This is a genomic window from Agromyces sp. NPDC057865 (assembly GCF_042796995.1).
Classification (GTDB): domain Bacteria; phylum Actinomycetota; class Actinomycetes; order Actinomycetales; family Microbacteriaceae; genus Agromyces.
This window is the reverse complement of the sequence record NZ_JBHVMJ010000002.1, coordinates 448,723-505,065: the sequence shown is the minus strand read 5'-3', so window position 1 is coordinate 505,065 and position 56,343 is coordinate 448,723. Positions and strand designations below refer to the sequence as shown.

The following is a 56,343-nucleotide window of genomic DNA, read 5'->3' as shown; positions in this document are numbered from 1 at the left end:
AGCCCGTGGGAGGTCCTGCACCACACCTGCACCACGCATCAGATCACTGGGCGAATAGATTAACCAAAAAACCCCCGTTGACCGGGGGTTTTCCGTGGGCGATGCCGGGCTCGAACCGACGACCTCTTCCGTGTGAAGGAAGCGCGCTACCAGCTGCGCCAATCGCCCATGTGGGATGCGGTTCCGATCTCGTCGTGACCGCGGACTCGATACTAGCCGACCCGACCGGGCGAATGCACATCGGCGGGCCGGGCGCTGCGGAATCGACCCCGGACACACCTCGACACGCCCGGGAAACGCGCATGGATTCGCGCGATGACCGGGCCGAACAGGCCAAGCGGCCCCCTCGGTTTGTGATTCGTTCACCGAATCCGTTAGAGTCTCTCTGTCGCCGAAACAGCGACAACGCGGATGTGGCGCAGTTGGTAGCGCATCACCTTGCCAAGGTGAGGGTCGCGAGTTCGAGTCTCGTCATCCGCTCTGATCAGTAGGGGCGAAAGCCCCTTCTGTTCTTTGGTGGTGAACCCAGACACGGTGGATTGGCCGAGAGGCGAGGCAGCGGCCTGCAAAGCCGTATACACGGGTTCGAATCCCGTATCCACCTCCAAGCCTGAGAACCCCGTTCTCGACTTGGGCGATTGGCGCAGCGGTAGCGCGCTTCCCTGACACGGAAGAGGTCACTGGTTCGATCCCAGTATCGCCCACGACGAAGGCCCCGGCATGAGCCGGGGCTTTTCGCGTATCCCGGGCACGTCTTCGCCGCGCCATGGAGCGGGCCGGACGCCTCGTCGAGGCATCCGACCCGCCCGGCTCAGCGCGTCACCAGGGCGACGGCGCCGGGGGTGCCACCACGGGCGGCCGGTCGTCGCACGTGATCGTGTTCGGCAGCTCCCACGGCGCGAGCCACGGGCCGGTGGTGTTCACGCCGCTCGAGTCGTTCCCGCCGAGGTCGACGAGCGAGAACTCCGAGCCCGCGGGGGTGAAGTTGAACGAGCCGCAGTTGTTCACGCCGACGGCGCCCACGTTGCGGGCGTCGACGTTCTCGAACGACGCCGAGCCCGCGACGCGCGCGCTCACGACCGAGGTGCCCGTGCCGTCGACGCGGACGTCCTCGAAGTGGACGTTCGAGATCGACACCTGGTCCTTCACGGGCCAGTCGGAAACGAGCATGATCGCGTTGTACGTGTTGTCGAGGAAATCGCCGGAGACCCGGATGTCGGCCTGGTCGATCGAGCGGTCCAGAGCGTAGAACCAGATCGCGCCGAGGCCGATGTTCCAGTTGAGCTCGTAGCCGCCCGCGCGCACCGTCGTGTTGTCGGTGAACGCGAGCGTCCCCGTGAACGGCACGGCGCCGAAGCGGGATCCGGCGTGCAGGCCGCTGCCCTCGCGGATCGGGTCGGCGACGAGGTTGTTCGACACGGTGTTGTCGGCGCCGCCGTAGATCGCGATGCCGTTCGCCAGCGTCGGTGTCTGCACCGTGTTGCGGTCGAACGTGTTGCGCGCGTTCGCCGTGCCCTCCGACCACATCGCGAGCCCGTCGTCACCGGTGTTCCGGATGAAGTTGCCCGCGACGAGCGAGTCGGTCACGCCGGTGTGGAAGTTCAGCGCGTCGGCGATCTGGTCGACCACGATGTTGTCGCGCACGACGAGGTCGTGCATCGGCCCGTCGAACCACAGGCCGACCTTCGTGTGCTCGATGTGCAGCCGCTCGATGGTCGAATCGCTCATGGCGCCGCCGATGCCGTTGACCTGGTCGGTGTCGATGCGCTCGCGCACGTCGCCGCGGATGGCGAAGTCCGAGAGGTGCACGTTGCGGCTGCCGCCGTCGGCGGCGTCCCTGCCGTAGAACCCGACCCCGGTGTGCACCGAGCCGTCGGGCGTGGGCTTCTTCAGCGAGACCTCGTCGCCGAACACGATCGAGTGCCAGTTGCCGGCGCCGCGGATCGTGACGTCGTCGACGATGAGGTGCTCCTCGACGCGGAACGTGCCCGGCGGGATGTACACGTCGACGTCGTGGCGCTGCGCCCACTTGATCGCCGTGCGGAACGCGTTCCCCGCGTCGCGGCGTCCGGTCGGGTCGGCGCCGAACTTCGTCACGGTGACGGATGCCGCGGGCTGCGGGGTCGGGGGCGCCACGAGCTCGGAGTCCAGCAGGTCGATGACCGTCCACGCGGCATCCGTGCCCTGCGGTGCCGTGAGGCGGACGACGGAGCCGGCCGGGTACGTCGCGCCCAGGAGCATCCGCTGCTCGTCGTAGAAGTGCATGGGCCGGAACGGCTTCTGCACGTCGTAGCCCTCGCCGGGCACGCAGCCGCACTCGGTGATCCACCAGTCGGGGTGGAGGAGCCCCGCGTTCGGGTCGTTCGTGAACGGGTACTGGTTGTAGAGCCACGAGTACTCGGAGGTGAGCGTCATGAGCTTCGGCGCGCCGCCGTCGACGCGCACCTCGAGCGGCGCCGTGATGCCGCCGCCCGTGGGCGCGTCGGGGATGCTGTACCGCACGGTGATCGCGTTCGCGGCCGCGGGCAGCGTGAACTCCACGCGCTCACCGGGGTCGAGGCGCACGGCGGTGCGGCCGGATGCCTCGGCGGGCAGCGTGTAGGCCGTGCGGTCGGGGCCGATGATCTCGCCGTTCGTCGTGGCGTGCTCGGCCTCCTGCTCGAGGAAGGGCACGTCCGCACCGCGGCCGGCGACGAGGGCCGGGTCGAGCGCCGCACGCGTGACGACCGGGGCCGCTGGCGCAGCGGATGCCGCGGGGCCGGCCAGCGCCGCGCCGGCGACGATCGCCGCAGCGGCGGCCGCAGCGACGGCCGCTCGACCGCGCCAGTGACGCCGTCGACGAACAGGTGGGACGGGGATCGTGGGACGCGTCATCGTCGACTCGTTTCCTCTCGGTGGTGCACGCCATCGGACACCGCGGACTGGCCGCGAGTGAGGCGAGGGTATGCCGCCGCCGAGCGGCGTCACAAGGGGTTGCGAGGGATTGTCAACGGAAAGTCGTGTTCTTGCAGAGCCGGGCGTAAACGGGCGCAAGCGAGCGCGTCCGAAGCGCGCCGCTTGCGCGCTCCGGCCGCAAGCGGGCGCTCAGGGGCCGGGGTTGATCGGCAGCGGGTCGAACACGAGCGGCGGATGCGCGATGCGCGTGCTGAACCACGACCACGACTCGCCCGAGGTCTGCTCGATGGCGGCGAAGGTGTCCTGGCCGGCCGGCACGTTCCGCAGGATGATCGTGATCACCCGCCGTCCCTCGAACCGGATCGAACCGGGCGCGTCGACGGTGCCGCTGCCGGCGAACCCGCTCGGCGAGAAGGCCGCCCTGGTCGGCGCGTCGACCGCGAACGTGAACACGTACGTGCCCGGTCCGGTGGCGCCGTACGCGCTCGGGTTGAAGTGCACCGACACCGCCGGGTTCCGATTCGGCGACTCGCGCCGATCGAAACCGGCGAACGGCACGGGCGTGTCGGTCTGCACGATGGTCGGACGGATGAGCGTGAGGTTCGTGCGCCCGAGCCCGATGGTCTTCGTGGGCGAGAGCACCTCGATCGGCGCCCAGAAGATCGGGCCGAGATGGAGGTCGCCGGACCGCAGCTTCGCGGCCCAGTCCTCCGACGTGAGGTCGCTCTCGAACTCGCCGAGCTGGGCGACGTCGGCCAGTGGCGCGCGGTCTGCGGCACCTGGATCGGTAGTAGACATGAGCAAAACTCTAGAACCTGGGTGGGTCGGCGTCATCAGGGCGCGCCCGGATGCCCGGCGCCGGTGGTGCGTCCGCGCCGCACTACAGTTGAAGGGTTCGTTTCGACCTCACAGGGAGTGGATCACAGTGGCCGACGGCTTCGAGCTCTTCACTGATCGATCCGTTGTCGCGATGCGCGTCAACGGCGAGCTCAAGGACCTGGCCACGACGGTGACGGAGTCCGACGTCGTCGAGCCCGTCACGATCGACTCGCCCGACGGCCTGAGCATCCTCCGCCACTCCACCGCGCACGTCCTCGCGCAGGCGGTGCAGAACGTCAATCCCGAGGCGAAGCTCGGCATCGGCCCGCCCGTGACCGACGGCTTCTACTACGACTTCGACGTCGCCGAGCCGTTCACCCCCGAGGACCTCAAGGCCCTCGACAAGGAGATGGCCCGCATCGTCCGCTCCGGACAGCGGTTCGTGCGACGGGTCGTGACCGACGACGACGCCCGCGCCGAACTCGCCGGGGAGCCGTACAAGCTCGAGCTCATCGGGCTGAAGGGCCACGCCACCGGCACCGAGCAGTTCGAGGAGAGCGAGTCGGTCGAGGTCGGCGGTTCCGAGCTCACGATCTACGACAACGTCGACCCCAGGACCGGCGAGGTCGCCTGGAAGGACCTCTGCCGCGGGCCGCACCTGCCGAACACCCGGATGATCGGCAACGGCTGGGCGCTCATGCGCGTGGCGGCGGCGTACTGGCGCGGCTCGGAGAAGAACCCGCAGCTGCAGCGCATCTACGGCACCGCCTGGCCCACGAAGGACGAACTGCGCGAGTACCAGCATCGCCTCGAGGAGGCCGCCCGCCGCGACCACCGCAAGCTCGGCGCTGAGCTCGACCTCTTCTCGTTCCCCGAGGAGATCGGCAGCGGCCTGCCCGTCTTCCACCCCAAGGGCGGCATCATCAAGCGCGAGATGGAGGACTACGTCCGTCGCCGGCACATCGAGGAGGGGTTCCAGTACGTGTCCACCCCGCACATCACGAAGGCGCACGTCTTCGAGCTGTCGGGGCACCTGCCGTACTACAAGGACACGATGTTCCCGCCGATGGACCTGGAGAACAGCGAGTACTACCTGAAGGCGATGAACTGCCCCATGCAGAACCTCATCTTCCGGTCGCGCGGTCGCTCGTACCGCGAGCTCCCGCTGCGGTTCTTCGAGTTCGGCACGGTCTACCGCTACGAGAAGTCGGGCGTCGTGCAGGGTCTCACCCGCGTGCGCGGCCTCACCCAGGACGACTCGCACAGCTACGTGACGCCCGAGCAGGCGCCGGGGGAGATCAAGCACCTGCTCGACTTCGTGCTGGGCCTGCTGCGCGACTTCGGCCTGGACGACTTCTACCTCGAGCTCTCGACCCGCGACGCGGCATCCGACAAGTTCAAGGGCACCGACGAGCAGTGGGAGGTGGCCACGAACGTGCTGCGCGAGGTCGCCGAGGCCTCTGGCCTCGAGCTCGTGCCCGATCCGGGCGGCGCGGCGTTCTACGGCCCGAAGATCTCGGTGCAGGCGCGCGACGCGATCGGTCGCACCTGGCAGATGTCGACCATCCAGTACGACTTCAACCAGCCGGCGGGCTTCGGGCTCGAGTACACTGCGGCCGACGGCACGCACCAGCAGCCCGTGATGATCCACTCGGCGAAGTTCGGCTCGATCGAGCGGTTCTTCGGCGTGCTCACCGAGCACTACGCGGGCGCGTTCCCGATCTGGCTCGCACCGGTGCAGGTCATCGGGATCCCCGTGGCCGACGAGTACGCGGAGTACCTCGGCGACATCGTGCGGCAGCTGCAGCGCGCCGGCGTGCGCGCCGAGCTCGACACGAGCGACGACCGCATGCAGAAGAAGATCCGCACGCACACCACCCAGAAGGTGCCGTTCCAGCTCATCGCGGGCGAGAACGACCGCGCCGGCGAGACGGTCAGCTTCCGCTTCCGCGACGGCACGCAGGAGAACGGCGTGCCGATCGCCGACGCGATCGACCGGATCCGCGCGGCGATCGACGACCGCCGCCAGGTGACCACGAGGGACGAACTGTTCGCATGACCCGCGCGTACGAGGCCGACGAGTTCGAGGGCGTGCCCACGGATGACGCGGCCGACCTCGCCGGCGTGCCCGACGCGTTCCAGCGGCTGTGGACGCCGCACCGCCTCGTCTACATCCAGCACGGCCAGCAGCCCGACGAGCACACCTGCCCGTTCTGCCGGGCGCCCGAGCTGAGCGACGAGCAGTCGCTCATCGTCGCGCGCGGGAAGCTCGCCTACGTGCTGCTCAACCTGTACCCGTACAACAGCGGCCACCTGCTCGTCTGCCCGTATCGCCACATCGCGACGTACGACGAGGCGACGGCCGAGGAGGTCGCCGAGATCGGCGAGCTCACGCAGGTGGCGATGCGCGTCGTCAAGCAGGTCTCCCGGTGCGACGGGTTCAACATCGGCATGAACCAGGGCCGGATCGCCGGCGCCGGCATCGCCGAGCACCTGCACCAGCACATCGTGCCGCGGTGGGCGCTCGACGCGAACTTCTTCCCGATCATCGCCGGCACCAAGGCACTGCCGCGACTGCTCGGCGAGGTGCGGCAGGAGATCGCGGAGGCCTGGCCGGGCTGACGCGTCGGGCGCCTAGCGCACCTGTCGCACCGCGAACTGCATCCGCGGGTTCGCGTAGGCCTCCTGCGACTCGACGAGCTGCAGCTCGCGCTCGCCCGACGCGTGGGTGCGCTCGAGCAGGTCGAACACGCTCGAGGTCGCGCGCGCGAGGGCGTCCGCGGCATCCCCGGTACGCCGGTAGTGCGCCGTGAAGAGGGCCGCGGTCACGTCGCCCGAGCCGTTCGCCTTCAGGGGCAGCAGCGGGGTCTGCACGATCCACGCGCCCGCGTCGTCGACGGCGAGCATCTCGATCGTGCCCTCCTCGCGATCGGGCCGCTCGACGCTCGTCACGAGCACGGTGCGCGGACCGGTCGCGCGGATCAGGTCGACCGACTCGAGCGTGGACTCGAGGGTGTCGGGCTCCGTGCCAGTCAGGTAGCCGAGTTCGAACTGGTTCGGCGTGATGAGGTCGGCGGCCGGCACCACGCGATCGCGCAGGAGTACGGGAATCGCCGGCGCCACGAAGCATCCGGACTTCGCATTGCCCATCACCGGGTCGCACGCGTAGATGGCCGACGGGTTCGCGGCCTTGACCCGGGCGACCGCGTCGAGGATGACGCCGGCGATGCCCTCGCCGCCCTGGTAGCCCGACAGCACGACGTCGACCTGGGGGAATGCGCCGCGCTCCTCGATGCCGGTGATCACCGCGCGCACGTCGTCGGGGTCGATGAGCGGACCCCGCCACGCGCCGTAGCCCGTGTGGTTGGAGAAGTTGACCGTGTAGACCGGCATGACCTCGACGCCGATGCGCTGGAGCGGGAACACGGCGGCCGAGTTGCCGACGTGCCCGTAGGCGACGGCGGACTGGATCGAGAGGACCTTCACCGGTCGATCATCGCATCCCGGCCGGGACGAGCCGTCCACCCGCGGCACGCACCGCGCCCGCGATGTCCGCCGCGAGGCGCTCGGCGTCGGCGTCCCCCAGGTCGTGCACGGTGAGCCGGAGCCGCCGGGCGGCGGGCGCGTCGGCGAGCGCGAACGCGTCGCCCGGGCGGGCGAGCCAGCCGCGCCGCATGAGCTGCTCGGTGACGTCGCGGGCCGGCACCGGCAGGGCGACCCAGAGGTTGAGCCCGTCGCTGGCCTCGGCGGGCACTCCGAGCGCGGTGAGCCGCTCGGCGAAGGCCCGGTTGCGCTCGGCGTAGTGCGCGCCCGCCGCCTCGATGCCGGCCGCGACGTCGGGATCCGTCACGAGCGCGAGCGCCAGACGCTGCAGGAGGTGGCTCACCCAGGTGGTCCCGGGGGTGAGCCGCATCGCCAGCCGCTCGGCGGTGTCGGGGTCGGACGCCGTCACCGCGAGGCACATGTCGGGGCCGAGGAACTTCGACACCGAGCGCACGAGCGCCCAGCGCCGGTGATCGGGGCCGATGAGGGAGTGGAACGGCCGGCGCGACAGCATCGAGAAGTGGTCGTCCTCGATGACGAGCACGTACGGGTGCTCGCGTAGCACGGCCCGCAGCTCCGCGGCGCGGGCCTCGGTCAGGCTCGCGCCCGTGGGGTTCTGCGCCCGCGGCGTGCACACGATGGCGCGCACGCCCTGGTCGAGCGCCGTGCGCAGGCCCTCGACGGTCATGCCCTCGTCGTCGACCGGCACCGGCACCGCGCGGTAGCCGCCGACGCGCACGGTGTGGATGCTCGTGAGGAAGCACGGGTCCTCGAGGGCGACCGCATCGTCGCGCACGAGGGCCAGGGCGAGGAGCCGTTCGACGGCGTCGGCCGCGCCGCTCGTGATCGTGAGCCGCACCTGATCGGGCGCGAGGTCCGAGCGCATCCAGGACTGCGCCCACTGCTCGAGCCCCGGGTCGATGACGGGCTCGCCGTAGAGCACGGGACGGCCGGCCACCTGCGCGAGCGCGCGGGACGGGTCCGGGATGAGGTCGGGGTCGGGATTGCCGGTCGCGACGTCGCGGAGCACGCTGTCGGCCGCGAACCCCTCCTGCGGCACGGCCGAGCGGTCGGCGACGTGCGTGCCGCCGCGCCCGCGGGTGACGACCACGCCGGCCTGGGTGAGCTGCCGGTACGCCGCGACGGCGGTGTTGCGGTTCACCCCGAGGGTGTCGGCGAGTGTCCGTACGGGCGGCAGCGCCTGGCCCGGCTGCAGCGCGCCGCGTTCGATCAGGGCGCGCACGCTCGCGGCGATGTCGGCGGCCGCACGGCCGGAGATCTCGAGGGTCAGGTCGCGGTCCATGGCTCCTCTTCGGGTCGGTCGCGGTCCATGCTACCGTTTGGCCTAGGCCAAGCGCTCGCATTGGCCGAGAGCCTGCGTGAACACGCGTCCTCCACCGAAGGGAACCCCCAAGATGAGCACTGCCGAGACCGGCTCGAGCCGCGTGAAGCGCGGCCTCGCCGAGATGCTGAAGGGCGGCGTGATCATGGACGTCGTCACCGCCGAGCAGGCCCGCATCGCCGAGGACGCCGGCGCCGTCGCCGTCATGGCCCTCGAGCGCGTGCCCGCCGACATCCGGGCCCAGGGCGGCGTCGCCCGCATGAGCGACCCCGACCTCATCGAGGCGATCATCGCCGAGGTCTCGATCCCCGTCATGGCGAAGGCGCGCATCGGCCACTTCGTCGAGGCGCAGGTGCTGCAGGCCCTCGACGTCGACTACATCGACGAGTCCGAGGTGCTGTCGCCGGCCGACTACGTGAACCACATCGACAAGTGGGCCTTCAACACCCCCTTCGTCTGCGGTGCCACCAACCTCGGCGAGGCCCTGCGCCGCATCAACGAGGGCGCGGCGATGATCCGGTCGAAGGGCGAGGCCGGCACCGGCGACGTCTCCGAGGCGACCAAGCACATCCGCAAGATCACCTCCGAGATCAACCAGCTGAAGTCGATGACGCGCGACGAGCTCTACGTCGCCGCGAAGGAGCTCCAGGCCCCCTACGAGCTCGTGCTCGAGGTGGCCGAGACCGGCAAGCTTCCGGTCGTGCTCTTCACCGCGGGCGGGGTCGCCACGCCGGCGGATGCCGCGATGATGATGCAGCTCGGCGCCGACGGCGTGTTCGTGGGGTCGGGCATCTTCAAGTCGGGCAACCCCGAGGCGCGCGCCGCGGCCGTCGTCAAGGCGACCACCTTCTACGACGACCCGTCGGTCATCGCCGACGTGTCGCGCGGCCTGGGCGAGGCCATGGTCGGCATCAACGTGGGCGACCTGGCGGCGCCGCACCGTCTGGCCGAGCGCGGCTGGTGACCACCACCCTCCGCGGCGAGTCGCTCGACGCAGGAGAGCCGGCCTCGTCCGGTCCCCGCGTCGGGGTGCTCGCGCTGCAGGGCGACTTCCGGGAGCACGCGCACGTGCTGTCGCGCCTCGGCGCGCACGTGTCGCTGGTCCGCCGGCCCGAGGAGCTCGACGCCGTCGACGGTCTCGTGATCCCCGGGGGCGAGTCGACCGTCATGGACAAGCTGTCGCGCGCCTACGGGCTCGCCGAGCCGCTGAGGGCGCGGATCGCCGAGGGCCTGCCCGTGTACGGCACGTGCGCCGGGCTCATCATGCTCGCCGACACCGTGCTCGACGCGATCGCCGGGCAGCAGTCGCTCGGCGGCCTCGACGTCGTCGTGCGGCGCAACGCGTTCGGCTCGCAGAACCAGTCGTTCGAGACGGACCTCGACGTCCCTGCGCTCGGCGACGACCCCGTGCACGCCGTGTTCATCCGCGGGCCGGTGGTGGAGTCGGTCGGTCCCGCCGCGACCGCGCTCGCGACGATCCCCGACGGCCGGGTCGTGGCGGTCGAGCAGGGCGACCTGCTCGGCACGAGCTTCCACCCCGAGATCACCGGCGAGTTCCGCTTCCACGCGTACTTCCTCGGCAAGGTCCGCGCCCGGATCGCCGCGCGGGAGGCGAGCGCGTAGTCGCCGCGCGTTCCGTGGAATCCCCGATGCGTCCGGCCGCCCGCCGCGCGTAGGCTCCCCTCGTCACGCTCGTCCGGCGCAGCGCCGCCACCGGGCGCAGCGACCGGATGCGGAGCGGCGCGGGAACGAGGTGCCCCGTGGTCACAAAGCTGCCGAGCTCGTCGGAGGACCGTCCGGCCGGCGAGCCGCTGGGATGCGACACCTCCGATCTCATCCAGGTGCACCGCATCTTCCGCTGGCTGTACCGGGAGCTCCCCGGGCTGGTGCGCGCGGTCCCCGACGGCGATGTCGCCCGGGCGGACGTCGTCGCGGACTACGCGTCGATGGACTTCTACGCCCTGCACCTGCACCACGAGACCGAGGACGTGGTGCTGTGGGACCGCCTCGTCGAGCGGTCCCCGGGCTGCGCGCCGCACGTGGAGCTGATGCGCATGCAGCACGCGCAGGTGGCCGCCGAGCTCCACGACGTCGAGCCGCTCGTCGAGCCGTGGCGCACGTCGGCGGATGCCGCGACGCGGGATCGGCTGGCGGCCGGCGTCGAACGCGTGCGCGACACCCTCATCGGCCATCTCGGCCACGAGGAGGCCGACATCGTCCCCGTCGCCGGGTCGGTGCTCACCCAGGCCGAGTGGGACGAGATGGGGGAGCACGCCCGCAAGGGCATCCAGGAGGCGCGGAAGGAGCTTCCGCGCGACGTGATGGCGATCCAGTTCGGCCTGATGCTCGCGACGATCCCCGAGGCCGAGCGGCCCGCCTGGATGAAGGAGAACCTGCCCGCGCCGGTCCGGCTGCTCTACACGCTGCTGCTGAAGCGCCGCTACGAACGCGCGATGGGCGAGCTCTACGAAGGACGCCCGGTCCCGCCCATCCCGTGAGCGTCGGAGGCGCGACCCGCGGCCGCTGCGCATGACGGGGGCGCCCCATACACTCGGGGGCATGACCCGCTACATCGCACTGCTCCGGGGCGTCAACGTGGGCGGCATCACCATCAGGTCGGCCGACCTGCGCGACCTCGTCGAGTCGCTCGGCTTCGAGGGCGTGCGCACGGTGCTCGCGAGCGGCAACGTCGCCTTCGACAGCGGGCGAACGGATTCCGCCGCGCTGAAGCGCGACCTCGAGCGTGCGCTCGGCGAGCGCTTCGGCTACGAGGCGTGGATCGTGCTCGTCACCCGCGAGGACCTCGAGCGCGTCATCGAGGCCTTCCCGTTCGACGCCGACGACGCATCGCGCCAGCCGTGGGTCGTGTTCGCGTCCGAGGCATCCGCGCTCGACGACCTGCTCGAGACGGCGGGGAAGACGGACCCCGACGTCGACCCGATCAGCCGTGGCGACGGCGTCGTGTACTGGAACCCGGTGAAGGGCACGACCGTCGACACCCCCTTCGCCAAGGTGCTGGCGAAGGCCCGATTCAAGCCGACGACGACGAACCGCAACCTGCGCACGCTGGCGAAGCTGCTGGCCTGACGTGGGCGGCCCGCCCGCCGGTCGAACGAGCCGCCGAGGCATCCGCCTGCCGCCCGGGGCCGAGGGCAGGGCTGGCCTAGAATGGGATGTCGGCGGGCGGACCCGCCGAGAAGCCGAACCAGGAGCAGCATGTCCGGGCATTCCAAGTGGGCCACGACGAAGCACAAGAAGGCCGTCATCGACGCGCGTCGCGCGAAGTCCTTCGCCAAGCTCATCAAGAACATCGAGGTCGCCGCCAAGATGGGCGGCGCCGACCTCAACGGCAACCCGACCCTGTACGACGCCGTGCAGAAGGCCAAGAAGACCTCGGTGCCGAACGACAACATCGACCGCGCCATCAAGCGCGGCGCCGGCATCGGCGGCGAGGCGGTCGAGTACCTGAGCATCACGTACGAGGCCTACGGCCCGTCGGGCGTGGCCATGATGGTCGAGGTGCTGACCGACAACAAGAACCGCGCCGCCGCCGAGGTGCGCACGGGGCTGAGTCGCAACGGCGGCACGCTCGCCGACCCGGGCTCGGTCGCCTACAACTTCACCCGCAAGGGCGTCATCGTGGTGTCCGGTGAGGGCACGACCGAGGACGACGTCATGATGGCGGCCCTCGAGGCCGGCGCCGAGGAGATCGAGCCGCACGCCCAGGGCTTCGAGGTCATCACCGACCCGTCCGACATGGTCGCGGTGCGCAAGGCGCTGCAGGAGGCCGGCCTCGACTACGAGTCGGCCGACGTCGAGTTCGTGCCGAACCTCAAGGTCGAGATCGACGCCGACACGGCGCGCAAGGTGTTCCGCCTCATCGACGCGCTCGAGGACAGCGACGACGTCCAGAACGTCTACAGCAACTTCGACCTGAGCCCCGAGGTGCAGGCGCAGCTCGAGGACGAGGACTAGGCCGATCGCCGTGCGCGTGCTCGGCATCGACCCGGGACTCACGCGCTGCGGCGTGGGCGTGGTGGATGTCGAGCCGAACCGCACGGCTCGGCTCGTCGACGTCGTCGTGCTTCGGTCGCCCGCCGACCTCGACACGCCGCGCCGGCTCGCGCGCATCGCCGACGGGCTCGAGGCCATCGTCGACGAGCACCGTCCGCAGGCGGTCGCGCTCGAGCGCGTCTTCGCTCGATCGGATGTCTCGACGATCATGGGCACCGCCCAGATCTCGGGCGTCGCGATGCTCATCGCCGCCCGTCGCGCCCTGCCCGTGGCATTGCACACGCCGAGCGAGGTGAAGGCCGCGATCACCGGGTACGGCCGCGCCGACAAGGCGCAAGTGGGCGCGATGGTCGCCCGCATCCTCGGGCTCGAGCAGGTGCCGAAGCCGGCGGATGCCGCGGACGCCCTGGCCCTGGCGATCTGCCACGCCTGGCGCACCGGCGGTGCGGCGGGGGAGGCCGTGGCCGACGCACGTCGCAGTCCCGCCGAGGACGCCGCCCTCACGCCCGCGCAGCGCGCATGGCTCGCCGCTGAACGCTCCGCCGCCGTGTCGGGGGCCGCCCGTAGGGTGAAGGAGTGATCTCCTCTCTCCGCGGCCGCGTGCTCACGGCGGCCGGCAGTTCGGTCGTGATCGAGGTCGGCGGTGTCGGGTTCCACGTGAACGCCACGCCCGCGCTGGCGCTCGCGAGCCGTGAGGGCGACGAGATCACCGTGCACACCAGCCTCATCGTGCGCGAGGACGCGCTGACGCTGTTCGGCTTCGCCACGCGCGACGAGCTCGACGTCTTCGAGCTGCTCATCGGCGTCACGGGGGTCGGCCCCAAGTCCGCCCTCGGCGTGCTGTCCGCGCTCTCGCCCGAGCAGGTCGCCGCGGCCGTGCAGGCGGACGACGACACGGCGTTCCGCAAGGTCAGCGGCATCGGGCCCAAGACCGCCAAGCTCATCACCGTCTCGCTGGCCGGCAAGCTCGTCGCCCCGCGCTCCACGCCGTCCGCACCGGTGCCGATCGCGCGCGGCGGCGCGGCCGAGAACGTGCTCGCGGCGCTCACGGGCCTCGGCTGGTCCGAGCGGGTGGCCGCCGAGGCGGTCGAGGAGACGGTGGCCGAGGCATCCGATGCCGACGCGGCATCCGTGCCCGCGCTGCTGCGGCTCACGCTCGCCCGGCTCGGCCCGGCGCAGCAGGCGGGCCGGGCGCGATGAGCGGCGATCGCAGCGGTGTCGACGATCGCGACGGCGACGTCGACCTCACCGACCCGGTCCTCGCGTCCGAGGCCGAGCTCGCGTTCGAGGGCGCGCTGCGGCCCCGCAGCCTCGCCGAGTTCGTCGGGCAGACCCGCGTCAGGGGCCAGTTGCAGCTGCTGCTCACGGCCGCGACGCTGCAGCAGCGCACGCCCGACCACATCCTGCTCGCGGGCCCGCCGGGGCTCGGCAAGACCACGCTCGCCATGATCGTGGCGCACGAGGGCGGCCGGCCGCTGCGCATGTCGAGCGGCCCGGCGATCCAGCACGCGGGCGACCTCGCGGCGATCCTCAGCTCGCTCGTGCCGGGCGAGGTGCTCTTCATCGACGAGATCCACCGCATGGCCCGCTCGGCTGAAGAGATGCTCTACCTCGCCATGGAGGACTTCCGCATCGACATCATGGTCGGCAAGGGCGCAGGGGCCACCTCGGTGCCGCTCGACCTCGCGCCGTTCACGCTCGTCGGCGCCACGACGCGCGCCGGACTGCTGCCGAACCCCCTCCGCGACCGCTTCGGGTTCACGGCGCACCTCGAGTTCTACGACGAGGCCGAGCTCGAGCAGGTGCTCGAGCGCGCCGCGAGGATGCTCGGCCTCGCCATCGACCACGAGGCCCTCGCCGAGATCGCCGGGCGCTGCCGCGGCACCCCCCGCATCGCCAACCGGCTGCTCCGGCGCGTGCGCGACTATTCGCTCGTGCACCCGTCGACGGGCTCAGGGCACCGCTCCGGCCGGGCGGATGTCGAGGCGGTGCGCGCCGCCCTCGACCTCTACGACGTCGACGCGCTCGGGCTCGACCGGCTCGATCGTGCGGTCATGCAGACGATCCTCACGCGATTCGGCGGGGGTCCGGTCGGGCTCAACACGCTCGCGGTCTCCGTGGGCGAGGAGGCCGAGACGATCGAGGCGGTCGTCGAGCCCTTCCTCGTGCGCATCGGGCTCATCACGCGCACCCCGCGCGGGCGGGTCGCGACGCCGGCGGCGTGGCAGCACTTCGGACTGTCGGGAAGCGCTCCCCAGGGCGCAGCGACCCTTCCGATCGATGACCTATAATCCATTGAGGCTTCGTCCTCACCGCCGTCGACTCCGTGCGGTACGCCGCACACCGGAAGGTTCCCTCCCCTCATGACGTTCGATCCGTTCACTATCATCATGCTCGCCGTCCTGGCGGTGCTGATCTTCTTCATGTTCCGCAACTCGCGCAAGCGCCAGGCGGACGCCCGCGACCTGCAGTCGAAGGTCCAGCCGGGGGCGAAGGTGATGACCAACTTCGGCGTCTTCGGAACGATCCTCTCCATCGACGAGGACGAGAACCAGGTCCTCGTCGAGACCTCGCCCGGCACGGTGCTCACGGTGCACCGCCAGACGATCGCCCGCGTGGTGGAGCCCGCGGCGGTCGCTGCCGCGACCGAGGTCGGCTCGGTCGACGCCGACGGCGCGCCCGAGTACGGCGAGCGCGTCGACGACGCGCCCAGCGACGAGACGCCCGACACCAAGAAGTCGGACGACTAAGGCTCCCAACCGAGGCTCGGCCCGCGCGGCGTCGCGCGGGCTCCAGCAGAGAAAGCAGAACACGTGGCTGCACCATCGAAGCGGTCATCGCGGCCGACCCCTGTTCGCAAGGCCTGGCGATCGCTCACCTGGCTCGGCGTCATCATCGTCGGACTCTTCGCGATCAACGCCGCCGGTGTGATCTGGGGCAACGGCTCGTGGACCCCGAAGCTCGCCCTCGACCTCGAGGGCGGCACGCAGATCATCCTCGAACCCAAGGTCGAGACCGGCGCATCCGTCTCGCAGGAGCAGCTCGACCAGGCGGTGTCGATCATCCGCCAGCGCGTCGACGCCTCCGGCGTGGCCGAGGCCGAGATCAACACCGAGGGCTCGAACGTCGTCGTCCGCATCCCGGGCGAGCTCGACGACCAGACGCGTGCGCGCATCGAGTCGTCGGCCAAGCTCGAGCTGCGGGCCGTGCTGCTCGCGGATGCCGCGACGAACCAGGCGATCGACTCCACCGAGAGCCCGGCTCCCACCGAGCCGGCCGAGGAGCTGTCCGACACGCCGACCGCCGAGCCGACGGACGGCAGCGACCCCGCGTGGATCACGCCCGCCCTGCAGGACGAGTTCGACAACTTCGACTGCTCGACGCTCGACGAGGCGGCCACGAACGTCGCTCCCGCCGACGAGCCGCTCGTCACCTGCGACGTGTCGCGCACCGCGAAGTACCTGCTCGGCCCGGTCGAGGCGAGCGGTGAGAACATCGTCGATGCGACGAACGGCATGATCCAAACCCAGACCGGTGCGAACACCGGGCAGTGGGCCGTGAACATCCAGTTCGACGACCAGGGCACCAAGGACTTCGCGGCGGTCTCGACGCGGCTCTTCGGCCTGCAGGGCCAGACGCCGCGCGACCAGTTCGCGTTCGTCCTCGACGGCGCCGTGCTCACCGCACCGTCGATGAACGGCGTCATCACCGACGGCCGCCCGCAGATCACGGGCAGCTTCACGCAGGAGTCGTCGAAGTCGCTCGCCGACCAGCTGAAGTTCGGCGCCCTGCCGATCAGCTTCACGGTGCAGTCGTCCGACACGATCTCGGCCACACTGGGCACGTCGCAGTTGGAGTCGGGCCTCATCGCGGGCCTCATCGGCCTCATCCTCGTCGTGATCTACACCCTGTTCCAATACCGGGCGCTCGGCAGCGTCACGATCGCGTCGCTCGTCATCGTGGGACTCATCACGTACCTGGCGATCACGATCCTGTCCTGGCGCGAGGGGTACCGCCTCTCGCTCGCAGGCATCGCGGGCCTCATCGTCGCGATCGGCTTCACAGCGGACTCGTTCATCGTGTACTTCGAACGCGTCCGAGACGAGCTCCGCGACGGCAGGCCACTGGTCGGCGCGGTCGAGGCCGGCTGGAAGCGTGCGTTCCGCACGATCCTCGCGTCGAAGGGCGTGAACCTGCTCGCCGCCGTCGTGCTGTTCATCCTCGCGGTCGGCAGCGTGAAGGGCTTCGCCTACACGCTCGGTCTCACCACCATCATCGACGTGGTCGTCGTGATCCTCTTCACGCACCCGATGCTCCAGCTGCTCGCGCAGACGAAGTTCTTCTCGAGCGGCAACCCGTGGTCGGGCCTCGACCCGAACGCGCTGGGCGCGGTCTACCGCGGCCGTGCCGAGTTCCGCAAGCCGGTCGCGGTTCCCGCGAGCAAGGTGGCGTCGAGCTCGAAGGAGGCGCAGAAGCGCCAGACCATCGCAGAACGCAAGGCCACCGCAGGCGTCGGCAGCGGGTCGAGCGAAGGCAAGGAGTCCTGATGGCCAACCGGCTCACCCAGTTCGGCAACGACCTCTACACGGGCAAGCGCTCGTTCAACTTCGTCGGCGGCCGTAAGAAGTGGTACCTGATCGCGGGCGTGATCATCATCCTGACGATCGCGATCCCGCTCCTGCGCGGTGTGAACTTCAGCATCGAGTTCCGCGGCGGGTCGCAGTTCCAGATCGCGAACGTCGAGAACGCCACCACCCAGCCGGCCAGCGACGCCGTGGCGTCGGTGGTGCCCGGTGCCGTCTCGCACGTCACGATCGTGGGTGGCGACGGCGTCCGCGTGCAGACCGACCAGCTCGAGCAGGCCGAGTCCCAGGAGGTCGCCGCGGCGCTGGCGGAGGCGTACGACGTGCCCGTGTCCGAGGTGACATCGTCCTTCATCGGCCCGAGCTGGGGTGCGGATGTCACCAGGCAGGCGCTCGTCGGCCTCATCGCGTTCGTGCTGCTTGCGGCGATCATCATGGCGCTGTACTTCCGAACGTGGAAGATGTCCCTCGCGGCGATCCTCGCGCTCATGGGCGACCTCATCGCCACGGTCGGCATCTACGCCGCCGTGGGCTTCGAGATCAGCCCTGCGGCGACGATCGGCGTCCTGACGATCCTCAGCTACTCGCTGTACGACACCGTCGTGGTCTTCGACAAGATCCGCGAGAACACGACGGAGGACGCCGGGCCCGAGTCGCGACGGACGTTTGCGGAGTCGGTGAACCTCGCGGTGAACCAGACCCTCGTGCGTTCGATCAACACGAGCGTCGTCGCAGCGCTTCCGGTCGCGGCCATCCTCTTCATCGGTGCGGGCGTCCTGGGCGCCGACACGCTGCGCGACATCTCGCTCGCGCTGCTGATCGGCATCCTCGTCGGCACCTGGTCGACCGTGTTCATCGCGGCTCCGCTCTACTCGCAGCTGCGTGAGGGCGAGCCGGCGATCAAGCGCCACGACCAGAAGGTGCTGAAGGAGCGCGAGCGGGCCGGCGGTGCCTCCGCCGAGACCGCGGGGGCCCTGCCGACGCCGGTCTGATGTTCGCCTCGGGCGAGAGCGGCGCGGAGCACTCCTCCGAGCGGCGATAATTGAGTCTTGGAGGTGCGCGCATGACCGAGGCGGGAGTCAACTCGACCGCTTCGCTGCGCCGCCTCGTGCCTCGGATCTTCTCGAAGGCCCAGCCGTCGGGAGCCGTCGACACGCTCATGCGCACGGTACGCATGCACCACCCGAAGGCCGACCTCGGGCTCATCGAGCGCGCGTACACGGTCGCCGAACGAGCGCACGAGGGGCAGAAGCGCAAGAGCGGCGAGCCGTACATCACGCACCCGATCGCGGTCGCGCAGATCCTCGCCGACCTCGGCATCGGCCCGAAGACCGTCGCCGCGGCGCTCCTGCACGACACCGTGGAGGACACCGCCTACACGCTCGACGAGGTGCGGCATGACTTCGGCGACGAGATCGCGATGCTCGTCGACGGCGTCACGAAGCTCGACAAGGTCAAGTACGGCGACTCCACGCAGGCCGAGACCGTCCGCAAGATGATCGTCGCGATGTCGAAGGACATCCGCGTGCTGATCATCAAGCTCGCCGACCGACTGCACAACGCGCGCACTTGGGGCTTCGTCCCCGCGGAGTCCGCGACCCGCAAGGCCACCGAGACGCTCGAGATCTACGCGCCGCTCGCGCACCGCCTGGGCATCCAGGCCATCAAGTGGGAGCTGGAGGACCTCTCGTTCGCCGTGCTGTACCCGAAGCTCTACGCCGAGATCGAGAGCCTCGTGAAGCAACGCACGCCGCAGCGCGAGGAGTTCGTCCAGACGGTCATCGACCTCGTGAACGAGGACCTGAAGGCGGCGCGCATCCGGGGCAAGGTCATGGGCCGGCCCAAGCAGTACTACTCGATCTACCAGAAGATGATCGTGCGCGGCCGCGACTTCGACGAGATCTACGACCTCGTCGGCATCCGGGTGCTCGTCAACTCGGTGCGCGACTGCTACGCCGTGCTCGGCTCGATCCACGCGCGCTGGACCCCGCTGCCCGGCCGCTTCAAGGACTACATCGCGACCCCGAAGTTCAACCTCTACCAGTCGCTGCACACGACCGTCATCGGGCCGAAGGGCCGCGCGGTCGAGATCCAGATCCGCACCCACGACATGCATCAGCGCGCCGAGTACGGCGTCGCCGCGCACTGGAAGTACAAGGAGCGGATGAACTCGGGCCGCGCCACCGACAGCGCCGCGCATGAGACCGACATGGCCTGGCTCGCGCACATCTCGGACTGGCAGGCCGAGACGGCCGACCCGGGGGAGTTCCTCGACTCGCTGCGGTTCGAGATCGGCGCGAAGGAGGTCTACGTCTTCACGCCGAAGGGCCGGGTCATCGGCCTGCCCGCCGGTGCGACCCCGGTGGACTTCGCGTACGCAGTGCACACCGAGGTCGGCCACCGCACCATGGGCGCGAAGGTCAACGGGCGCCTTGTGCCCCTCGAGAGCGAGCTCAACAGCGGCGACGTCGTCGAGGTGTTCACGTCGAAGAACCCCGACTCGGGTCCGAGCAAGGACTGGCTCACGTTCGTCAAGAGCCCCCGCGCCCGCAACAAGATCCGCCAGTGGTTCACCAAGGAGCGGCGCGACGAGGCGATCGAGCAGGGCCGCGATGCCATCGCCCGCGCGATGCGCAAGCAGAACCTGCCGCTCCAGAAGCTCATGAGCCAGGAGTCGTTCGCCGAGGTCGCCGCGCTGTTGAAGTACGACGACGTGTCGTCGCTGTACGCGGCGGTCGGCGAAGGGCACGTCTCGACGCAGTCGGTGATCGAGAAGGTCGTCGCGCTCGTGCGCGACGTCGACGAGGGCGACGACGAGCCCGACATCCCCATCTCGACGCGCTCGCGACCGCTTCCGCGGAACAGCGACTCGGGCGTGCTCGTGCGCGGCGCCCCCGACATCCTCGTGAAGCTCGCCCGGTGCTGCACGCCGGTGCCCGGCGATGAGATCGTCGGCTTCATCACGCGCGGCTCCGGCGTCTCGGTGCACCAGGCGGCCTGCCACAACGTGCAGGCGCTGATGCGCGAGCCCGAGCGGATGATCGACGTGGAGTGGGCGCCGAGCTCGAAGAGCGTGTTCCTCGTCCAGATCCAGATCGAGGCGCTCGACCGGGCGGGCCTGCTCTCCGACGTGACGCGCGTGCTCTCGGAGCACCACGTGAACATCCTCTCGGCGAACGTCTCGACGTCGACCGACCGGCTCGCGCTCAGCCGCTTCGTGTTCGAGATGGGGGACACCACCCACCTCGACCGCGTGCTCAACGCCGTGCGGCGCATCGATGCCGTCTACGACGTCTACCGCGTGAGCGACGGCTAGGCCGCGTCACCGGCGCCGCGGCGAGCGGTCTGCTCGGCCCGGTCGAGGCGTGCGAGCGCCGTCGCCTTGTGCGGCATGCGGGGGACGGCCGCCAGTCGATCGCGCACGGCGCCGGCGAGCTCCGGATGCGACGTGGCGAGGGCTGCGACCGCGTCGAGGATCGCGTGCTCGTCGAGCACCGGATCGCGCAGCAGGTCGAACGCCGTCCGCGTGGGCGTCGTGCACGGCACCCCGCCGAACCGCACGATCTCGTCGTCGTCGATGCGCACCTCGCGTACGAGGGCGCGGTGGTCGCCGATCACCGCGATGCGCGCGCTGAGCGGGACGCAGAACTGGGCGACGATCGGGGGAGCGGCGATCGCGCCGTGCACCCATGCCGCCGACATCCGCTCGATCACGAGCGATCGCGGCGCACGCAGCGCGGTGACCGCGGCCCGGAACGCGGGCAGGTCGGGCTCGTCGAGCGGGGCCCAGCCGTCGTCGACGGCGAAGAGCTCACCGTCGAGGCGGGCCGCGCACAGCTCGGCGAGCGGGAGGTCTCGGGTGTCGAGCACCGATGGGAGCCTGGCCATGAGGCCATGCTGCGGCATCCGATCACCGAGCCGGTCCGACCGTGGGCGCGCTGTGGAGAACGACCACGTCCGACCGGGGGTGACGGACGAGTCGGCTCCTAGCCGCCGACCGCCTTCAGCCACGACCGACGGGCGTCGAGCGCCTCGCGCGCCTCTGCGGCGGCGCGCTGGTCGCCGGATGCCTCGGCTGCGGCGAGCTCGGCCTCGAGCTTGGCGATCGCGTCCTGGAGCTGCCCGACCATGCCCTCGGAGCGCGCCTTCTTCTCGGGGTCCTCGCGCTGCCAGCGCTCGTCCTCGAGCGAGCGCACGTGCGTCTCGACCTTGCGGAGGCGATCTTCGACGGGGCGCACCTGATCGCGGGGGACCCGGCCGATGTCGTCCCAGCTGCGCTGGATGCGGTTGAGCGCCGCGCGCGCCTGCTTCGGGTCGGTCTCGGTGAGGAGCTTCTCGGCCTCGTCGAGGAGCGCGAGCTTCTCGGTGAGGTTGGCGCGGTAGGCCTCGTCCTCCTGCGCGTCGATCTCGGCCTTCGCCTGGAACAGCACGTCGCCGGCCGCCTTGAACTTCGCCCAGAGGGCGTCGTCGACCTTCTTGCCGGCGCGGCCGGCCTGCTTCCACTCGTCGAGCAGGGCGCGGTAGTCGCCGACGGCGTCGGCGCCGCGGGGTGCGAGGGCCTCGGCGCGCTCGATGAGCGCCTGCTTGCGGGTGCGGACGTCGCGATGGGCGGCGTCGAGCTCGGCGAAGAAGGCCTTGCGGTGCTGCTCGATCGTCGACCGGGCGGTGCGGAATCGCTTCCACAGCTCATTGGCCTCGTTCTTCGGCAGGCGCGGACCGTCTTGCTGGTGCTGCTGCCAGCTCGCGAACAGCGCGTCGAGCTCGGCGGTCGCCTGCTTCCACTGCGTCTTCGCGGGGTCCTGCGCGGCGAGCGCCTCGGCCTGCTCGACGATGCGGGTGCGCTCGGCGACCGCGTCGGCGAGTGCGGCCTTCGCCTCGGCCTGCTGCTGCTCGGTGAGCTCCTTGGTGGTGCCCGACAGGGCCTCGAGGCGCTTGGAGAGCGACTCCAGGTCGCCGACGGCGTGCGCTCCGGCGACCGACTCCTGCAGGTTCGCGAGGGCCTTCGCGACATCCGCCGCGGGTGCACCGCGACGCACCCGCTGCTCGAGCAGGCCGACCTGGCCCGCAAGGTCGGCGTACTTGCGCTCGAAGTACGCGAGCGCCTCCTCAGCCGTCGCGTCGGGGTACTGGCCGACCTCCCGCTCGCCGTCGCTCGTCCGCACGAAGACGGTGCCCGTCTCGTCGACGCGGCCCCACGGTTGCTGCTCTGAATCGGTCACGGGCCTCACCCTGTCGTGGTCGGATGCCGCCCATGGGCGGCGTTGACGGCATCAAGCCTATTGCACCGCCACCGGGCGGCGCGGGGTCGTCACTGGATCGTGAACCCAGTGATCGTGACCGGAACGGCGGGCGCTCCGTCGGTGCCGCCGTCGGCCGTCCCGGCGTCCGTGATGCCCGACTTGAGCTGGTCGAGACCGCTCGTCACCTGGCCGATCACCGTGTAGCCGCCGGCCTCGTCGGGCGTCAGCTGCGTGTCCTCGTAGACGATGAAGAACTGGCTGCCCTGGCTGTAGGCGTTGGTGGGCTGGCGCGCCATCGCGATGGTGCCGGCCGGGTACTGGCCGTCGGCCGGCGCGTTCTCGACGGGGCCGTAGCTGTAGCCCGGGCCGCCGGTGCCGTCGCCGGCCGGGTCGCCGCACTGCAGCACCCAGATGTTGTCGCGGGTGAGGCGGTGGCAGCTCACGCCGTCGTAGAAGCCCGACTGGGCGAGGCTGATCGTGCTCGAGACCGCCTGCGGCGCCGCGGCGCCGTCGAGCTCGACGCCCAGCGGGATGTCGTTGAGCGTGAGCGTGCCGGTCCAGGTGCGGCCCTCGGCGATGTCGGCCGACGGCACGTCGCCCTGGTTCTCGCCGGGCGGCGGCGTGGGCGTGGGCGTGGCGGTCGGCGTCTCCGTCGGCTCCGCGACGGGGGTGCCCGGTCCGCCGCCGAAGTAGAGGAGCTGCGCGGCGGTCGCGAGCGCGAGCACGACGACGAGCGCGACGACCGCGATCACGTTGTCCCGGACACGGCGGCGCTGCTTGCGGACGTGCACCTCCTGGCGCGCCTGGTACGTGCGGAGGCGGGCGCGTTCCTCACGCGCCTGACGGTCGTTCGATGCCACGCATGCTCCTTCTCGGGACTCCTGCGTGCCGACTCTACGCAACGCGCCGCCGTCGGCACCAATCGCGCGGGCGGGCGCACCTGCGCGGGCATCCGCACGCGAGCGTCCACTGCCGGTGGTGTCGGATGCCGCGGCTACGCTGGACGGCATGGTGGACTCCAGCCCGGGGCTGCGCTCCGGCGCGACCCCGCTCGCCGTGCGCATGCGGCCCACGAGCCTCGACGAGGTCGCCGGGCAGCGCCACCTGCTCACCCCGGGGTCGCCGCTCGTGGCGCTTGCGGGCGACCGCAGCGGCGAGTCGGGCTCGGTGTCCGTCATCCTGTGGGGCCCGCCGGGCACGGGCAAGACCACGCTCGCGCAGGCCATCGCCCGCTCGTCGGGCCGCAAGTTCGTCGAGCTGTCGGCGGTCACGGCCGGCGTGCGCGACGTGCGGCAGGTCATGGAGGAGGCCCGCGCCTCCCGCGATCTCTACGGCCTCTCCACCGTGCTCTTCCTCGACGAGATCCACCGCTTCACGAAGGCGCAGCAGGACGCGTTGCTGCCCGGCGTCGAGAACGGGTGGGTCATCCTCGTCGCCGCGACGACCGAGAACCCGTCGTTCTCGGTCATCTCGCCGCTCCTGTCGCGTTCGCTCCTGCTCACCCTCGAGCTCCTCACCGACGACGACCTCGGCGTGCTCGTCGACCGCGCGCTCGTCGATCCGCGCGGCCTCGCCGGCGCCGTCGAGCTCGAGGCCGAGGCTCGCGCGGCGATCATCCGCCTCGCCTCGGGCGACGCGCGCCGTGCCCTGACCGCGCTCGAGGCGGCATCCGTCGCGGCGAGCCAGGCGGCGGCGCAGGCCGCATCGGCCGAAGGCGGCGCCGAGGGCGAGGCGGGCGACGACGTGTCGACCGACGACGAGTCGACCGACGACGAGGCGGCCGAGTCGGCGGATGCCGCGAAGCACGCGAAGCCCGTCATCACCGCCGAGGTCGTGGCCCGGGCCGTCGATCGCGCGCTGCTGCGCTACGACCGCAACGGCGACGAGCACTACGACGTGATCAGCGCGTTCATCAAGTCGGTGCGCGGCAGCGACGTCGACGCCGCGCTGCACTACCTCGCGCGAATGATCGAGGCCGGGGAGGACCCGCGGTTCATCGCCCGCCGCATCATCGTGCTCGCCTCGGAGGACATCGGCATGGCCGACCCGACGGCGCTCGGCGTCGCGGTGGCCGCGGCCGACGCCGTGCAGTACATCGGCATGCCCGAGGGGCGCATCCCGCTCGCCCAGGCGGTCGTGCACCTCGCCACCGCGCCGAAGTCGAACGCCGCCTATCTCGGCATCGACAGAGCGATCGCCGACGTGCGCGAGGGTCGCGCGGGCCGAGTGCCCAAGCACCTCCGCGACGCCCACTACCCGGGCGCGAAGCGGCTCGGCCACGGCAAGGGTTACGTATATCCGCACGACGACCCGATCGGCGTCGTGGCGCAGGAGTACCTGCCCACCGAACTGCGCGGCGCGACGTACTACGAACCGACCGAGCACGGCAACGAGCGCGAGGTCTCGGCGCGGCTCGCGAAGCTCCGGCGCATCGTGCGCGGCGGGCGCTGACCCCGCCATGACCGCCGGTCGCGCCGTGATAACATGGTCGCTGGCCTGAAGCCAGATCCTCGAGCGCGGCTGCGAGAGGGTCACCGGCGAACGGGTGCGATCTGTAGCCGATCCACCCTTGGCGAATCCCTCTGACACGGACTTCCGGCGCGACAGCGCGCCGTGAAATCGCATTTGAGATTCTTCCGAAAGGACACTTGTGTCGAACCAGTCACGTAGCAAGACCCGCCTCTCCCGCGCGCTCGGCGTCGCCCTCACCCCGAAGGCCGCCAAGTACATGGAGAAGCGCCCGTACGCTCCCGGCGAGCACGGCCGCACCAAGCGCAAGCAGGACTCCGACTACGCCGTGCGTCTCCGCGAGAAGCAGCGCCTCCGCGCCCAGTACGGCATCCGCGAGAAGCAGCTCCGCATCGCCTTCAACGAGGCCCGCCGCACCGACGGCCTGACGGGTGAGAACCTCGTCGAGCTGCTCGAGATGCGCCTCGACGCGCTCGTGCTGCGCGCCGGCTTCGCCCGCACCATCGCGCAGGCCCGCCAGTTCGTGGTGCACCGCCACATCCTCGTCGACGGCAAGATCGTCGACCGCCCCTCGTTCCGCGTGAAGCCGGGCCAGGTCATCGGCGTCAAGCAGCGCTCCGAGGGCACCGAGCCGTTCCAGGTCGCCGCGGCCGGCGGCCACGTCGACGTGCTCCCCAAGCTCCCGGGCTACCTCGACGTGGAGCTCGACAAGCTCCAGGCCACGCTCGCGCGTCGCCCGAAGCGCGCCGAGGTCCCCGTGACCTGTGACGTGCAGCTCGTCGTCGAGTACTACGCCGCTCGCTGATCGGCGAACACCGTCCGACAGGGGCCGCGGGAATCTTCCCGCGGCCCCTGTCGCATTCCCGGGTGAGGCCGATCCGGGCGCTGCGGCCTGCTGCCGCGGCATCCGACGCCACTAGACTGGGTCGGGTGCCGGGCGGGACTCCCGCGGGCATTCACCCGGGCAGAGGGAGCACTTCGTGAAGAGCATCGTGTGGTTCGCCATCGGCGTCGCGGCCGGCTTCGTCGCCGCGCACCAGCTCAACCAGACCAAGCAGGGCCAGGAGTTCTTCTCCTCGATCGACGCCAAGGCCCGTGCATTCGGGAAGGCGATCGCCGAGGGCTACCACGAGCGCGACGCCGAGCTCCGCGCCCAGGGCGAGGGGCTCGACGCGGCCCGCTGACCGCCGGCACCAGACTCGCTGCGGCCCATCGCGCCGCTGAACCAGAACGGAACCATGCAGACCGCAGACATCCGCCAGCGCTGGCTCGACTTCTTCGCCGCGCGCGGCCACACCGTCGTGCCCTCCGCCTCGCTCGTCTCCGACGACCCGACGCTGCTCTTCACGGTCGCCGGCATGGTGCCGTTTGTGCCGTACCTCACGGGACTCGTGCCGTCGCCGTACCCGCGCGCGACGAGCGTGCAGAAGTGCATCCGCACGAACGACATCGAGGAGGTCGGCAAGACCCCTCGGCACGGCACGTTCTTCCAGATGAACGGCAACTTCTCGTTCGGCGACTACTTCAAGGAGGGGGCGATCAGCCTCGCCTGGGAGCTGCTCACGACGCCCGAGGCCGACGGCGGCTACGGCTTCGAGCCGAAGGACCTCTGGGTCACCGTCTACAAGGACGACGACGAGGCCATCGAGCTCTGGAAGAAGGTCGCGGGGCTGCCCGACGACCGCATCCAGCGCCTCGACAAGGACACGAACTACTGGCACACCGGCCAGCCCGGCCCGGCCGGCCCCTGCTCGGAGATCTTCTTCGACCGCGGACCCGAGTACGGAATCGACGGCGGTCCCGCCACTGACGACGACCGCTACGTCGAGATCTGGAACCTCGTGTTCATGCAGTACCTCATCGACGACGTGACGTCGAAGACCGACTTCCGCATCGTCAAGGAGCTGCCGAAGAAGAACATCGACACCGGCATGGGGCTCGAGCGCGTCGCGTTCATCAAGCAGGGCGTCGACAACCTGTACGAGATCGACCAGGTCCGACCGGTGCTCGACCGTGCCTCCGAGCTCTCGGGCTGCCGCTACGGCGCCGATCACGAGGACGACGTGCGCATGCGCGTCATCGCCGACCACGTCCGCTCGGCGCTGATGCTCATGAGCGACGGCGTGAGCCCGTCGAACGAGGGCCGCGGCTACATCCTGCGCCGCCTGCTTCGCCGGACCATCCGGGCGATGCGCCTGCTCGGGGTCGAGGGCCCGACGTTCCGCGAGCTCTTCGCGGCGTCCCGCGACGCCATGAAGGCGGCGTATCCCGAGGTCGCGCGCGACTACGCGCACATCGAGCAGCTCGCGCTCGGCGAGGAGGAGACGTTCCTCCGCACGCTCGCGGCGGGCACGTCGATCCTCGACGGCGCGGTCGCGTCCACGAAGCAGTCGGGTCGCGACGAGCTCGCGGGCGACACCGCGTTCCTGCTGCACGACACCTACGGCTTCCCGATCGAGCTGACGCTCGAGATGGCCGAGGAGGCCGGGCTGTCGGTCGACCGCGGCGCGTTCGACGAGCTCATGACGGCGCAGCGCACGCGCGCGAAGGCCGACGCGAAGTCGAAGAAGAAGGTGCTCGCCGACCTGTCGGTGTACGGCGACTTCCGCGCCAAGGGCGAGACGATCTTCACGGGCTACTCCGAGCTCACCACCGAGTCGACGGTGCTCGGCATCCTCGTCGACGGCCGGCCGGCGCCTGTCGCGCGGGCGGGCCAGACGGCGGAGGTCATCCTCGCCGAGACCTCGCTCTACGCGGAGTCGGGCGGCCAGGCCCCCGATCAGGGCCGGATCGTCGGCGACGGCTTCGAGCTCGAGGTGCTCGACGTGCAGAAGCCCGTGAAGGGCCTCATCAGCCACACCGTGAAGGTGACCTCCGGCGAGGTCGCCGTCGGCGAGCACGCCACCACGCTCGTCGACGAGGACTACCGCCGCGGCGCGACGCAGGCGCACTCCGGTACGCACATCGTGCACGCGGCGCTGCGCCAGGTGCTCGGCCCCAACGCGCACCAGTCGGGCTCGTTCAACAAGGCCGGCTACCTGCGCCTCGACTACGGGTGGAACTCGGCCCTGTCGCCCGAGACCCGCAGCGAGATCGAGGAGATCTCGAACAACGCGATCCGCGACAACCTGCCGGTGCTCACCCGTGAGATGCCGCTCGACGAGGCGAAGTCGCTCGGCGCCATGGCCCTGTTCGGCGAGAAGTACGGCGACGTCGTGCGCGTCGTCGACATCGGCGGCCCATGGTCGCGCGAGCTCTGCGCGGGTACCCACGTGGTGTCGAGCTCCGAGATCGGCATGATCAACATCGTCGGCGAGTCGTCGGTCGGCGCGTCCAACCGCCGCGTCGAGTCGCTCGTCGGTCGCGAGGCGTTCCAGCGATTCGCCGCCGAGCGCGCCCTCGTGAACGAGCTCAGCACGAGCCTGAAGACGCGGCCCGAGCTGCTCGTCGACCGCGTCGGCGAGCTCGTGTCGAGCCTGAAGTCCGCCGAGAAGAAGATCGCGCAGTTCGAGGCGCGGGCGCTCAGCGACCGCGTCCCGGCGCTCGCGGCGAACGCGGTGCGCACGGGCGACGTGCTCCTCGTGGCCGAGACCGTCGGACGCCTCGGCTCGGGTGACGAGCTGCGGTCGCTCGCGACCGCGGTGCGGTCGAAGCTCGGCGACGCGGCATCCGTCGTGGCACTCGCGGCCGACGTCGGCGGCAAGCCCGTCGCGATCGTGGCCACCTCGCCGGCCGCACGGGACGCCGGTGTGAATGCCGGACCGCTCGCGAAGGCGATGGCCACGGTGCTCGGCGGAGGCGGCGGCGGCAAGCCCGACCTCGCGCAGGGCGGCGGCAGCGACGTGTCCGCGATCCCGGCGGCGCTCGACGCGGTGAAGCACGAGCTCGGCCGGTAGGCCCATGCGCTCGGGAGCGAGACTCGGCATCGACGTCGGGCGAGCCCGGATCGGCGTCGCACGCTGCGACGCCGGCGGGCTGCTCGCCGTCCCCGTCGAGACGGTCGCGCGCGACGTCGACGGCGACGCCGACGTCCGACGCATCCTCGAGCTCGCCGAGGAGTTCGACGCGATCGAGCTCGTGGTCGGCAATCCGCTCTCGCTGTCGGGCGCGCCGACGGCCTCGACCGACGACGCGATCGCCTTCGCCGGGCGGCTCGCGGCGGCCGGCTCGGCCGTGCGGCTGGTCGACGAGCGACTCTCGACCGTGAGCGCGCAGCAGGCGCTGCGGGCCTCGGGGAAGTCGAGCCGAAGCCAGCGTCCCATCGTCGACCAAGTTGCAGCCGTTATCATTCTGCAACACGCCATCGACACGGAACGGGCGTCGGGCCGGGAGCCCGGCCGCCTGATCACGACAGACGAAGGGTCGTCCCCCCTGTGACCCACCTTCCCCACGAGCCGCGCGGCGCCGCGCCGAGCGAGGTGACGGACTGGCACGCGCTCCTCGCCGGAGACACCCCCGACGCCGGGAACGGCTCGGCCACCGGGCCGACCTCGACGATCGGTTCCGGGGGAGCGGGCGACCAGCCGATGACCCGCCGGGAGGCGCGCGAGGCGGAGCGCCGGGCCGTCGAGGAGCCCGAGCCCGAGGTGTACGAGCCGCGCAAGCCGTCGCGCGCCGAGCGGCGCGCCGCGGCGGCGCCCGACTTCCACGACCACGATCCCGAGCACGCGCGCACCAAGCGCCGCGGCCCCTGGGGATGCCTCGTCGGCCTCGTCGTCGTGGCCGCACTCGCGGTCGGCGCGTTCTTCTTCCTGCAGGGACCGATCAACGCGGTCATCGAGCGCTTCACGCCCGCAGCCGACTACTCGGGCACGGGCACCGGCGAGGTGACCTTCATGATCCACGAGGGAGACACCGGATCCTCGATCGCCCAGAACCTCGTCGACGAGGGCGTCACCGCCTCCTACGACGCGTTCTACGACCTCCTGGTCGAACAGAGCCCCGAGCCCGAGTTCCACCCCGGGGCGTACCGGCTCGCCGAGGAGATGAGCGCCAAGGCGGCCCTCGACGCCCTCATGGATCCGGCGAACAAGCTCGAGAACACGTTCGTGATCCCCGAGGGCACGGCCATCGACGACGTGCTCGTCGCGATCTCGGAGGGCACCTCCATCCCGCTCGAGGACCTCCAGGCCGCCGCCGCGGAACCGCCCGCGAACTACGGCCTGCCCGCCGAGGCGACCACGCTCGAGGGCTTCCTGTTCCCCGCGACCTACACGCTCGATCCCGACATCGACGCGCACGGCGTGCTGCAGACCCTCGTCGACCGCCAGTTCGAGGCGCTCGACGCGGCGGGCGTGCCGGCCGACCAGCGCTGGCACACGATCGTGCTCGCGTCGATCGTGCAACGCGAGGCCGGCTCCAACCTCGACGACTTCCCGAAGGTCGCCCGGGTCTTCCAGAACCGCCTCGACCAGGGCATGAACCTCGAGTCGGATGCCACGGTGGCGTACGGCACCGGCAACACCCACACGGTCTGGACCACCGACGCCGAGCGCGCCGACGCGTCGAACCCCTACAATACGTACGCCAACCCCGGCCTCCCCATCGGACCCATCGGCAACCCCGGCGACGTCGCGATCAACGCGGCCGTCCATCCCGCCGACGGGAGCTGGCTGTTCTTCGTCCCCGTGAACCTCGCGACGGGCGAGACGGTGTTCTCGACCACGGTCGAGGAGCACGAGGCCGCGGTGGCGCAACTGCAGGCCTGGTGTGCGGCGAGCGAAGAGAACGCCGCCTACTGTGAGTGACGCGGCGACGCGCCTCGCGGTGCTGGGTTCGCCGATCTCGCATTCGAAGAGCCCCGCGCTGCACCGCGCCGCCTACGAGCAGCTCGGACTCGACTGGGACTACACCGCGATCGAGCTCGACGGCGCCGGGCTGCCGGAGTTCCTCGATACGCGCGACGCGTCATGGCGCGGGCTCTCGCTCACGATGCCGCTCAAGCAGGACGTGCTGCCGCTCCTCGACGAGATCGACGAGCTCGCGACGCTGACCAACGCGGCCAACACGGTGCTGCTCGTCGACGGCGTCCGACGCGGGTTCAACACCGACGTCGGCGGGATCGTGCGCGCCCTCGGCGAGGCCGGCTGCGAGCTGGTGCGCCACGGCGTGCTCGTCGGCGGGGGAGCGACCGCGGCATCCGCCCTCGCGGCCATGGCCGAGCTCGGCGCCGCGACCGTGCAGGTGCTCCTTCGCCGGCCCGAGGCGGGCGGGCCGATCGTCGACCTCGGCGCGCGGCTCGGGTTGGCTGTGGACGTCCGTCCGATCGCCGACCTCGCGACGCTCGAGGAGGCCGACCTCGTGGTGAGCACGCTCCCCGGCGGCGCGGACCCGGGCGTCGAGGCATCCGCCGGCCTGCGTCGCGCGACGCTGTTCGACGTCGCCTACGCGCCCTGGCCCACGCGGCTCGTGTCGCAGTGGCTCGAGGCCGACGGCACGGTCGTGCACGGGCTCGGGATGCTGCTGCACCAGGCCGTGCTGCAGGTGCGGATCTTCACGTCGGGCGACCCGTTCCAGGCGCTGCCCGACGAGGCGGCGGTGCTGGACGTCATGCGCCGCGCGCTCTGAGCGCGCTGTGGAAGGATGGAGTCCATGCTCCGTTGGCTCACTGCCGGAGAGTCGCACGGCCCTGAGCTCGTCGCGATCCTCGAGGGTCTTCCCGCCGGTATCCCCGTCTCGCTCGACTCCATCCGCGCCGATCTCGCGCGCCGCAAGCTCGGGTACGGGCGCGGCGCCCGCATGAAGTTCGAGCAGGACGAGCTCGCGATCTCGGGCGGCGTGCGTCACGGCGAATCCCTCGGCAGCCCGATCGCCCTGCGCATCGGCAACACCGAGTGGCCGAAGTGGCAGGAGGTCATGAGCCCCGAGCCGATCGACCCCGAGAAGCTCGGACGCGGTCGCGGCGCGCCGCTGACCCGCCCGCGCCCGGGTCACGCCGACCTCGTCGGCATGCAGAAGTACGACTTCGACGAGGCCCGCCCGGTGCTCGAGCGGGCGAGCGCCCGTGAGACCGCAGCGCGCGTCGCCCTCGGCGCGGTCGCCCGCGGGTTCCTCGAGGAGCTCGGCATCCGCCTCGTGTCGCACACCATCGCCGTCGGCCCGGTGCGCGTGCCCGAGGACCGCCCGCTGCCGGTGCCCGACGACGTCGACCGCCTCGACGCCGACCCCCTGCGGTGCTTCGACGAGGAGACGTCGGCCCGCATGGTGGCCGAGGTCGACCTCGCGCACAAGGAGGGCGACACGCTCGGCGGGGTCGTCGAGGTGCTCGCCTACGGTGTCCCGCCGGGGCTCGGCTCCTACGTGCACTGGGATCGCCGGCTCGACGCGCAGCTCGCCGCAGCCCTCATGGGCATCCAGGCGATCAAGGGCGTCGAGGTCGGCGACGGCTTCACGACCACGACCCGCCGCGGCTCGGCGGCCCACGACGAGCTGCACCTCAGCGACGGGCGCATCGTCCGCGCCAGCGACCGCGCCGGCGGCACGGAGGGCGGCATGTCGACCGGCACCGTGCTGCGGGTGCGCGCGGGCATGAAGCCCATCGCGACGGTGCCGCGCGCCCTCCCGACCATCGACATCGCGACCGGCGAGGCGGCGCCCGCGCACCACCAGCGCTCCGACGTCTGCGCCGTGCCCGCCGCGGGCGTCGTCGCGGAGGCCATGGTCGCGCTCACCCTCGCGAACGCCCTGCTCGAGAAGTTCGGGGGCGACTCGGTCGGCGAGACGCGTCGCAACCTCGAGTCGTACCTCGCGTCCATCCCCGAGGCGCTCCGCACCGAGATCGCCTCGGCGGACACCGCCGCCGATCGTGTCTGAGGGCGCCCGCGTCAGCCTTCCCATCGTGCTCATCGGCCCGATGGGCGCCGGCAAGTCGCGAGTCGGGCATCGGCTCGCGGCATCCGCCGGCGCACCCTTCATCGACACCGACCAGCGCATCGTCGAGCGGTACGGGCCCATCGACGAGATCTTCGACCGCGAGGGCGAGGAGTACTTCCGCATCATCGAGCGCGAGGTCGTCGCCGAGGCGCTGCACGAGGAGGCCGTGATCTCGCTCGGCGGCGGCGCCGTGCTGCACCCCGACACCCGGGCCGACCTCGCCGACCTCCAGGTCGTGCTGCTGCGCGTCACCCCCGAGGCGGTCGCCCCGCGGCTCGCCGGCGGCAACCGGCCGCTCATCGCCGAGGGCGGCATCGGCGCATGGACGGCCATCTTCGAACAGCGCGAGCCCATCTACGCGGAGCTCGCGGACCTCGACATCGACACGTCGCGCCGCTCGGTCGCACGCATCGTCGACGACATCACCGGGCGCTTCGGAGGAGCAGCATGACGGCAGGCGAGACGCGCACGGCGATCCGGGTGGGCGGCGACCCGGGATACGACGTGGTCGTGGGCCGCGGCGTCGTCGCAGAGATCGGCGACGCGCTCGGCCCGAACGTGCGGAAGGTGCTCGTCGTGCACGCCCCGACCCTCGGCGCCCGTGCGGCGGCGCTGCGCGAGGAGCTCGGCGACCGCTTCGAGGTGCTGCTCGCCGAGGTGCCCGACGCCGAGGCCGGCAAGCGCATCGAGGTCGCCGCGTTCTGCTGGCAGATCCTCGGGCAGGCCGACTTCACGCGCAGCGACGCGATCGTCGGGCTCGGCGGCGGCGCGATCACCGACCTCGCCGGCTTCGTCGCCGGCACGTGGCTGCGCGGCGTCCGCGTCGTGCAGGTGCCCTCCACCGTGCTCGGCATGGTCGACGCGGCCGTGGGCGGCAAGACCGGCATCAACACGAACGAGGGCAAGAACCTCGTCGGCGTCTTCCACGCGCCCGCCGCCGTGCTCTGCGACCTCGAGCTGCTCGACACGCTCCCGCGCAACGAGATCCTGGCCGGCTTCGCCGAGATCGTGAAGGCCGGGTTCATCCGGTACCCCGAGATCCTCGACGTCATCGAGGCCGATCCCGAGCTCGCGACCGACCCGACGTCGCCCGAGTTCCGCCGGGTCGTCGAGCTCGCCATCCGGATGAAGGCCGATGTGGTGTCCGAGGACTTCACCGAGCAGGGCCTGCGCGAGATCCTCAACTACGGCCACACCCTCGGCCACGCGGTCGAGCACGCCGAACGCTACCAGTGGCGGCACGGCGCGGCGATCTCGGTCGGCATGGCGTTCGCGGCCGAGCTCGGCCGTCTCTCGGGCCGCCTGTCCGACGAGGTCGCCGACCGGCACAAGCGCGTCCTCGACCTGCTCGGCCTGCCCACGAGCTACCCGGCCGGCCGGTGGAACACGCTCCTCGCGACCATGCAGCGCGACAAGAAGGCGCGCGGCGGCCAGCTCCGGTTCATCGTGCTCGACGACCTCGCGAAGCCGACCGTGATGCAGGCGCCCGACCAGTCGCTGCTGTTCGCCGCGTACCAGGAGATCGGGTCCTGAGCGGGCTCGAGGGCCGCGAGGTGCACGAGTCTCGAGACGCGTGCTCCGCGCGCTCCTCGACCGGCGGGCTGGCTAGGCTGGCCGCATGACCACGATCCTCGTGCTGAACGGGCCCAACCTCGGACGCCTCGGCACGCGCGAGCCCGAGGTGTACGGCTCGGAGACGCTCGCCGACATCGGCGCGGGACTCGCGGCATCCGTGCCCGACGACGTCGAGATCGACCTCCGGCAGACCGACGACGAGGCCGAGCTCATCGGCTGGATCCACGAGGCCGTCGACCGACGCCTGCCGGTGGTGCTCAACCCCGCCGCGTTCACGCACTACAGCTACGCCCTGCGCGACGCGGCGGCCCAGCTGAAGCAGGCGGGCGTGCCGCTCGTGGAGGTGCACCTGTCGAACCCGCACGCACGCGAGGAGTTCCGCCACACGAGCGTGATCTCGGGCGTCGCGACCGGCGTGATCGCGGGCTTCGGCGCCGACTCCTACCGCCTCGCGGTCGACTGGGTCCTGCGTTCGCTCGGCTGAGTCGACTACACTCGATCAGTCGCACGCGAATGCGTCGTGCCCTCTGACTTCCCACGATCGATCGGAAACCCTTCCCCATGGCAAGCACCGCGGACATCAAGAACGGCGTCGTCCTGAGCATCGACGGCCAGCTCTGGAGCGTCATCGAGTTCCAGCACGTCAAGCCCGGCAAGGGCGGCGCGTTCGTCCGCACGAAGCTCAAGAACGTCGTGACCGGCAAGGTCGTCGACCGCACGTACAACGCCGGCGCCAAGGTCGACATCGAGAACGTCGACCGCCGCGACTTCACCTACCTCTACAACGACGGCGACGGCTTCGTGTTCATGGACGCGACCGACTACGACCAGATCACCGTGCCGTCGACGGTCGTCGGCGACGCCGCCAACTTCATGCTCGAGAACCAGGCCGTGACGATCGCCCTGAACAACGGGAACCCGCTCTACGTCGACCTCCCCGCGTCGGTCGTGCTCGAGATCACCTACACCGAGCCCGGCCTGCAGGGCGACCGATCGACCGGCGGCACCAAGCCCGCGACCGTCCAGACCGGCTACGAGATCCAGGTCCCGCTCTTCCTCGAGACCGGCACCAAGGTCAAGGTCGACACCCGCTCGGGTGAGTACCTCGGCCGCGTGAACGACTAGTGAGCGCCCGCACCAAGGCGCGCAAGCGCGCGCTCGACATGCTGTACTCGGCGGACATGCGCCAGGTGCCGGTCGAGCAGGTGCTGGCCGCCGAGGCCGAGCGCGCCGTCAACGAGCCCGAGCGCCAGGCGTCGTGGCTGTACGCCCGCGAGATCGTCGACGGCATCGTCGACCACCGCGAGGAGATCGACGAGCTCATCACGACGCACTCCCGCGGATGGACCCTCGAGCGCATGCCGGCGGTCGACCGCGCGCTGCTGCGGATCGGCGTCTGGGAGATCCTCTACAACGACGAGGTGCCCGACCCCGTGGCGATCTCCGAGGCCGTCGAGGCGGCGACCGTGCTGTCGACCGACGACTCGGCCGGCTTCGTGAACGGCCTGCTCGCGGCGATCTCGCACGCGAAGGCCTAGTCGGCGCCCGCTCAGTTCCATTCGGGGGGCCCCGCGGGTCTCGGCCGCGGCCGCTCCTCCGCCCACCGCGGCGCGAACCCGGCGAGCACGGCGGCCTCGAGCCCGAGGCCCACGAGGCTGCCGTGCGGCCAGTAGCCCAACGCGACGGTCGCGACCACGATGACGGCGAGCGTCGATCCGACGAGGATCCGCTCCCATACGGGGATTCCGCGACCCCGCGGCGCGGCGAACGCGACCACGATGCCCCACACGCCGATGGCGAGCAGGGCGAACGCCTCGGCGCCCCAGAGCAGGTGCACCGGGGCATCCGCCGGGTGGTTGAGGTAGCTCAGCAGGGTGATGGGCGCCGCCGCGAGCAGGAGCGCGCCGAGCACGCGACCGCTCCAGCCGAGGGCCGCGAAGACGGGCCCGGTCGCGAACCAGAGCAGGGCGAACGACACGGATGCCGCGGCGCCGAACACGAGGTACGCGTCCGACGAGCCCGTGGCGGGGAGCGCCTCGCGCAGCCCCTGGTAGACCGGCATGGCGTCGAGGGCGCGCAGCCAGGCGGGTGCATCGGCACCCGACCAGGCCGTCTGCTGCGGCGGCAGGAGGAAGAACGCCCACGCGGCGGCGACGAGGGCGATGACCACGCTCCACATCCGCGCGGGGTGTCGTCGCATGTGCCGAACCTAGCCGGATCCGCCCGTCGCCGGGGCCGTCGGCACGTGGTGACCCCGGCACGGATCGAGGGTTAACCCTCTCCGGATTCCCACGAGAACCCCGATCCGCCGGGGTGGGGCGCACCGGTTCACTGGATATCGCCGCACTGCTGCGAGCCGTTCCCACTCGAATCCACGCTCTGGAAGGAGCACCTTCGCCATGTCCACGATCCCCGCCACCACCCCCGGGCTCCAGCCCATCGGCCCCCGTCCCGTCCCGGTCTCGCGCATCGGCGTGCTCGACCGCCTCGCCGCGCTCGAGGCGATGCTGAAGGCGTTCCTCGAGCGCTGGAGCATCCCCGCGCTGCGCGTCGCCCTCGGCGTCGTGTTCGTCGCCTTCGGCGTGCTGAAGTTCTTCCCCGGCGTGAGCCCGCTCGAGTCGCTCGTCGAGGCGACCTGGGGCGTCCTCACGTTCGGCCTCGTCGGCGGCCAGCTCGCGCTCGTGCTCACCGCGATCATCGAGACCGTCGCCGGCCTCGCCCTCATCTCGGGCGTGTTCGCCCGCTTCGGCCTCGTGATGCTCGCGATCGCGTTCGTCGGCATCCTCTCGCCGCTCGCGTTCTTCCCGGGCGAGCTGTTCACCGCCTCCGGGCCCACGCTGCTCGGCCAGTACGTGCTGAAGAACGTCGTGCTCATCGCGGCCGCCCTCGTGGTCGCCTCGAAGGCGCTCCGCGGGCCGGTGCGGTCCGCACGATGACGGGGATCCGTTCGCACCTGCGAAGGGCGGAGCGCGACGCGCTCCGCCCTTCGGCGTCCCACGGGTCGATCAGGTCGCGCGCATGCGGTTGTTGCGCGCGTCGTGCGTGAGCTCGGCGAGGCCGAGCGCCTCCAGGAGGGGCGGCAGGTACATGCCGAACCGGCCGCGGTATCCCTTGCGCAGGCCGTACCAGCCGCCGACGGGGTTGTCCTCGGAACGGCCCCATGCCTCGACCGTGCCCTCGGCGGCCGGCTTCTGCTCGTCGGCGGCGCCGAGCGGCACCCAGTCGCCCTGCTCGCGCAGCCACGCCGCGAGGTCGTCGATCGCCGACAGGTGGTACTTCAGCGTCGTCGATCCGACGACGCAGACGAGCGCCGGGGGATCGGCGGACTCGTCGCGGTACATCGTGTAGGTCGACGTCCCGGGTGGCGTCGTCAGCTGCCAGGGATCCTCGGCGGTGCCGCTGCCGGCCATGGTGGTCTCCGTCCTCGCGACGGGCGCCACGCCGCGCCCGATGCCGCCGATGCTACGCCGGTGCCGCGCGGGCGGCCATCGCCCGGCTGGTAGGCTCTTCGGGAAGGCAACCTTGAAGCCCGTCCTGTGAGGCGGAGAAGGGAGTCCGCATGGCTGTGCGCACCGTGCTGCAGCAGGCTGACATCGATCGGGCGATCACCCGCATCGCCCACGAGATCCTCGAATCCAATCGCGGAGCCGAACGGCTCGTCCTCCTCGGCATCCCCACCCGTGGCGTCGTGCTCGCCGAGCGCCTCGCCGCGATCATCGGCCGCATCGCGGCATCCGACGTGCCGGCCGGCGCGCTCGACGTGACCATGTACCGCGACGACCTCGACCGGCACCCGACCCGCGCACCGCAGCCGACCTCGGTTCCCCCCGGCGGCATCGACGGGGCCACCGTGGTGCTCGTCGACGACGTGCTCTACTCGGGCCGCACGATCCGCGCCGCGTTCGACGCGCTCGCCGACCTCGGCCGGGCCAAGGCCGTGCGGCTCGCCGTGCTCGTCGACCGCGGGCACCGCGAGTTCCCGATCCGCGCGGACTTCGTGGGCAAGAACCTGCCGAGTTCGACGCGCGAGCGCATCAACGTGCGCCTCGCCGAGATCGACGGCGACGACGCCGTCACCATCGACGGGGGCGAGGACTGATGCGCCACCTGCTCTCCACGAAGGACCTGGCCCGCGACGACGCCATCGGCCTGCTCGACATCGCCGAGGACATGGCGGCCGTGCAGGAGCGCGAGATGAAGAAGCTGCCGACGCTGCGCGGCAAGACGGTCGTCAATCTCTTCTTCGAGGACTCCACGCGCACCCGCATCTCGTTCGAGGCGGCCGCGAAGCGCCTCTCGGCCGACGTCATCAACTTCAGCGCAAAGGGCTCGAGCGTCTCGAAGGGCGAGAGCCTGAAGGACACGGCGCAGACCCTCCAGGCGATGGGCGCCGACGGCGTCGTCATCCGCCACCACGCGTCGGGCGCGCCGCAGACGCTCGCCACGAGCGGCTGGATCGACGCGGGCGTCGTGAACGCCGGCGACGGCACGCACGAGCACCCCACTCAGGCGCTCCTCGACGCGTTCACGATCCGGCGCCGACTGCACGGCAGCGCGTCGCGCGGGCACGACCTCGACGGCGTGCACGTGGTGATCGTCGGCGACATCCTGCACTCGCGCGTCGCCCGCTCGAACGTCTGGCTGCTGGAGACGCTCGGAGCCGACGTCGAGCTCGTCGCGCCGCCGACGCTTGTGCCGGTCGATACGGCCGCGTGGCCCGCGCGGGTCGGCTACGACCTCGACGCGGCGCTCGCGGGGGAGCCCGACGTCGTCATGATGCTCCGCATCCAGGCGGAGCGCATGCACGCGGCGTTCTTCCCGAACAGCCGCGAGTACGCCCGCACCTGGGGGCTCGACGACGCCCGGTTCGACCGGCTGCCCCCGACTACGATGGTCATGCACCCCGGCCCGATGAACCGTGGGCTGGAGATCGCCGCCCGCGTCGCCGATTCGCCGCAGTCGACGGTGCGCGAGCAGGTCGCGAACGGAGTATCAGTGAGAATGGCCGCCCTCTACCTCCTGCTGTCCGGCGAACGGGGTGAGGCCTGATGACCGAGCGCTTCCTCATCACGGGTGCGACCCTGCCCACGGGCGAGCGCGCCGACCTGCTGCTCGTCGACGGCGTCATCGCCGAGGTCGGGGGCATCGCGGATGCCGCGGGCGCCACGGTCGTCGACGCCGACGGGCTCCTCGCCCTCCCGGGGCTCGTCGACCTCCACACGCACCTGCGCGAACCCGGCTACGAGCAGAGCGAGACCGTGCTCACGGGCACGCAGGCCGCCGCCGCCGGCGGGTTCACCGCGGTCTTCGCCATGGCGAACACCTTCCCGGTCGCCGACACCGCCGGCGTCGTCGAGCAGGAGGCGAGCCTCGGCCGCGATGCCGGATACGCCACCGTGCAGCCCATCGGCGCGGTCACCGTCGGCCTCAAGGGCGAGCAGCTCGCCGAGCTCGGCGCCATGGCCCGCTCCCGCGCGAACGTCCGCGTGTTCAGCGACGACGGGTTCTGCGTGTCCGACCCCCTGCTCATGCGCCGCGCGCTCGAGTACGTGAAGGCGTTCGACGGCGTCATCGCGCAGCACGCGCAGGAGCCGCGCCTCACGCAGGGCGCGCAGATGAACGAGGGCGCGCTCTCGGGCGAGCTCGGCCTCGCGGGCTGGCCCGCCGTCGCCGAGGAGTCGATCATCGCGCGCGACGTGCTGCTCGCCGAGCACGTGGGCAGCCGCCTCCACGTGTGCCACGTGTCCACGGCCGGGTCGGTCGAGGTGATCCGCTGGGCGAAGGCCCGCGGCATCGACGTCACCGCCGAGGTGACCCCGCACCACCTGCTGCTCACCGAGGAGCTGGTGTCGAGCTACGACCCGCGCTACAAGGTCAACCCGCCGCTCCGCCGTGCCGAGGACGTCGAGGCGCTGCGCGCCGCGCTCGCCGACGGCACCATCGACATCGTCGCCACCGACCACGCGCCGCACCCGGTCGAGGCCAAGGAGAGCGAGTGGGACGCGGCCGCGAACGGCATGGTCGGGCTCGAGTCCGCGCTGTCGGTCGTGCACGCCGCGGTCGTCGAGAACGGCCTGCTGGGCTGGTCGGATGTCGCGCGCGTCCTGTCCGCGACGCCGGCCCGCATCGGGCGGCTCGCCGGCCACGGGCAGGCCATCGCCGCCGGCGCGCCGGCGGAGGTCGTGCTCTACGACCCGGCAGCGGCATCCGAGTTCGGCCTCGACCGCCTCGCCGGACGCAGCGTGAACTCGCCCTACCTCGGGCGTCGCCTGCCCGGGCGCGTGGTCGCCACGTTCCACGCCGGCTACGCGACCGTGCTCGAGGGCGCGGTGCGTCCCGCCGACGAGGTCGCGCGCCTCGCCACCGAGCGGGAGGTCGCCCGTGGGTGAGTGGATGGGCGCGGTCGTCGCCCTCGCGATCATCGCCGTGGTCGCGTGGCTCATGATCCGCTCGTGGCGGCGTCGAACCAAACGCGACGAGACGCTCTCGGCGTACCCGGTGCCCACCACCCTGCCCGCGCCGACGCTCGAGACCGAGGTCCTCTACGTGGCGACGACGCCGGCGAGCCAGCCGCTCGAGCGGCTCGCGGTGCCGGGGCTCGCGTTCCGCGGCGCCGCCCGCATCGAGCTGTCGCCCGAGGGCCTCGTGCTCCGGATCGCGGGGGAGCCGCCCACGTGGCTGCCCGCCGAGCGCCTCGTCGCCGCCGGCGAGGCCACCTACGCGATCGACCGGGGCGTCGAGCCCGAGGGCCTCATCGCCGTCACGTGGATCGCGCACAGCGCCGACCCCGAGGTCGAGGCGCCGCAGGTCGACAGCTACCTCAGGGCCCGGTACCCGGGCGACCCGGCGCGCATCATCGCCGCCGTCAACGACATCGCCGCCGCGCACGTCGCGACGCGGCCGGACCAGCAACAGGAGAGCGAGGCCTCGGATGACTGAGACCCTGACCCGCACGAACGCGCCCGCCGTGCTCGTGCTCGAGGACGGACGGCGGTACGAGGGACGCGCCTACGGCGCCCGCGGCGTCACGCTCGGCGAGGCGGTCTTCGCGACCGGCATGACGGGCTACCAGGAGACCCTGACCGACCCGTCGTACGCCGGCCAGATCGTGATGATGACCGCGCCGCACATCGGCAACACGGGCATGAACGACGAGGACATGGAGTCCTCGAAGCTGTGGGTGGCGGGCTTCGTCGTGCGCGACCCCTCCCGGGTCGTGTCGAACTTCCGCTCGCAGCGCAGCCTCGACGACGACCTCGAGGCGGCCGGCGTCGTCGGCATCAGCGGCATCGACACCCGCGCGGTCACCCGCCACATCCGCTCGGCGGGCGCCATGCGCGCCGGGATCTTCTCGGGCGACGCCGCGGTGCTCACGCACGGCGAGCAGCTCGAGCTCGTGCTCGGCGGCGCCGAGATGGCCGGGCGCAACCTGTCGGACACGGTGTCCACGACCGAGTCGTACACGCTGCCTGCGCAGGGCGAGCGCGTCGGCTCGGTGGCCGTCCTCGACCTCGGGGTGAAGCGGTCGACGTTGGACTTCCTCGCCGAGCGCGGGTTCGACGTGCACGTCGTGCCGCAGTCGGTGACCGCGGAGGAGGTGCTCGCGCTCGAGCCCGACGCCCTGTTCTTCTCGAACGGGCCCGGCGACCCCGGGGCATCCGACCGGCACGTCGACCTGCTGCGCACCACGCTGCGCGAGGGGCTGCCGTACTTCGGGATCTGCTTCGGCAACCAGCTGCTCGGGCGCGCGCTCGGCTTCGGCACCTACAAGCTGCCGTTCGGCCACCGCGGCATCAACCAGCCGGTGCTCGACAAGGCCACGGGCCGGGTCGAGATCACCGCGCACAACCACGGCTTCGCCGTCGACGCGCCCATCGACCGCGTGAGCGAGTCGAGCGAGGGCTTCGGCCGCGTCGAGGTCAGCCACTACGACCTCAACGACAACGTCGTGGAGGGGCTGAACTGCCTCGACATCCCCGCGTTCTCGGTGCAGTACCACCCCGAGTCGGCGGCCGGCCCGCACGACGCCAACTACCTCTTCGACCGGTTCCGCGACATGGTGGTCGGGACTTCGACGAGCTCAGCCACCGATCGGACCACCGAGGGAGACCCCGCCTGATGCCCAAGCGCGACGACATCCACAGCGTCCTCGTCATCGGGTCCGGCCCGATCGTCATCGGACAGGCCGCCGAGTTCGACTACTCCGGCACCCAGGCGTGCCGCGTGCTGCGCGCCGAGGGCGTGCGCGTCATCCTCGTGAACCCGAACCCGGCCACGATCATGACCGACCCCGACTTCGCCGACGCCACCTACATCGAGCCGATCACCCCCGAGGTCATCGAGTCGATCATCGTGAAGGAGCGACCCGATGCGGTGCTGCCGACGCTGGGCGGCCAGACCGCGCTCAACGCGGCGATCGCGCTGCACGACGCGGGCATCCTCGACAAGCACGGCGTCGAGCTCATCGGCGCGAAGGTCGACGCGATCCGCAAGGGCGAGGACCGACAGCTCTTCAAGGACCTCGTGATCGAGGCCGGCGCGGACGTGGCGCGCTCGCACGTGGCGACCACGCTCGAGCAGGCCAAGGAGTTCGCCGAGGACCTGGGGTACCCCCTCGTCGTGCGCCCCTCGTTCACCATGGGCGGCCTCGGCTCGGGCTTCGCGTACACCGAGGAGGACCTCGTCCGAATCGTGAGGCAGGGCCTGCACGACTCGCCCACTACCGAGGTGCTCCTCGAGGAGTCGATCCTCGGCTGGAAGGAGTACGAGCTCGAGCTCATGCGCGACACGGCCGACAACACGGTCGTGGTCTGCTCGATCGAGAACGTCGACCCGGTCGGCGTGCACACGGGCGACTCGATCACGGTGGCGCCTGCGCTCACCCTGACCGACCGCGAGTACCAGCGCCTGCGGGACATCGGCATCGACATCATCCGCGCGGTCGGCGTCGACACCGGCGGCTGCAACATCCAGTTCGCGGTGAACCCCGAGACGGGCCGGATCATCGTCATCGAGATGAACCCCCGGGTGTCGCGGTCGTCGGCGCTCGCGTCGAAGGCCACGGGCTTCCCGATCGCGAAGATCGCCGCGAAGCTCGCGATCGGCTACCGCCTCGACGAGATCCCGAACGACATCACGCGCGTGACGCCGGCGAGCTTCGAGCCGACGCTCGACTACATCGTCGTGAAGGTGCCGCGGTTCGCGTTCGAGAAGTTCCCCGCCGCCGACCCGACGCTCACGACGACCATGAAGTCCGTCGGCGAGGCCATGGCGATCGGCCGCAACTACGCCACCGCGCTGCAGAAGGCGCTGCGCTCCCTCGAGAAGCGCGGGTCGTCGTTCCACTGGGGCGACGAGGATCGCAGCGTCGCCGAGCTCGTCGACGCGAGCCGCACGCCCACCGACGGCCGCATCGTGCTCGTGCAGCAGGCGCTGCGCAAGGGCGCCACGGTCGAGGAGCTCTTCGAGGCCACCAAGATCGACCCGTGGTTCCTCGACCAGATCGTGCTCATCAACGAGGTCGCCGAGACCGTGGCGAACGCCGAGGCGCTCGACCACGACACGCTGCTGCTCGCGAAGGACCACGGCTTCTCGGACGCGCAGATCGGCCAGCTCCGCGGCTTCGGCGAGGCCGACGCCCGCGAGGTCCGCCACATCCTCGGCATCCGCCCGGTGTACAAGACCGTCGACACGTGCGCGGGGGAGTTCCCGGCGCTCACGCCGTACCACTACTCGAGCTACGACCTCGAGACCGAGGTGGAGCCGAGCGACCGCCGCAAGGTCGTCATCCTCGGCTCGGGCCCGAACCGCATCGGCCAGGGCGTCGAGTTCGACTACTCGTGCGTGCACGCGTCGTTCGCGCTCTCCGCGGCCGGGTTCGAGACGATCATGATCAACTGCAACCCCGAGACGGTCTCGACCGACTACGACACGAGCGACCGCCTCTACTTCGAGCCGCTCACGCTCGAGGACGTGCTCGAGGTCATCCACGCGGAGTCGCAGACGGGGGAGCTCGTGGGCGTCGTCGTGCAGCTCGGCGGCCAGACGGCGCTCGGCCTTGCGAAGGGCCTCGAGGCGGCGGGAGTGCCGATCCTCGGCACGAGCCCGGCGGCGATCGACCTCGCCGAGGAGCGCGGCCTGTTCGCCGGCATCCTCGAGGAGGCGGGCCTGCTCGCGCCGCGCAACGGCACCGCGATCGACCTCGCCGGCGCGGTGCACGTGGCCGAGGGCATCGGGTACCCGGTCCTGGTCCGCCCGAGCTACGTGCTCGGCGGACGCGGCATGGAGATCGTCTACGACTCGCCGTCGCTCGCCGACTACTTCTCGCGCATCGAAGGCCAGGGCATCGTCGGGCCGAGCCACCCGCTGCTCGTCGACCGTTTCCTCGACGACGCGATCGAGATCGACGTCGACGCGCTCTTCGACGGCACCGACCTCTACATCGGCGGCGTGATGGAGCACATCGAGGAGGCCGGCATCCATTCCGGCGACTCGAGCTGCACCCTGCCGCCCGTGACGCTCGGCCGCGCCGAGATCGACCGCGTGCGCGTGGCGACCCGCGCGATCGCCGAGGGCATCGGCGTGCGGGGCCTGCTCAACGTGCAGTTCGCCATCGGCGCGGGCGTGCTCTACGTGCTCGAGGCGAACCCGCGCGCGAGCCGCACGGTGCCGTTCGTCTCCAAGGCGCTCGGCATCCCGCTCGCGAAGGCGGCGTCGCGCATCATGGTCGGCGCGTCGATCGCGGAGCTCATCGCCGAGGGCATGCTCCCGGCATCCGACGGCTCGAGGGTGCCGCTCGACGCGCCCGTCGCCGTCAAGGAGGCCGTGCTGCCGTTCCACCGGTTCCGCACGCGCGAGGGCATCATGGTCGACTCGGTGCTCGGCCCCGAGATGCGCTCGACCGGCGAGGTCATGGGCATCGACCGCGACTTCCCGACCGCGTTCGCGAAGAGCCAGCTCGCGGCCTACGGCGGGATGCCGCTGTCGGGCACGGTCTTCGTGTCGGTCTCCGATCGCGACAAGCGCGCCATCATCCTCCCGGTGCTGCGCCTGCAGCAGCTTGGGTACGACATCGCGGCGACCGAGGGCACCGCGGAGGTGCTGCGCCGGAACGGCATCCGCGCGCGCGAGGTGCTGAAGTACAGCGACAAGCCCACCGCCGACGCGTCCTCCGTCGTGGAGCTCATCCACCTCGGCGAGGTCGACGTGGTCGTGAACACCCCGAGTGGTCGCTCGGCACGCGCCGACGGCTACGAGATCCGCGCCGCGGCCGTCGCCGCCGACATCCCGCTCTTCACGACGATCGCCGAGCTCTCGGCGGCCGTCGCCTCGCTCGACGCCGTGCGCGGCGGGTTCGAGGTGACGAGCCTGCAGGAGTACGGCGCCCGACGGGAGGTGCCCGCGTGAAGGCCGACAGCGTGACGCCGTTCGGCGAGCGGCTCGAGGCCGTCTTCGCGGCCTACGGCCACCTCTGCCTCGGCCTCGACCCGCACGCGTCCGTGCTCGCAGCCTGGGGCCAGCCCGACTCCGCCGAGGGCGTGCGCGAGCTCGGCCTGCGCGCCATCGAGGCGGCGGCGGGTCGGATCGGCATCGTGAAGCCGCAGGTCGCGTTCTTCGAGCGGCACGGCGCGGCGGGCTACGCCGTGCTCGAGCGACTGCTCGCCGAGGCGCGCGACGCCGGCCTCCTCGTGATCGCCGACGTGAAGCGCGGCGACATCGGCTCGACCGTCGAGGCCTACGGCGAGGCGTGGTTGCGCCCGGGGTCGAGCCTCGAGGCCGACGCCATGACGATCAGCGCCTACCAGGGCCTCGGCTCGATCGAGCAGGTCATGACCTCCGCCGAGGCCGCGGGCAAGGGGCTCTTCGTGCTCGCCGCGACCTCGAACCCCGAGGCCGCCGCCATCCAGCGGGCCGTGCTGCAGCAGTCCAGCCGCGCCGGCTCCACGGTCGCGCAGGCGATCACGCAGGGCGTGGTCGGCTGGAACCAGGGGCGCATGGATGCCGCGGAGCACGCGGTCGGCTCGATCGGCGTCGTGTTCGGCGCCACCACCGACCTCCCGTCGGCCGGCATCGACATCGACGGCGAGCCGCCGCGCCCGGGCCTGCCGGTGCTGGCACCCGGGTTCGGCCACCAGGGGGCGGAGCCGCGCGACATCCGGGCCCGCTTCGGCTCGTACGCCGGGGGCGTGGTCGCGAACGAGTCGCGGTCGCTGCTCATGGCGGGGCCCGACGGACTGGGCGACGTCCTCGCGCGTCGCGTCGACGAGTACGGAGCGGCGATTGCCTGACACCACCACGACGAAGACCGCCGGCCCCTCGAGCCCGCCCGAGGTCGACCGGGTCGCGGCGTCCCGCGCGGCCGTCGCCGCGCGCCGGGCCCGAGCCGCCGTGAAGGCCGACATCGCGAGCGGCCTGCGCAGCCCGCTCGACGTGCTGCGCGTCGCCTACGAGGCGCCCGAGGGGGTCGAGGGCCGCCTGCGCGTGCCCGAGTTCCTCACGTCGATCCCCGCGATCGGCGCGACGAAGAGCGCACGCATCATGCAGGACCTCGAGATCGCGACGTCGAAGCGCCTCGGCGGCCTCGGGCGCCTGCAGCGCCGCCGGCTGCGCGAGTTCGTCGCCGAGTGGATCGCCACCCACGGCGGCACGGGCGACCGCCTCGTCGTGCTCGCGGGCCCGACGGCCGTCGGCAAGGGCACCGTGGCCGGCTACATCCGCCGTCACCACCCCGACGTGCGGCTCTCGGTATCGGCCACCACGCGAGCACCGCGTCCGGGCGAGGTCGAGGGCGAGCACTACTTCTTCGTCGACGACGCCGAGTTCGACCGGATGGTCGACACGGGCGAGCTGCTCGAGTGGGCGACCGTGCACAACGCGTACCGGTACGGCACGCCGCGCCGCGCGGTCGAGCAGGCGATCGCCGCCGGCGACAGCGTCCTGCTCGAGATCGACATCCAGGGCGCCCGCTCGGTGCGCCGCGCGATGCCCGAGGCGACGCTCGTGTTCCTGCTGCCGCCGACGTGGGACGAGCTCGTGCGCCGCCTCGTCGGCCGCGGCACCGAGAGCCCCGCCGAGCAGCAGCGCCGGCTCGAGACCGCGAGGGTCGAGCTCGCGGCCGTCGACGAGTTCGACCACCAGGTGGTCAACCACGACGTCGGCGAGGCCGCGCAAAAGGTCGTAGACTTGATGCGGCCCCGCAAGGGTCGGCGTTGAGCTGCCCGGGCCACGACTTTCCGCGCACTCCGGTGCGCCCGTTCCGTCTGAAGGAGTTCCTCCATGGCTGAGAAGCTGTCCGGCATCATCGATCCGCCCATCGACGACCTGCTCTCGAAGGTCGACTCGAAGTACCAGCTCGTGATCTTCGCGTCGAAGCGCGCGCGCCAGATCAACGACTACTACGCGGACCTGCACGAGGGCAGCCTCTTCGACAACGTCGGGCCGCTCGTCGACTCGTCGATCGACGACAAGCCGCTGTCGGTCGCGCTCCACGAGATCAACGAGGACAAGCTCCGGCTCCGCCCCATCGGCGAATAGCACGGCGCGGATGTCGCGGCTCAACATCGTCGTCGGCATCACCGGCGGCATCGCGGCGTACAAGGCCGTCGGCGTCGTCCGCGCGCTCGTGCTCGCCGGGCACGACGTCCACGTCGTGCCCACCGAGGGCGCGCTCCGCTTCGTGGGGCGTCCGACGCTCGAGGCGATCTCGCGCAACCCCGTGCACACCGACCTCTACGAGGGCGTCGCCGAGGTCCGCCACGTCGCCATCGGGCAGGCCGCCGACCTCATCGTGATCGCACCGGCCACGGCCAACACGATCGCGAAGCTCGCCACGGGCCTCGCCGAGGACCTGCTCGGCAACACCGTGCTCGCGAGCGAGGCGCCCGTCGTCATCGCCCCCGCGATGCACACCGAGATGTGGCGGCATCCGGCGACCCAGGCGAACATCGCCACCCTCCGTTCGCGCGGAGTCACCGTCGTCGGTCCGGCCATCGGCCAGCTCACGGGCGCCGACAGCGGGCCCGGGCGCATGGAGGAGCCCGACGTGATCGCGGCCGCCGCGCTCGAGGTCGCCGCGGCATCCGGTCGACGCGACCTCGCGGGCATGCGCGTCGTCGTGACAGCCGGCGGCACGCGGGAGCCGCTCGATCCCGTGCGGTTCCTCGGCAACCGCTCCAGCGGCAAGCAGGGCGTCGCCATCGCCGAGGCCGCTCGCGCGCGCGGCGCCGAGGTGACCCTCGTCGCCGCGAACCTCGAGGTGCCCGACCCCGGCGGCTGCGACATCCGCCGCGTGTCGACCGCGCTCGAGCTGCAGGATGCCGTGACCGACGCCGCTCGCGGCGCCGACGTCGTGGTGATGGCCGCCGCCGTCGCCGACTACCGTCCGGCCGACGTGAGCGAGTCGAAGCTCAAGAAGGACGCGAGCGACGCCGGGCTGACGCTCGAGCTCGTGCGCAATCCCGACATCCTCGCCGGGCTCGGGCATGCGCCGCACGACGGCACGCTGCTCGTGGGCTTCGCCGCCGAGACCGAGCCCGACGACGAGAAGCTCCTCGCGCTCGGTCGCGCCAAGCGCGAGGCGAAGGGCGCCGACCTGCTCGTGGTCAACCGCGTGGGCTGGCACGAGGGGTTCGCGAGCGACGAGAACCGCATCGTGGTGATCGGAGCCGACGGCGGCATCGTCACACGAGCACACGGAACGAAGACATCAGTGGCCCATGACATCCTCGACGTGGTTGTCTCGATGGTGACGACCTCAGCGGCCGACGCCGACACCACGAAGGAACACGAGCCCACGACATGAGCGCACTCCGACTGTTCACCTCCGAATCCGTCACCGAGGGTCACCCCGACAAGATCTGCGACCAGGTCTCCGACTCGATCCTCGACGCGCTGCTCACCGTCGACCCGCACGCCCGTGTCGCCGTCGAGACGCTCGTGACGACCGGACTCGTCCACGTGGCGGGCGAGGTGACGACGACCGGATACGTCGAGATCCCGGCGATCGTGCGCGACCGCGTGACCTCGATCGGCTACAACTCGTCGGATGTGTGGTTCGACGGCCGCTCGTGCGGCGTCTCCGTGTCGATCGGGGGGCAATCGCCCGACATCGCGCAGGGCGTCGACAACGCCTTCGAGACCCGCGAGCGCGACAGCGACGACGCACTCGACCGTCAGGGCGCGGGCGACCAGGGCATCATGTTCGGCTACGCCACCCGCGAGACCCGCGAGCTCATGCCCGTGCCGATCTGGCTCGCGCACCGGCTCGCCGAGCGGCTCGCCGCGGTGCGCAAGCAGGGCGAGCTCGACTACCTTCGTCCCGACGGCAAGACCCAGGTCACCGTCGGCTACGACGGACAGGTGCCGCGCACCATCGAGACCGTCGTGCTCTCGACGCAGCACTCGCCGGCCGTCTCGACCGAGCAGCTGCGCGCCGAGGTCGAGGAGCTCGTGATCCAGCCGGTGCTCGAGACCGTCGAGCTCTCGCGTTCCGACCTCTCGGTGCTCATCAACCCGACCGGCCGCTTCGAGATCGGCGGACCGCAGGGCGACGCGGGCCTCACCGGGCGCAAGATCATCATCGACACGTACGGCGGCGCGAGCCGGCACGGCGGCGGCGCCTTCAGCGGCAAGGACCCGTCGAAGGTCGATCGCTCGGCGGCGTACGCCATGCGCTGGGTCGCGAAGAACGCGGTCGCGGCCGGGCTCGCCGATCGGATCGAGCTGCAGGTCGCGTACGCGATCGGCAAGGCGGCGCCCGTCGGCCTCTACGTCGAGTCGTTCGGCACGGCCCACGTGCCCGAGGAGCGCATCATCGGCGCGATCCGCGAGGTGTTCGACCTGCGGCCCGCGGCGATCATCCGCGACCTCGACCTGTTGCGCCCGATCTACGCGAAGACCGCGACCTACGGCCACTTCGGCCGCGAACTGCCCGAGTTCACCTGGGAGCGGCTCGACCGCGTCGACGACCTCCGCAGCGCCGCCGGGCTCTGACGTGCCGGGCGGCGCCGTCGCCAGGGTGCTCGTCGACTCGCCCCTGCCGCAGCTCGACCAGCTCTTCGACTACGCGGTGCCCGAACCCCTCCGCGAGCGGGCGCGCCCCGGGGTCCGGGTGCGCGTGCCGCTGCGCACCGGCGGCCGGATCGCCGACGGGTGGCTCGTGGAGCTCGCCGACACGAGCGAGTACGGCGGCACGCTGAGCGAGCTCGAGGACGTCGTGTCTGACGTGCCCATGCTCGTCCCCGAGGTGTGGACGCTCGCGCGCGCCGTCGCCGACCGGGCCGCGGGCAATGCGAGCGACATCCTGCGCCTCGCCGTCCCGAGCCGCTACGTGCGGGTGGAGCGATCGTGGCTCGCCTCGCCGGGCGACCCCGGCCCCCTGCCCGAGGCGCCGCCGCCGATCCACGGGGCGCCGGCGGGCGCGATCGAAGGGGGCATCGACCGCGGCGAGCGGATGACCCTCGGCGCGGATCCGCGTCCGCTGCGCCTGCCGACGGGGGAGTGGGTCGGCGCGTGGGCCGTCACGCTGGCGCAGGCGGCCGCCCACGCGCTGCACGGCGACCGCTCGGCGCTGCTCGTCGTGCCCGACTACCGCGACCAGGAGCAGCTCGAGGCGGCGCTCCACGCCCTCGTCGACTCGCGACGCGTGCTGCGCACCGACGCCCGCCAGTCGGGCGGCGACCGCTACCGCGCGTTCCTCGACGCCACGCGCGACGACGCCCGCATCATCGTCGGCAACCGTTCGACCGTGTACGCGCCGGCCGCCCGACTCGGCCTGATCGCGATCTGGGACGACGGCGACGCGCTCCTCAACGAACCGCTCGCACCGGGCGTGCATCCGCGTGACGCGGCGCTCGTGCGCCAGGAGCAGAGCAGTGCCGCGCTGCTCTTCGCGGCCCACACCCGCAGCGTCGAGGTCGAGCGGCTCGTCGGGATCGGCTGGGTGCATGCGCTCGAGCCGGCCGCGCAGGTGCGCCCGAAGGTCGTCCTGACCGAGCAGCAGGCGAGCCCTGAGCCGGGGTCCGCGCGCATCCCGTCGGCGGCCTGGCGGCAGGCGCAGGAGGCGGTGCGCGAGGGTCCGGTGCTCGTCCAGGTGGCCCGTCCGGGCAACGCCCCGCTGCTCGCGTGCGACCGCTGCCGGGAGCCGGCCCACTGCGCGGCCTGCGGGGGCACGCTCGTGGTGCCGCGCGGCGGCGGTGACCCGCGCTGCGTGCTGTGCGGCACGAGCGCGAGCGGCTGGCGCTGCCCGGTGTGCGACGGCACGCGCCTGCGCGCCGCGACCGTGGGCGCGAGCCGCACCGCCGAGGAGCTGGGCCGCGCCTTCCCGCGCGCCCGGGTGATCCTCTCCGACGGCGAGCGGCCCGTGCTGCGTGTCGGCGCCGAGCCGGCGCTCGTCGTCGCCACGCGTGGCGCCGAACCCCTCGCCGACGGCGGCTACCGGGCCGTCGTGCTCCTCGACGGCGAGCGGATGCTGCTGCGGGAGTCCCTGCGCGTCGCCGAGGACTGCCTGCGGTGGTGGTCGAACGCCAGCGCGCTGGCGGCTCACGGCGCGCCGGTGTTCCTCGTGGGCGTCGGCGGAGCGCTGGCCACCGCGCTGTCCACGTGGCGCCAGCCCGAGTGGGCGGCCACCGAGCTGGCGGCGCGGCGCGCGCTGCGCTTCCCGCCCGCGGTGCGGGTCGCGAGCGTGACCGCCGGGCACGCGGCGGTCACCCGCGCCGTCGACGCGGTGCGCGGCATCGAGGGCGTCGACGTGCTCGGACCGGCGCCCACCGGCGACGAGGACGCGGGCCTGCAGCGGGCGATCGCGCGGTTCGACTACGGCGCGGGCGCCCGGGTCGCGCGCGAGCTGCGCGCCGAGATGATCCGCGTGGCGACCGAGCGACGGCGGCCCGTCGCCGGGCGTCCCGTGCGGCGACCGCCGGTGCTGCGCGTGCGGTTCGACGATCCCGACGTGCCCTGACGCCGTCTGCGATGCTGCCGGCCCGTCGGTCCGGCGCCTGCCGTGCGCGGCCGTCGGCCACAATGGAGTGTGCAGAAGCTCCGTCTCGTGTTCGCCGGCACGCCGGCCGCCGCCGTCCCGTCGCTCGAACGACTCGCCGTGAGCGGGCACGAGATCGTCGCGGTGGTCACGCGCCCCGCGGCGCAGCAGGGCCGCAAGCGTGTGCTGACGCCCTCGCCGGTCGCCACCGCGGCCGAGCGACTCGGGCTCGCCGTCATCGAGGCAGCGCGGCTCGACGAGCCGACGACGCGGCGCATCCTCGAGCTCGAACCCGACCTCGGCGTCATCGTCGCCTACGGGGGCCTCGTCCGCGAGCCGCTGCTGTCGGCGCCCCCGCACGGCTGGATCAACCTGCACTTCTCGCTCCTGCCCGCCTGGCGCGGTGCCGCCCCCGTGCAGCACGCGCTCATCGCCGGCGACGCCGAGACCGGGGCATCCGTGTTCCGGCTCGTGCCCGAGCTCGACGCGGGCGACGTGTTCGCCATGCGGGCCCGACCGTCGGGCGACGGCACCGCGGGCGAGCTGCTCGACGCGCTCGCGGACGAGGGCGCCGACCTGCTCGCCGAGGTGGTCGACGGCATCGCCGACGGATCGGCGTCCGCGACGCCGCAGGCGGGGGAGCCCACGTTCGCGCCGAAGCTCGGCATCGACGACGCGCGGCTCGACTGGACGGCTTCCGCCGACGCGGTGCGCAGCCGCTTCCGCGGCGTCACGCCCGAGCCCGGCGCGTGGACCACGGTCGACGAGCAGCGCGTGAAGGTGCTCGACCTCGGCGAGGCGAGCGAGACGACGGCGACGGATGCCGCGGCGCTCGCCCCCGGCGCCCTCGAGCTCGTCGGGCGACGCCTCCTCGTCGGCACCGGCACGGGCGCGCTCGAGCTGCGCCGCGTCCAGCCCGCCGGCCGCACCGCGATGTCCGCGGCGGACTGGTGGCGCGGCTCCGGCCGCGATGGGGCGGTGGCGCGATGAGCACCGGGCAGGGTGGAGACGGCGGACGCGGCGCGAGCGGCGGCGATCGGAGGGGCCGCACCCAGGGCTCCGCACGCGATCGTGGCAACCGCACCGGCCGCCGCGACGAACGTCGCGACGAACGCGTCTCGCCGGCACGGCTCGTGGCGTACGACGTGCTCGCGGCGGTGCGCGCCGACGAGGCCTACGCGAACCTCCTCCTGCCCGTGCGCATCCGCCGGGCGGGGTTGAGCAAGGCCGACGCCGCGCTCGCGACCGAGCTCACGTACGGCACGCTCCGCCGGCAGGGCACGTACGACCAGGTCATCGAGCTCGCCGCGGGCCGGCCGACGTCGGCGATCGATCCGGCCGTCCTCGACGTGCTGCGGCTCGGCGCGCACCAGTTGCTCGCGACCCGGGTGCCGACCCACGCGGCGGTCAACGAGCAGGTCGCGCTCGCCCGCCGGGTCGAGCAGAAGGCGGCGGGCTTTGCGAACGCCGTGCTGCGCACGATCTCGCGAACCTCGCCCGAGGGCTGGCGGGAGCTCATCGCCGAGGGCGCGCCCAGCGAGGAGGAGCGCCTCGCGCGCCTCGAGAGCCACCCCGAGTGGATCGTCCGCGCGTTCCGCGCCGCGCTCGAGCACGAGGGCCGCGGCGACGAGCTCGAGGCGCTGCTCGCCGCCGACAACGCCTCGCCCCGCGTGAACCTCGCGGTGCTCCCGGGCCTCGGCGCCGACGTCGACGACGTCCCGGGCTTCGAACCCGACCGGTACTCGCCGATCGGCGGCGTCGCCGACGACGCGATCGCCGCGGCCGAGTCCTCCGAGGGTCGCGTCCGCGTGCAGGACGAGGGGTCCCAGCTCGCCGCGCTCGCCCTCACCCGTGCGGCACCGGTGCGGCCGGGGGAGCGCTGGCTCGACCTGTGCGCCGGCCCCGGCGGCAAGACCGCCGTGCTCGCCGCCGAGGCCGCCACGGGCGGCGCGGTGCTCGCCGCGAACGAGCTCGTCCCGACCCGCGCCGACCTCGTGCGCACGGCGATCGCGGGAGTGCCGCTGCCCGTCGAGGTACGCGTGGGCGACGGCCGAACGGTCGACGCGGCTGAGTTCGGCGCCCCCGACGGGTTCGACCGCATCCTCCTCGACGCCCCGTGCACGGGACTCGGCGCGCTCCGGCGACGGCCGGAGGCGCGGTGGCGCAAGGCGCCGTCGGACGTCGCCGAGCTGACCCGCCTGCAGGGCGACCTGTTCGACGCGGCGGTGCGGGCGCTCGCGCCGGGCGGCATCCTCGCGTACGTCACCTGCTCGCCGCACACCGCCGAGACCCACGGGACGCTGAACGCGGCGCTCCGGCGATGGGGCGGCGGCATCCGGCAGCTCGACACGCAGGCCGTCATGCAGGGCGTGGCGCGGCATCCGCTCGACCTCGCCGGTGCGCCCGAGACCGCCCAGCTCTGGCCGCACCGGCACGGCACGGACGCGATGTTCGTCGCGCTCGTGCAGCGAACGACGACGGATGCCCCGGAGGCCGCTCGCTAGGCTTGGCGGCATGACGACGCGCATCAACCCGAGCATCCTCGCCGCGGACTTCGCGAACCTCGAGCACGAGCTCGGGCGCATCGCGTCGGCGGACCTGGTGCACGTCGACATCATGGACAACCACTTCGTGCCGAACCTCACGTTCGGCCTGCCCATGGTCGAGCGGCTGCAGCAGGTCTCGCCCATCCCGCTCGACGTGCACCTCATGATCGACGACCCCGACCGCTGGGCGCCGGGCTACGCCGAGGCCGGCGCAGCCTCGGTCACGTTCCACGCCGAGGCGGCGGGCGAGCCCGTGTCGCTCGCACGACGGCTGCGCGAGATCGGCGCGCGCGCGGGCATCGCGCTGAAGCCGGGCACGGATGCCACGCCCTTCCTCGACCTCCTGCCCGAGTTCGACCAGGTGCTGATCATGACCGTCGAGCCGGGCTTCGGGGGCCAGTCGTTCATCCCCGAGACCATGCCGAAGCTGCGCCGCGTCGCCGACGCCGTACGCAACGCGGGACTCGACGTGTGGCTGCAGGTCGACGGCGGCATCACCGCCGACACCATCGGCATCGCCGCCGAGGCGGGCGCGAACACGTTCGTCGCGGGATCCGCCGTCTTCGGCGGGGAGGTGCCGGCCGAGCGCATCGCGTCGCTGCGCGACGCCGCGTCGGCGCACACCCACGCGCATCGGTAGGCTGGTCGAGTGAAATCCTTCGACGACCTCTTCGTCGAGCTCAGCGACAAAGCCACCACCCGTCCAGAGGGTTCCGGCACCGTGCGCCAGCTCGACGCCGGCGTGCACGCCATCGGCAAGAAGATCGTCGAGGAGGCGGCCGAGGTCTGGATGGCCGCCGAGTACCAGGGCGACGACGAGACCGCCGAGGAGATCTCGCAGCTGCTCTACCACCTGCAGGTGCTCATGCTCGCGAAGGGGCTGACCCTCGCCGACGTGTACCGACATCTCTGATCCGCCATGACCGCAGATCAGTTCCGTCGACACGAAAGCCAGGGAATGCTCCGAATCGCCGTGCCCAACAAGGGCTCGCTCTCCGACACCGCCGCGCAGATGCTCTACGAGGCCGGGTACACCGGCCGCCGCGACCCGCGCGAGCTCATCGTCGCCGACCCCCGCAACGGGGTCGAGTTCTTCTACCTCCGCCCCCGAGACATCGCCACCTACGTCGGCTCGGGCGCGCTCGACGTGGGCATCACCGGCCGCGACCTGCTGCTCGACTCGGGCTCCGACGCCACCGAGATCGCGCCGCTCGGCTTCGGCGACTCGACGTTCCGCTTCGCCGGCGCGCCCGGGGCGTACTCGGTGCTCGCCGACCTGCAGGGCGTCCGGGTCGCGACGAGCTACCCAGGCCTCGTCGGGGCCTTCCTCGAGCGCAACGGCGTCACGGCCAAGCTCGTGAAGCTCGACGGCGCCGTCGAGTCGGCCGTGCGGCTCGGTGTCGCGGATGCCGTCGCCGACGTCGTCTCGACCGGGGGCACGCTGCGCAAGGCGGGCCTCGACATCTTCGGG

General features: G+C 71.8%; 54 protein-coding genes and 4 tRNA genes (1 of these 58 only partly in view). 48 read left to right on the top strand and 10 right to left on the bottom strand.

What is annotated here, in order from left to right:
* Window positions 1-95: 95 nt before the first annotated feature.
* Window positions 96-168, bottom strand: a tRNA-Val gene (locus ACFVN5_RS10005).
* A gap of 239 nt (window positions 169-407) precedes the next feature.
* Here ACFVN5_RS10005 and ACFVN5_RS10000 point away from each other — a divergent pair.
* The 3 genes from ACFVN5_RS10000 to ACFVN5_RS09990 all read left to right on the top strand — a co-directional run bounded on the left by ACFVN5_RS10000 (window position 408) and on the right by ACFVN5_RS09990 (window position 704).
* Window positions 408-480 (top strand) — tRNA-Gly (locus tag ACFVN5_RS10000).
* A gap of 53 nt (window positions 481-533) precedes the next feature.
* Window positions 534-607 (top strand) — tRNA-Cys (locus ACFVN5_RS09995).
* A gap of 25 nt (window positions 608-632) precedes the next feature.
* Window positions 633-704 (top strand) — tRNA-Val (locus ACFVN5_RS09990).
* A 115-nt stretch (window positions 705-819) separates the two neighbouring features.
* Here the strand turns inward: ACFVN5_RS09990 and ACFVN5_RS09985 are convergent.
* Both ACFVN5_RS09985 and ACFVN5_RS09980 read right to left on the bottom strand, forming a co-directional pair.
* Window positions 820-2,874, bottom strand: coding sequence for a glycosyl hydrolase family 28-related protein (locus tag ACFVN5_RS09985; RefSeq protein WP_376954910.1), 2,055 nt, complete (start codon window positions 2,872-2,874; stop codon window positions 820-822).
* 210 nt (window positions 2,875-3,084) lie between these two features.
* Window positions 3,085-3,693 carry a hypothetical protein gene (locus ACFVN5_RS09980; protein ID WP_376954909.1) on the bottom strand — a complete coding sequence of 203 codons (609 nt, stop codon included), beginning with the start codon at window positions 3,691-3,693 and terminating at the stop codon, window positions 3,085-3,087.
* 172 nt (window positions 3,694-3,865) lie between these two features.
* On the opposite strand from ACFVN5_RS09980, the gene thrS reads away from it, so the two are divergent.
* Window positions 3,866-5,773, top strand: a complete 1,908-nt coding sequence (thrS, locus tag ACFVN5_RS09975; protein ID WP_376955635.1) for a threonine--tRNA ligase — start codon at window positions 3,866-3,868, stop codon at window positions 5,771-5,773.
* Window positions 5,770-6,336 carry an HIT family protein gene (locus ACFVN5_RS09970; protein ID WP_376954908.1) on the top strand — a complete coding sequence of 189 codons (567 nt, stop codon included), beginning with the start codon at window positions 5,770-5,772 and terminating at the stop codon, window positions 6,334-6,336. Before thrS ends, ACFVN5_RS09970 begins: the two co-directional genes overlap by 4 nt.
* Before the next feature lie 12 nt (window positions 6,337-6,348).
* On the opposite strand, the gene pdxY is transcribed toward ACFVN5_RS09970, so the two are convergent.
* Complete coding sequence (pdxY, locus tag ACFVN5_RS09965; protein ID WP_376954907.1) at window positions 6,349-7,200, bottom strand: pyridoxal kinase PdxY; 852 nt, start codon at window positions 7,198-7,200, stop codon at window positions 6,349-6,351.
* 7 nt (window positions 7,201-7,207) lie between these two features.
* Window positions 7,208-8,560, bottom strand: coding sequence for an aminotransferase class I/II-fold pyridoxal phosphate-dependent enzyme (locus ACFVN5_RS09960; RefSeq protein WP_376954905.1), 1,353 nt, complete (start codon window positions 8,558-8,560; stop codon window positions 7,208-7,210).
* Window positions 8,561-8,672: 112 nt separating this feature from the next.
* On the opposite strand from ACFVN5_RS09960, the gene pdxS reads away from it, so the two are divergent.
* The 12 genes from pdxS (at window position 8,673) to ACFVN5_RS09900 (ending at window position 20,512) form a co-directional block, all read left to right on the top strand.
* On the top strand, window positions 8,673-9,563 hold the full coding sequence (pdxS, locus tag ACFVN5_RS09955; RefSeq protein WP_376954904.1) for a pyridoxal 5'-phosphate synthase lyase subunit PdxS: 891 nt from the start codon (window positions 8,673-8,675) through the stop codon (window positions 9,561-9,563).
* Window positions 9,560-10,222 (top strand): pyridoxal 5'-phosphate synthase glutaminase subunit PdxT, encoded by a 663-nt coding sequence (gene pdxT / locus ACFVN5_RS09950; RefSeq protein WP_376954903.1) that lies wholly within the window; start codon window positions 9,560-9,562, stop codon window positions 10,220-10,222. The genes pdxS and pdxT overlap by 4 nt, the downstream gene beginning before the upstream one ends.
* 137 nt (window positions 10,223-10,359) lie before the next feature.
* Window positions 10,360-11,097 carry a hemerythrin domain-containing protein gene (locus tag ACFVN5_RS09945; protein WP_376954901.1) on the top strand — a complete coding sequence of 246 codons (738 nt, stop codon included), beginning with the start codon at window positions 10,360-10,362 and terminating at the stop codon, window positions 11,095-11,097.
* A 61-nt stretch (window positions 11,098-11,158) separates the two neighbouring features.
* Complete coding sequence (locus ACFVN5_RS09940; RefSeq protein WP_376954899.1) at window positions 11,159-11,686, top strand: DUF1697 domain-containing protein; 528 nt, start codon at window positions 11,159-11,161, stop codon at window positions 11,684-11,686.
* A 129-nt stretch (window positions 11,687-11,815) separates the two neighbouring features.
* On the top strand, window positions 11,816-12,574 hold the full coding sequence (locus tag ACFVN5_RS09935) for a YebC/PmpR family DNA-binding transcriptional regulator (RefSeq protein ID WP_376954898.1): 759 nt from the start codon (window positions 11,816-11,818) through the stop codon (window positions 12,572-12,574).
* A gap of 10 nt (window positions 12,575-12,584) precedes the next feature.
* Complete coding sequence (ruvC, locus tag ACFVN5_RS09930) at window positions 12,585-13,193, top strand: crossover junction endodeoxyribonuclease RuvC (RefSeq protein ID WP_376954897.1); 609 nt, start codon at window positions 12,585-12,587, stop codon at window positions 13,191-13,193.
* Window positions 13,190-13,813, top strand: a complete 624-nt coding sequence (gene ruvA, locus ACFVN5_RS09925; protein WP_376954896.1) for a Holliday junction branch migration protein RuvA — start codon at window positions 13,190-13,192, stop codon at window positions 13,811-13,813. The genes ruvC and ruvA overlap by 4 nt, the downstream gene beginning before the upstream one ends.
* The gene (gene ruvB / locus ACFVN5_RS09920) at window positions 13,810-14,904 is read left to right on the top strand and encodes a Holliday junction branch migration DNA helicase RuvB (RefSeq protein ID WP_376954895.1); all 1,095 of its coding nucleotides are present in this window, start codon (window positions 13,810-13,812) and stop codon (window positions 14,902-14,904) included. The genes ruvA and ruvB overlap by 4 nt, the downstream gene beginning before the upstream one ends.
* Window positions 14,905-14,976: 72 nt before the next feature.
* Complete coding sequence (yajC, locus tag ACFVN5_RS09915; protein WP_376954894.1) at window positions 14,977-15,363, top strand: preprotein translocase subunit YajC; 387 nt, start codon at window positions 14,977-14,979, stop codon at window positions 15,361-15,363.
* 63 nt (window positions 15,364-15,426) lie between these two features.
* Window positions 15,427-17,160: a protein translocase subunit SecD gene (gene secD, locus ACFVN5_RS09910; protein ID WP_376954893.1), complete on the top strand. Its 1,734-nt coding sequence runs from the start codon at window positions 15,427-15,429 to the stop codon at window positions 17,158-17,160.
* Window positions 17,160-18,188 carry a protein translocase subunit SecF gene (gene secF, locus ACFVN5_RS09905; protein WP_376954892.1) on the top strand — a complete coding sequence of 343 codons (1,029 nt, stop codon included), beginning with the start codon at window positions 17,160-17,162 and terminating at the stop codon, window positions 18,186-18,188. Before secD ends, secF begins: the two co-directional genes overlap by 1 nt.
* Before the next feature lie 71 nt (window positions 18,189-18,259).
* Entirely contained in the window at window positions 18,260-20,512 is a 2,253-nt protein-coding gene (locus ACFVN5_RS09900) for a RelA/SpoT family protein (RefSeq protein ID WP_376954891.1), read from the top strand.
* Here the strand turns inward: ACFVN5_RS09900 and ACFVN5_RS09895 are convergent.
* The 3 genes from ACFVN5_RS09895 to ACFVN5_RS09885 form a co-directional block, all read right to left on the bottom strand.
* Window positions 20,509-21,084, bottom strand: coding sequence for a hypothetical protein (locus ACFVN5_RS09895; protein ID WP_376954890.1), 576 nt, complete (start codon window positions 21,082-21,084; stop codon window positions 20,509-20,511). The genes ACFVN5_RS09900 and ACFVN5_RS09895 overlap by 4 nt on opposite strands.
* Before the next feature lie 98 nt (window positions 21,085-21,182).
* Window positions 21,183-22,415, bottom strand: coding sequence for a DUF349 domain-containing protein (locus tag ACFVN5_RS09890; protein WP_376954889.1), 1,233 nt, complete (start codon window positions 22,413-22,415; stop codon window positions 21,183-21,185).
* A gap of 89 nt (window positions 22,416-22,504) precedes the next feature.
* On the bottom strand, window positions 22,505-23,296 hold the full coding sequence (locus ACFVN5_RS09885) for a peptidylprolyl isomerase (RefSeq protein ID WP_376954887.1): 792 nt from the start codon (window positions 23,294-23,296) through the stop codon (window positions 22,505-22,507).
* A 148-nt stretch (window positions 23,297-23,444) separates the two neighbouring features.
* Here ACFVN5_RS09885 and ACFVN5_RS09880 point away from each other — a divergent pair, with 148 nt between their 5' ends.
* The 13 genes from ACFVN5_RS09880 (at window position 23,445) to nusB (ending at window position 35,890) form a co-directional block, all read left to right on the top strand.
* Window positions 23,445-24,887 (top strand): replication-associated recombination protein A, encoded by a 1,443-nt coding sequence (locus ACFVN5_RS09880; RefSeq protein ID WP_376954886.1) that lies wholly within the window; start codon window positions 23,445-23,447, stop codon window positions 24,885-24,887.
* Between the two features lie 199 nt (window positions 24,888-25,086).
* Window positions 25,087-25,710 (top strand): 30S ribosomal protein S4, encoded by a 624-nt coding sequence (gene rpsD / locus ACFVN5_RS09875; protein ID WP_376954885.1) that lies wholly within the window; start codon window positions 25,087-25,089, stop codon window positions 25,708-25,710.
* A gap of 175 nt (window positions 25,711-25,885) precedes the next feature.
* Window positions 25,886-26,089, top strand: coding sequence for a hypothetical protein (locus ACFVN5_RS09870; protein ID WP_376954884.1), 204 nt, complete (start codon window positions 25,886-25,888; stop codon window positions 26,087-26,089).
* 54 nt (window positions 26,090-26,143) lie between these two features.
* Window positions 26,144-28,801 carry an alanine--tRNA ligase gene (gene alaS, locus ACFVN5_RS09865; protein WP_376954883.1) on the top strand — a complete coding sequence of 886 codons (2,658 nt, stop codon included), beginning with the start codon at window positions 26,144-26,146 and terminating at the stop codon, window positions 28,799-28,801.
* Between the two features lie 4 nt (window positions 28,802-28,805).
* On the top strand, window positions 28,806-29,282 hold the full coding sequence (ruvX, locus tag ACFVN5_RS09860; protein ID WP_376954882.1) for a Holliday junction resolvase RuvX: 477 nt from the start codon (window positions 28,806-28,808) through the stop codon (window positions 29,280-29,282).
* On the top strand, window positions 29,279-30,652 hold the full coding sequence (gene mltG / locus ACFVN5_RS09855) for an endolytic transglycosylase MltG (RefSeq protein ID WP_376954881.1): 1,374 nt from the start codon (window positions 29,279-29,281) through the stop codon (window positions 30,650-30,652). The genes ruvX and mltG overlap by 4 nt, the downstream gene beginning before the upstream one ends.
* Window positions 30,645-31,472: a shikimate dehydrogenase gene (locus ACFVN5_RS09850; RefSeq protein ID WP_376954880.1), complete on the top strand. Its 828-nt coding sequence runs from the start codon at window positions 30,645-30,647 to the stop codon at window positions 31,470-31,472. Before mltG ends, ACFVN5_RS09850 begins: the two co-directional genes overlap by 8 nt.
* A 24-nt stretch (window positions 31,473-31,496) precedes the next feature.
* Window positions 31,497-32,717: a chorismate synthase gene (gene aroC / locus ACFVN5_RS09845; RefSeq protein WP_376954879.1), complete on the top strand. Its 1,221-nt coding sequence runs from the start codon at window positions 31,497-31,499 to the stop codon at window positions 32,715-32,717.
* Window positions 32,718-32,742: 25 nt separating this feature from the next.
* Window positions 32,743-33,228 carry a shikimate kinase gene (locus tag ACFVN5_RS09840; protein ID WP_376954878.1) on the top strand — a complete coding sequence of 162 codons (486 nt, stop codon included), beginning with the start codon at window positions 32,743-32,745 and terminating at the stop codon, window positions 33,226-33,228.
* Entirely contained in the window at window positions 33,225-34,310 is a 1,086-nt protein-coding gene (gene aroB / locus ACFVN5_RS09835; RefSeq protein WP_376954877.1) for a 3-dehydroquinate synthase, read from the top strand. Before ACFVN5_RS09840 ends, aroB begins: the two co-directional genes overlap by 4 nt.
* 85 nt (window positions 34,311-34,395) lie before the next feature.
* Window positions 34,396-34,836 carry a type II 3-dehydroquinate dehydratase gene (locus ACFVN5_RS09830; RefSeq protein ID WP_148734878.1) on the top strand — a complete coding sequence of 147 codons (441 nt, stop codon included), beginning with the start codon at window positions 34,396-34,398 and terminating at the stop codon, window positions 34,834-34,836.
* A 77-nt stretch (window positions 34,837-34,913) separates the two neighbouring features.
* Window positions 34,914-35,477 carry an elongation factor P gene (efp, locus tag ACFVN5_RS09825; protein WP_376954876.1) on the top strand — a complete coding sequence of 188 codons (564 nt, stop codon included), beginning with the start codon at window positions 34,914-34,916 and terminating at the stop codon, window positions 35,475-35,477.
* Window positions 35,477-35,890 (top strand): transcription antitermination factor NusB, encoded by a 414-nt coding sequence (gene nusB / locus ACFVN5_RS09820; RefSeq protein ID WP_148734880.1) that lies wholly within the window; start codon window positions 35,477-35,479, stop codon window positions 35,888-35,890. The genes efp and nusB overlap by 1 nt, the downstream gene beginning before the upstream one ends.
* Window positions 35,891-35,901: 11 nt before the next feature.
* Here the strand turns inward: nusB and ACFVN5_RS09815 are convergent, their stop codons facing one another.
* Window positions 35,902-36,552, bottom strand: coding sequence for a hypothetical protein (locus ACFVN5_RS09815; protein WP_376954875.1), 651 nt, complete (start codon window positions 36,550-36,552; stop codon window positions 35,902-35,904).
* Between the two features lie 199 nt (window positions 36,553-36,751).
* Here ACFVN5_RS09815 and ACFVN5_RS09810 point away from each other — a divergent pair, with 199 nt between their 5' ends.
* Window positions 36,752-37,288 (top strand): DoxX family membrane protein, encoded by a 537-nt coding sequence (locus tag ACFVN5_RS09810; RefSeq protein WP_376954874.1) that lies wholly within the window; start codon window positions 36,752-36,754, stop codon window positions 37,286-37,288.
* A gap of 69 nt (window positions 37,289-37,357) precedes the next feature.
* Here ACFVN5_RS09810 and ACFVN5_RS09805 read toward each other — a convergent pair whose 3' ends face one another.
* Entirely contained in the window at window positions 37,358-37,762 is a 405-nt protein-coding gene (locus ACFVN5_RS09805; protein WP_376954871.1) for a DUF6855 family protein, read from the bottom strand.
* Between the two features lie 149 nt (window positions 37,763-37,911).
* Here ACFVN5_RS09805 and pyrR point away from each other — a divergent pair, with 149 nt between their 5' ends.
* The 17 genes from pyrR to hisG all read left to right on the top strand — a co-directional run.
* On the top strand, window positions 37,912-38,451 hold the full coding sequence (gene pyrR / locus ACFVN5_RS09800; RefSeq protein WP_376954870.1) for a bifunctional pyr operon transcriptional regulator/uracil phosphoribosyltransferase PyrR: 540 nt from the start codon (window positions 37,912-37,914) through the stop codon (window positions 38,449-38,451).
* Window positions 38,451-39,401 (top strand): aspartate carbamoyltransferase catalytic subunit, encoded by a 951-nt coding sequence (locus ACFVN5_RS09795; protein WP_376954869.1) that lies wholly within the window; start codon window positions 38,451-38,453, stop codon window positions 39,399-39,401. Before pyrR ends, ACFVN5_RS09795 begins: the two co-directional genes overlap by 1 nt.
* Window positions 39,401-40,741 carry a dihydroorotase gene (locus tag ACFVN5_RS09790; protein ID WP_376954868.1) on the top strand — a complete coding sequence of 447 codons (1,341 nt, stop codon included), beginning with the start codon at window positions 39,401-39,403 and terminating at the stop codon, window positions 40,739-40,741. Before ACFVN5_RS09795 ends, ACFVN5_RS09790 begins: the two co-directional genes overlap by 1 nt.
* A complete protein-coding gene (locus ACFVN5_RS09785) occupies window positions 40,734-41,291 on the top strand; it encodes a hypothetical protein (protein ID WP_376954867.1) in 558 nt (185 codons plus the stop codon). Before ACFVN5_RS09790 ends, ACFVN5_RS09785 begins: the two co-directional genes overlap by 8 nt.
* Window positions 41,284-42,471: a glutamine-hydrolyzing carbamoyl-phosphate synthase small subunit gene (gene carA / locus ACFVN5_RS09780; protein ID WP_376954865.1), complete on the top strand. Its 1,188-nt coding sequence runs from the start codon at window positions 41,284-41,286 to the stop codon at window positions 42,469-42,471. Before ACFVN5_RS09785 ends, carA begins: the two co-directional genes overlap by 8 nt.
* Entirely contained in the window at window positions 42,471-45,758 is a 3,288-nt protein-coding gene (carB, locus tag ACFVN5_RS09775; RefSeq protein WP_376954863.1) for a carbamoyl-phosphate synthase large subunit, read from the top strand. Before carA ends, carB begins: the two co-directional genes overlap by 1 nt.
* Window positions 45,755-46,639 carry an orotidine-5'-phosphate decarboxylase gene (gene pyrF / locus ACFVN5_RS09770; RefSeq protein ID WP_376954859.1) on the top strand — a complete coding sequence of 295 codons (885 nt, stop codon included), beginning with the start codon at window positions 45,755-45,757 and terminating at the stop codon, window positions 46,637-46,639. The genes carB and pyrF overlap by 4 nt, the downstream gene beginning before the upstream one ends.
* Window positions 46,632-47,564, top strand: coding sequence for a guanylate kinase (gmk, locus tag ACFVN5_RS09765; RefSeq protein ID WP_376954858.1), 933 nt, complete (start codon window positions 46,632-46,634; stop codon window positions 47,562-47,564). Before pyrF ends, gmk begins: the two co-directional genes overlap by 8 nt.
* 63 nt (window positions 47,565-47,627) lie before the next feature.
* Window positions 47,628-47,885 (top strand): DNA-directed RNA polymerase subunit omega, encoded by a 258-nt coding sequence (rpoZ, locus tag ACFVN5_RS09760; protein WP_067947279.1) that lies wholly within the window; start codon window positions 47,628-47,630, stop codon window positions 47,883-47,885.
* Between the two features lie 10 nt (window positions 47,886-47,895).
* Window positions 47,896-49,152, top strand: coding sequence for a bifunctional phosphopantothenoylcysteine decarboxylase/phosphopantothenate--cysteine ligase CoaBC (coaBC, locus tag ACFVN5_RS09755; protein WP_376954857.1), 1,257 nt, complete (start codon window positions 47,896-47,898; stop codon window positions 49,150-49,152).
* Window positions 49,149-50,342, top strand: a complete 1,194-nt coding sequence (metK, locus tag ACFVN5_RS09750; RefSeq protein WP_376954855.1) for a methionine adenosyltransferase — start codon at window positions 49,149-49,151, stop codon at window positions 50,340-50,342. Before coaBC ends, metK begins: the two co-directional genes overlap by 4 nt.
* Before the next feature lies 1 nt (window position 50,343).
* On the top strand, window positions 50,344-52,308 hold the full coding sequence (locus ACFVN5_RS09745; protein WP_376954854.1) for a primosomal protein N': 1,965 nt from the start codon (window positions 50,344-50,346) through the stop codon (window positions 52,306-52,308).
* A 69-nt stretch (window positions 52,309-52,377) separates the two neighbouring features.
* The gene (fmt, locus tag ACFVN5_RS09740) at window positions 52,378-53,316 is read left to right on the top strand and encodes a methionyl-tRNA formyltransferase (RefSeq protein ID WP_376954853.1); all 939 of its coding nucleotides are present in this window, start codon (window positions 52,378-52,380) and stop codon (window positions 53,314-53,316) included.
* A complete protein-coding gene (locus ACFVN5_RS09735) occupies window positions 53,313-54,830 on the top strand; it encodes an RsmB/NOP family class I SAM-dependent RNA methyltransferase (RefSeq protein WP_376954852.1) in 1,518 nt (505 codons plus the stop codon). The genes fmt and ACFVN5_RS09735 overlap by 4 nt, the downstream gene beginning before the upstream one ends.
* Before the next feature lie 10 nt (window positions 54,831-54,840).
* Window positions 54,841-55,512, top strand: a complete 672-nt coding sequence (gene rpe, locus ACFVN5_RS09730) for a ribulose-phosphate 3-epimerase (RefSeq protein WP_376954851.1) — start codon at window positions 54,841-54,843, stop codon at window positions 55,510-55,512.
* Window positions 55,513-55,521: 9 nt separating this feature from the next.
* Entirely contained in the window at window positions 55,522-55,785 is a 264-nt protein-coding gene (locus ACFVN5_RS09725; protein WP_148734894.1) for a phosphoribosyl-ATP diphosphatase, read from the top strand.
* Window positions 55,786-55,830: 45 nt separating this feature from the next.
* A protein-coding gene (gene hisG, locus ACFVN5_RS09720; protein ID WP_376954850.1) for an ATP phosphoribosyltransferase crosses the window boundary here: on the top strand, window positions 55,831-56,343 show its 5' portion. The gene runs 327 nt beyond the window's last position; 513 of the gene's 840 nt are visible here — the first part of the coding sequence; it begins with the start codon at window positions 55,831-55,833; the stop codon falls past the right edge of the window.

Bases quoted from the DNA above. Each gene is read 5' to 3' on its own strand.
- ACFVN5_RS09810 (WP_376954874.1), top strand. From the start codon at position 36,752: ATGTCCACGATCCCCGCCACCACCCCCGGGCTCCAGCCCATCGGCCCC.
- ACFVN5_RS09970 (WP_376954908.1), top strand. From the start codon at position 5,770: ATGACCCGCGCGTACGAGGCCGACGAGTTCGAGGGCGTGCCCACGGAT.
- pdxS (WP_376954904.1), top strand. From the start codon at position 8,673: ATGAGCACTGCCGAGACCGGCTCGAGCCGCGTGAAGCGCGGCCTCGCC.
- efp (WP_376954876.1), top strand. From the start codon at position 34,914: ATGGCAAGCACCGCGGACATCAAGAACGGCGTCGTCCTGAGCATCGAC.
- ACFVN5_RS09805 (WP_376954871.1), bottom strand. From the start codon at position 37,762: ATGGCCGGCAGCGGCACCGCCGAGGATCCCTGGCAGCTGACGACGCCA.
- aroB (WP_376954877.1), top strand. From the start codon at position 33,225: ATGACGGCAGGCGAGACGCGCACGGCGATCCGGGTGGGCGGCGACCCG.
- coaBC (WP_376954857.1), top strand. From the start codon at position 47,896: ATGTCGCGGCTCAACATCGTCGTCGGCATCACCGGCGGCATCGCGGCG.
- ACFVN5_RS09795 (WP_376954869.1), top strand. From the start codon at position 38,451: ATGCGCCACCTGCTCTCCACGAAGGACCTGGCCCGCGACGACGCCATC.
- ACFVN5_RS09960 (WP_376954905.1), bottom strand. From the start codon at position 8,560: ATGGACCGCGACCTGACCCTCGAGATCTCCGGCCGTGCGGCCGCCGAC.
- ACFVN5_RS09895 (WP_376954890.1), bottom strand. From the start codon at position 21,084: ATGGCCAGGCTCCCATCGGTGCTCGACACCCGAGACCTCCCGCTCGCC.
- ACFVN5_RS09735 (WP_376954852.1), top strand. From the start codon at position 53,313: ATGAGCACCGGGCAGGGTGGAGACGGCGGACGCGGCGCGAGCGGCGGC.
- ACFVN5_RS09900 (WP_376954891.1), top strand. From the start codon at position 18,260: ATGACCGAGGCGGGAGTCAACTCGACCGCTTCGCTGCGCCGCCTCGTG.
- rpoZ (WP_067947279.1), top strand. From the start codon at position 47,628: ATGGCTGAGAAGCTGTCCGGCATCATCGATCCGCCCATCGACGACCTG.
- aroC (WP_376954879.1), top strand. From the start codon at position 31,497: ATGCTCCGTTGGCTCACTGCCGGAGAGTCGCACGGCCCTGAGCTCGTC.
- alaS (WP_376954883.1), top strand. From the start codon at position 26,144: ATGCAGACCGCAGACATCCGCCAGCGCTGGCTCGACTTCTTCGCCGCG.
- ACFVN5_RS09985 (WP_376954910.1), bottom strand. From the start codon at position 2,874: ATGACGCGTCCCACGATCCCCGTCCCACCTGTTCGTCGACGGCGTCAC.
- thrS (WP_376955635.1), top strand. From the start codon at position 3,866: ATGCGCGTCAACGGCGAGCTCAAGGACCTGGCCACGACGGTGACGGAG.
- metK (WP_376954855.1), top strand. From the start codon at position 49,149: ATGAGCGCACTCCGACTGTTCACCTCCGAATCCGTCACCGAGGGTCAC.
- ACFVN5_RS09790 (WP_376954868.1), top strand. From the start codon at position 39,401: ATGACCGAGCGCTTCCTCATCACGGGTGCGACCCTGCCCACGGGCGAG.
- ruvX (WP_376954882.1), top strand. From the start codon at position 28,806: ATGCGCTCGGGAGCGAGACTCGGCATCGACGTCGGGCGAGCCCGGATC.
- carB (WP_376954863.1), top strand. From the start codon at position 42,471: ATGCCCAAGCGCGACGACATCCACAGCGTCCTCGTCATCGGGTCCGGC.
- secF (WP_376954892.1), top strand. From the start codon at position 17,160: ATGGCCAACCGGCTCACCCAGTTCGGCAACGACCTCTACACGGGCAAG.
- rpe (WP_376954851.1), top strand. From the start codon at position 54,841: ATGACGACGCGCATCAACCCGAGCATCCTCGCCGCGGACTTCGCGAAC.
- ACFVN5_RS09815 (WP_376954875.1), bottom strand. From the start codon at position 36,552: ATGCGACGACACCCCGCGCGGATGTGGAGCGTGGTCATCGCCCTCGTC.
- ACFVN5_RS09880 (WP_376954886.1), top strand. From the start codon at position 23,445: ATGGTGGACTCCAGCCCGGGGCTGCGCTCCGGCGCGACCCCGCTCGCC.
- ACFVN5_RS09940 (WP_376954899.1), top strand. From the start codon at position 11,159: ATGACCCGCTACATCGCACTGCTCCGGGGCGTCAACGTGGGCGGCATC.
- ruvB (WP_376954895.1), top strand. From the start codon at position 13,810: ATGAGCGGCGATCGCAGCGGTGTCGACGATCGCGACGGCGACGTCGAC.
- ACFVN5_RS09830 (WP_148734878.1), top strand. From the start codon at position 34,396: ATGACCACGATCCTCGTGCTGAACGGGCCCAACCTCGGACGCCTCGGC.
- pyrR (WP_376954870.1), top strand. From the start codon at position 37,912: ATGGCTGTGCGCACCGTGCTGCAGCAGGCTGACATCGATCGGGCGATC.
- yajC (WP_376954894.1), top strand. From the start codon at position 14,977: ATGACGTTCGATCCGTTCACTATCATCATGCTCGCCGTCCTGGCGGTG.
- carA (WP_376954865.1), top strand. From the start codon at position 41,284: ATGACTGAGACCCTGACCCGCACGAACGCGCCCGCCGTGCTCGTGCTC.
- ACFVN5_RS09980 (WP_376954909.1), bottom strand. From the start codon at position 3,693: ATGTCTACTACCGATCCAGGTGCCGCAGACCGCGCGCCACTGGCCGAC.
- ACFVN5_RS09935 (WP_376954898.1), top strand. From the start codon at position 11,816: ATGTCCGGGCATTCCAAGTGGGCCACGACGAAGCACAAGAAGGCCGTC.